This is a genomic window from Legionella cherrii (assembly GCF_900635815.1).
In the GTDB taxonomy this organism is placed as follows: domain Bacteria; phylum Pseudomonadota; class Gammaproteobacteria; order Legionellales; family Legionellaceae; genus Legionella; species Legionella cherrii.
Genome location: NZ_LR134173.1, coordinates 2,823,747 through 2,881,417 on the forward strand (window position 1 = coordinate 2,823,747; position 57,671 = coordinate 2,881,417).

Sequence of the window (57,671 nt, forward strand, 5' to 3'; positions counted from 1 at the left end):
TTTTGAAATAACTTTGTTCATTATTTAAAAGTTCATTAAAAGTCCCTTCTTCAATAATTGCCCCACCCTCCATCACGACTATTCGATCCATATGTCGAATGGTCGACAACCGATGTGCAATGGCGATGACTGTGGCATTATTTTGCTCGAGCATGGCATTAATTGATTGTTGCACTTCTTGTTCTGAGAGCGTATCCAGACTTGAAGTCGCTTCATCCAAAACAACAAGCGATGCATTTTTTAAAAAGGCACGTGCAATTGCAATACGCTGGCGCTGTCCTCCAGAAAGCTTCACACCACGCTCACCTACCAATGTATCATATTGTTCCGGCAATGATTCAATAAAATCATCTATCTTCGCCATTGCAGCTGCATGCTTAATCTCTTCAAGCGTAGCATTTTCTTTTGCATAGCCAATATTCTCTCCTAGGGTTCGATGAAAAAGCATAATGTCTTGTGGAATAAGCGCTATTTGTTGACGCAAAGAATCAGATGTAATCTCTGAAATCGGCTTATCATCGATTAAAATTTGCCCTGAAGTAGGCTTAAAATTTTTTAATAACAAAGAAATCAGTGTTGACTTGCCTGCTCCAGAATGGCCAACCAACCCAATCTTCTCCCCTGGTTTGATTAATAGATTTAGATTTTGAAATACCGAGCTTCGTTCGCTGTAGGCAAAAGAAAGCTGCCGAAACTCAATTTTACCCTGGTGAATCGGATAGGCTTGTGCGCCCGGTTCATCAACCTCATCATGCGGCATCGATAAAATGCTAAAAGACGATTTGAAATCCCCTATTTCTTTTAAAAAAGTACAAAGACTGCTCATCAGAGCCCATAAATCAAAAGAAATGGTAATGGCTGTGAGCATGACAAACAGGAAATCTCCAGTGGAAATCTCGCCATGTGTCCGTAGATAGATCATAAATAGAAAAACAGCTATTAGCATGAACCAATAGAGTACTGAGCCAACCATATTAAATTTAAAATCGTATTGATAAAGTGCAATTTGTCGCGGAACAAAATCTTCCGACATCAGTTCATTCACCCGTCGATGTTCGGCTCGTCGTTTGGCAAAATAAAACAGCGAGAAGATATTGGTAATATTATCTGAAAAAGAGCCAATGATTTGGTGCTTACTTTCAGCCACATCATTAGAGAGTCGATTCAATTTGAGTGCCATAGGAAGCATGATGACCATAACCAACACACACCAGGCCAGCATAAAACAAAACACATTGAAATTGACAACCAGCAGGACAAAAACAGAAACAATGACCACACAAAAATGTTTCCCCACAATATGATGGAGATTAGCAAAAACGCTATCATATCCATCCAATAGTCCTTTCAGTTTACTAATTACGGTACCACTAGGTGTATTTTGAAAATAGTTATAAGAATGGTGCTGCACGTAATTGTATGCAGAGGATAATAATCTTTGCCTGGCATGTGGCTCAGCCTTCCACTCAGCGAAATCACTAATACGCCACACAACATCCAACACGATTTGTGCCGTGATAAACAACACAATAGGAAACACCAGTTGGTCATATGAACTGATTGTTTCGTTAGAAAACGCATCAACTAAAAGCTTAAAGGAATAATTATTAGCAAAAATATAAATCGCAGTGAGCACCGGCGCCTGAAACATTAAAACATACCACCATCGATAAGGTTTAATGACTTGCCATAAAAAATTCCATGCCGAATTAAATGGATATTTTAAATCTAAAGCGTCCACTATATATGCTCAAAATTAAGGGTCATCAAAGTATACCATAGGAAACACTCAAGATGCTCATAATTAAGTCATTTCGATGTACGGCAAAATCAACAAGACACATTGATTGCTCAGGAAGTTGTTATTTTACAAGGATAACGGTAGACTTACGACTCAATCAACGTCCCGGTGGCACAGCTGGATAGCGCAGCCCCCTCCTAAGGGGCAGGTCGGAGGTTCAAATCCTCTCCGGGACGCCAGTAGAATCAATGGGTTACTAGCAATTCTCGCGGGCACAATGGTGCGATCAGGGTGCAAACCGAATTTATAATAAAATAAAACAGTAACCATCAATACATGCCTAATTAGGCTCAAATTGGGTGGAAATAATAAGCCCTGTCCTTCAATCACGTAAAGAGCACCTCACCTACTCTATATTCTCTTTTGATTTAGACATGAACGGAGAAAGTCATGTAGCCTTTTTTTATAACTTTGTTAGTAAGAAAAGCGGTATAATAAACTTATTGCCTGTTGAGATGTTTGAAAAATCGTAGACTTTCTTAATTTCAAACCAATTATTTACAGACACTCAGAATTAAAAAGGTTTTTTTGTTAATGCTCAAAGAAAGTAAGCATGAAACATAGAGCGCACAAACTTTCAACAAAAGCCGCTCATTACAAGTAATGTCGCATGAGAAGATTTGCCAAATTAATTAACAATCTAACTCAAATTTAAATTTATATATAATCTAATGGTCTTAAAGCAAACTGAAATTTCTGCTTACACATTACACAGTCCTGACTAATTAGAGTCATACTTATTTATTGCTTGAAAATAAAAGATAATATATAAACAATTTCAGCATTTAACCGCGTACATACACAATTAGAGGCAATAAATGAGGCACGAAGTAAAAGCTAACTCTCCTATAAAGGCCATATATATCCATTCATCATCATATCAAAAAAACATTTTTTCAGGGTCGGCAAGCATCCAAATTGAATTAAGTTCAGATGGGTTACAAAATATGATGGAGCTATTGAATTTATTAAACGACAATCAATTTGAATTTCATGCGAATAGGGCTGACGGTCCATCTATAATTACATCTTATAAACGTGAAGAAATACGAAATATTATGGATTTTTTATTTAACACGGGATTGATAGGAAGTTCGGATAGAGCGGATTTAGAAGATGTTGTGCGTTTCGAAGAGAAGTCCAAAATTACATATGACTTAAACCGTGATATGGCTAACAGTGCACAAAAAGACATCATTGAAAGCCTGTGTGTAAAGCAAATTGGTGCCTTAATGAAGATCATTTCCAATGAGGAAGACCTAGGAATTTTACTCAAATTGCTAGAATGTGATTACTTCAGAATACCTGGTAAGGCTGGAAAAGATAAAATTTTCCTGGACTTTAAAGATTGGCTTGCTCAATCGAATAAATATACTGAAAAAGAAATTAATGATTTGCATGAATCTTATTTGTACCTACAAAAGATATATAGGGGTACGGCTAATTTAGAAGATACCCTTATAAAGGCAGGTCAATTTCTTCCCAATTTAGCAACTCAACAAAAGATAATCTTTGATATGCTAACTACTATAACTCAAACTCATCTTTATGCTATCGAACTATTCAGTGGTATGTCTATATAGAAGAGTTAAACTTAGATTATTTCTTGTTGGCTTAGCATTTACAGACTATTCTTACATGGCTTTATAGAGAAAAAATAAATCCATTAAAAACTTGGTACTTTGAGTTAAATTACGATCATGGAATAAATGCGAATCCTCTCCCATCCCATACAGATTAACGGTTGTGAACAAGTAAGGAACCCAATAAGGCCTCCCCTATTGGCCTTTTTGGTACAACCCCAGGGATGCTAACTTCAATTAAACTCAGCTCCTTTAAAAGGGTTAATCCAAAGCAGTAGACACCTTAAGTTTCTTCCATTTCACCCTGGATCGATTATGCAATATACAAATAGCTCATAAATTTAATAATTCCTTAATTGTTGTTGGTTAGAATGAGCTCCCTAAATCACCACTTAACTTTCAAAAGGAAATTCATATGACAATACGCTATATTTCTCTAGCTATTGACAACGGGCTATTTAATTTAAATTATGTACAAGCGGATCATGAAAATTATACAAAGCATTTGGGTAATGCCGTTTTAGTGCATAATAAAGCCTTTCTCGACACCTTGAGGGAGCAAAACAAATCGTTCGCCTCTGTCTATGCCTTTATATATTCCAATAGGCAATCTTATGAGGTCGATGTGGCCAGTGCCGGCTCTTACCTTCGATTCAAAGGCTCAGCTTTTTCCGCAATTGAGACTGTGTGTCACGATTTGGGTATTGTCTTTGATCCCTTTCTCTTAGCTGATCTAGATAATGATTTAACTTATGGAACTGCATTCAATAAAGCTTTGGCAGAAGTAAAAAACGGGAATTATATGGTCAATCCTGACTGCGAAGACCATCCAACCTCCCCCTTTGATTATGACAAAACAGCCCTACTTTTCGCGCAACTGCAAAAAGCCGCTGTTGATGCCGCAGCCCAGCATCCCGGTGAAGAAATTATCTTTGATGTATTTGATAGTCATCATCACACTCTGGAGTTCACAAAAGGTTTTTTTTCCGAGCATAAGCACCTTATTCCCAAGGGGATGACCTTAAATTTAAACCACTATGATGGTGGAGAGCCGACTCTATACAACACCATTGAGGGTGAGGGGCCCGTGTACTTTAATTTTGCGAAGCACGTTAAAGGGTTGTTGCTAAGACCTACTTCCTCCCGTGATGAGTATGCAAAGTTGTCTATCCATCCTGAATATCCAAAGGCCTTAGTGGATATTGTTGCTGAGTACTTTGCCAGAAACCCCGACTTATATCAGAAGGAACATGTGCCGACTGAGGTAACGGAACGAGTCCAGTCGGTTTGTCGGGAGCTTGGCCTTGATGAAACTCCTTTTACAGTGAGTCAATCTTTAGAGGCTACAGAATTTGAAGCACAGGAAGGGGAAAAAGAAGCGGAGAAAGCAGAGGAAACTCAGCCCGATCAGCCCGCAGGGTCGATAGCCATCAACGCACAAACAGGACTAAGCAATCCGGGGCGAAGCCAACATGGATTTTATGCTGCTGATGAAAAGGGCGAGGAAAAGGCAGAGTCCTCGAATCAGAAACAGGCCTCAATGCGTAGGTGCATTTTATATTAGACTTTATACCTTTGCTGCACATTGCGTTAGAGCATTGCAGCAAAAGTGTTAGTTAGTCCTGCTGGTCAGTACTCCATTAAACTCGACAATCGCTGGCTCAAAACCTGCTTTGACCACTTTAAGAATGAAGGCAGAATTACATTTTTGTGCTTTACATGCTACATAATGTCGATTTTGATACCACACAACCCCATCAGGATGTTCTAAATTTAAAGGCGTTTATCAATAATTTCTTGAATTCCTGCAAAAAGAAAATAACCCAGTTTTATGGAATGAAGCACTGATGCTCTCTCGAGATGCGCTCTTATCGAGGCAACTTATAAAGTCTGATTTTGTCGCGTCACCCGACGCTCAGATTGAATTTTAGTCTATTTGATGGTATAATGTTCATTCTTTTTAGAGTTCCAAATTGCTTTCAAAAGCACGACCTCTTTAAAAATACAAAAGGAAAAACTATTCCTCGGAGTACGTTATGTGGTTCACATTTGCTATTTTTGCTGCCATTTTATGGGGTTTTAATTACGCTCTAGCTGAAAAAATATTGAATAGTATTTCACCCACTACACTATTGGCACTGGAAATGACAATAGGTGCTGTATTGTTTACCTGCATTTCTTTTTTCACTACGATGAAAAAAGATGTTGAACTTTTGACAACAGACTCTGGTTTATTATTATTAACTGTAGCCGAGATAGCAATCGTACTCGTCGCCAGTTATTTTATAGCGACCTCCATCAGTCTTAAAAATGCGACGATTGCGGGTATCGTCGAATTAACTTACCCCATATTTACTGTTATTTTCACCTGGTTTTTATTTAACCAAGTTCATGTGAATCTTTCAGTCATCATTGGTGGGCTGTTAATTTTCATCGGCATTTTAGTAATAAGCTTGGCATAAAAGACAAGATCAATTTCTACAGCAGCAAAATCATGCCCCGCCCCATTTGCCTCTCTTTTTTTCTATTTATTTGTTTGTCGCTGCAGTATTATTATTTTAGATGAAACAGGAGTTAAAACATAAGGAATTGAAAATGAAAGCAGAAATTATAAAAAGTAAACTGGATCTCTATGATCAAAACAAAGGGCTTTTTAGAGTACTCAAAGATGAGCCACATATTAAAGCACTACGCGAATTTTATAATAGCAAACTTCAAGGAGTACATACTTTATCCCCACCATTGCTTCTAGAATTAGCGGTCATTCTGTTAGGTAAAATGATAGGAATGGAGATTCAGAAAGCAGTCAAATTTTTAGAGAACTTGTTCAGTACTTAGGTGGTTATGAAATATTAGAAAGTTTAAATAAACAGAAGCAATTATCAGGTGAAAATCTAGCATTTCTTGAAAAAAATCATACTCATGCCAAACAGTTAGCCCCTCTATTAATCTCTATTAGCAGTAAACTTTCTCCTTCTACTTTGACGATCCTGCTTCAAGCTGCAGAAAAAATAGCAGATCAGCAACGATTAGTGGAGACGTTCAAATATTTTGAACAATGTGCACTCTCTGAAAATGCTGCTCTGTATTTTGAATTAATCAACCTCCTCAATCGTTATGGAATAAACATGGATGATGTTGTTCCATTATTAAGTAAAGTAAAACAACTGCTTCATATAAAAAAAGTATTAGACGTATTGAGTAGGACTGACTCACAATTATTCCATCGCGATAATGTTATTGCGGTCCTGAAATTACAAAACCCCTATTATTTTTATAAAGTTTTGGCGCTTCTCCCAAATACGCAAGAAAGCTTAAATACTTTATTTGCCGTTGATGACATACTCGATAAATGTTCTCGAGCAGATGCGATTATCAAGAACTTTAAAAGCGCAGGTTGGGAACTCGATCATTATTTAAAATATATTTTTAGTGTCAATATCAATGGGGTTGATTTAGAGCGTGCTACACGTTTGTTGATGAACATGAACATCGAACCCGAGTTACTTCCAATAATATTAGAAATAATATTTACCCGTTCTAACGAAAGTATTGCTCTAGTCCAAGCCGTGGGTCTTTTAGAGGAACACTTAAAAGAGGATATGGATTTGGTTTTCGCCACTAAATATCCTAATCGAGTCGCTGCAGCGATAGCAGAACTTAGAAAAGAAAAGTGTTTCAATGAACAAACACGCAAGGCTATTTGCTCTCATCCGGAATATGCTGTTGAATTAGCGCAGGCCTTGGTTCAATTTCACCGTATAGATTATACGGCACGCGCAGCCCATGATGGAATCATGAAATATCCCCAAAGTGCGAATAACGCAGCAAGGGCTATTGAGTATTTACATAAAAACTCACTCTTGCACAACCCCCATGGTAAAACAGACTCCTATAAAGGGAAAGTGAAACGATCTTCTAATTCAATTGTTGCTGCAGTGTGTAAAGCAGAGTTAACGGACGACTCTTTGATTAAGTTATTCGACATAATGCAAGCGGCGAAACTCTTAGACCTACCTAATCTTCATAAGGTAATAGCCCGGTTGAAATACATCAAAACTATGGCTAGTGCAGCAATATGTTTAGCCAATGGGAATAAATTTAATCAATTAAATTTTGAAAGTATAATGAGTGACCCGATTAATTCTATAGCCATAGCGGAGCGTTTAGGAGGAACTCCTAGCTCGCCGTCTTTACCTAAGATAATTAACGAAGGCGCTAAGGATTTTGTAGAAATTAGAAAGGCTGCAAAAGTCTTAGCGCAGGGACAGCGACAAGGGCTTTTTTTTACTCAGCCAGAACCTGAAAAGGTAAAAACTTTTGAAAAAGCAACACATAAGAAAATGGCTACCCTACAAAATGAAGCAATGATGAAAATTGCTGAGCATACCAGCGACCATCATCTGGAGGATATTACAGAACATCATACAGCGAATAGCGCTTACTTTTCAGTATACAAAAAATAATCCAAGAAGGTTGGACTGACAGTCCAGCCTAGCTTGTGCAATTCCCGCAAATCGACAATAATTTTTCAACTGAATTAGCCTGATTGCTTGCAGCGAGGCGTGTTATTTGTAGGTAAAGCGCATTAAAAGCGACTCTTTTAACCTATTTTTTTGATATTCGTGGTACAATTGCCAATTAAATAAGCACGTTGAGCATTATAATCAATGCCATTTTCTCCTGTTCGCAGTCATCCATAAATAAAGGAAACTACATGAGTTTTAAGTCACTAGGTTTAATCGAGCCCTTACTTCAATCCATTGATGAGTTAGGCTATAAAGAACCCTCTCCTATTCAAACTCAAGCGATCCCACAGATATTATCAGGTAAAGACGTTCTTGCTTCGGCACAAACAGGAACAGGTAAAACGGCGAGTTTCGTATTACCTCTTTTGCAAAAACTGAGCTCAAAACCACGGGCTAAAAGTAATAGAACTCGAATCCTCATTCTAACTCCAACACGTGAATTAGCCAGTCAAGTACATGAAAGTATACTGCAATATGGACGCTATCTATCACTTCGTTCTACAGTAGTTTTTGGTGGAGTAAAAATCAACCCCCAAATGATGAGGTTACGTTCGGGCGTGGAACTGTTAGTCGCGACGCCAGGACGTTTATTGGATTTACATCAGCAACGCGCCATACAGTTTGATGAAATTGATACTCTAGTTCTTGATGAAGCCGATAGAATGCTGGATATGGGCTTTATTCACGACATGAAACGAATCATAAATTTGCTGCCTAAAAACCGGCAAAACCTCATGTTCTCAGCCACGTTTTCTGATGAAATTCGAAATCTGGTAAAAACCATTCTGAATCACCCTGTTGAAATTGATGTTACTCCTCGAAACACAACCGTAGTGAAAATCAAACAAACAGTACATCCAGTGGATAAAAGTCAAAAAGCGGCTTTATTGAGCCACTTAATTCATAAAAATAAATGGGGTCAGACCTTAGTGTTTTCAAAAACCAAGCACGGCGCAAATAAATTAGTGAAACAACTAGCCGACGCACAAATTCATGCGGCAGCGATCCATGGCAATAAATCTCAATCCCAACGGACTAAGACTTTAGCAGAATTTAAATCAGGTGAATTACATATTTTAGTGGCTACAGACATTGCTGCCCGCGGTATTGATATTGATCAATTGCCTTGTGTAGTTAATTTTGATTTACCCCAAGTTGCTGAAGATTACGTCCACCGTATTGGTCGAACAGGCCGCGCTGGCGCTTCAGGACTGGCCATTTCTTTAGTAAGCGCTGATGAAGTCAATCAATTACAAGCTATAGAAAAACTGATTCAGCACAAATTAAACCGTATTGAAATCGAAGATTTTGAGCCCAAACACAATGTCCCCCAAACCAATGCCTCTTCTAAAACTAAAAATAATTTCCCAGCTAAAACGAAGACAACTTCAGCACCCAGTAAATTCAATAAAAAACCATTCGCAAAAAAAATCAAAAAAAACGGTCCTAAACAGTCTAAGCACGCATAAGTTGAGTCCTTAACGCAACCAATATCAATGCTGCATAGTCCCATTCAGAAACTTTTCTATTTCTAGGGAATCAACGGATTGGAGGATCATGGCAATAGGATAAATACGTGAAAATATTTCTATCTCTATTTAAACTTTGGTATTCTGAAATGCGGGAGTCTCATTGGCTTGTGAATTATTCCAATCTAAATAGCACCTTTTTATTTCCTTAAATTGAGTTAACGCTTTTATAAAAATATCTTTCTCCTCCGCACTTGCGGTTGATAAAAGCATTTCTGTATCCACGTTAGGTGTTGCCATTTCCTCACTTGAAATATATTGGGGAAAATCTAAAATTCGTTCCATTTCTTTCTCTGCTCGTAAATACTCATCTACAAGCTCTTTTACGGAATAACCTGGAATTATATTTGAATTAAGAAATAAAACCGGTAAAAAATTGTCACGCATTAATAAATATTGCAATAAAACCATTGAATAGGTACGACCTACCCCATCTTGAAAAGGATGATGCAATACATCGTGTTTTAAATAGGTAAATAAAGCAGTCAACTTCTCTTGTTTTGTTACAGCATTCTCTAATGCTTCTTCGAGTTGTTGAATATGAGCAGAACAAACTTCATCTAAAAAAGAATTACTGTCGATCTTATTTTCTTCTCGAGCGTTATAATAAATCACCGCACCCGCCTTCAAATTCGACCATATTTTATCAGCTAAAGAATGAGTATCCTCATTACAAAAACTTGAAATGAATTCGACACCATCCTTAGTTTGTATTGAAATATCAAGGCCAGACGTCCCCATTTTTGCCTCTACAGATTTTAAGTAATCAATCGTTTCGATTAATCCCTCTAGAGAATCAGTTTTAAGATCCATTTGCCATGAGGCGCCCCTACTTCGAAATTCCCCTGGGGTTTGATCCAGCATTTGATGTACATCCTTAGTACAGGTTTTATGTAGTTCTTTAAGAAAACCCAGTGTAAAAGGTTTACCAGATAACATATGCGCGATAGCGAAGCAAAGTCCGTTGGTCACATTTAATAAATAGCCTGGTTCATTGTCTTCGAATCCTAACCAACCTTGATGTTTGTTAAAAAGGGGGACAATACGTTCACCTTTTCTATCTTGAACATGCAATAAATTGTTTAGACCCGTTAAAGCCTCGTGATCGCCTAATTGTTCTGCGAGTTGGTATACATCTCCTATAGTGAGATCTCTTACAAAATCTGCAATTATAGAAACAGGAATCTCCTCAGCTTTCTCCTCAGGGATAGCACTCATTTTGGCAAACAATTTTCGATATAATTGCTGCCGAAAATCATAGCGAATCCTCTCCACAAAAAACCGCCAAAATTCATTTTCCGGGAATTTATTAAAAAATCTTTTCAGTTTATCTTCTTTAGAAATCCCAAACGCTTCTTTATTAAAAAAGTTATAGGTCATGATGTTCAAAAATTTTAAAAAACGATTAAAATTATTATAGACCAAATAGCGAACAACCTGTTCGCTTGTTGTTTTTACAAGAAAAATAGATAGAAAATCACCCAGCGCTATGGCTTCTATAGAGGCATAATCGAATTGACAGCATAACTGAACCAAATTACCTGATGAAAGCTTATTTTTATCAGTTCGGATGATGGATAAAAAAAATGAGCAGACTCCCTCTTTTAATTAAAACATAATTTTTTATCCAGCCCCGGGTTACAACCTTACCATCATCCAAACTAGAATTTGAATAAGATAGTTGGATCTTTTGACCCAACATTGGTTTTTATAGAGTATACAATCGCGCTAAATCTGATAGAGATTGATCAAGTGTTTCAAGTATAAAATTCACTTGCTCCTGATTAATGGTCAACGGCGGTGCTATTCGGAAGACATTACCGAACTGCCCACCTTTTCCAACTAACAACCCTTTATCCTTACATAGGTCCATTAACTGAAATGCTTCTTCAGATGCTGGAGTTTTTGTTATAGGATCTTTGACCAGTTCAATCCCTAAAAGCAAGCCGCGCCCTCGAACATCTCCAATCAGAGGATGTTTTTTTTGTAATTGTTGGAAACCATCCTTGAGGATATCCCCCATAATACGCGCATTTTCAACAAGCTGCTCTTCTTTAATGATTTCCAGTGTGAGCTTAGTTTGGATCATTTGCAATGGGTCACCTGCAAACGTATTAAAATACGTTTTGCCAGTCATAGTTTCCGCAACCTCAGTTTTCATAAGTACTGCCCCAACTGCCGCGCCGTTACCTAACCCTTTAGCCATGGTTACCATATCGGCATCAATATTCAAAGTTTTGGTCAATAACAGATCGCCCCCCCCACGTCCTGCTCCAGTTTGTACTTCATCACTGATGTATTTGCCACCATAGTTATGAACAATACGGGCGACCTCGGTAAAATAGTCATCAGGAGGAGTAATAAAGCCTCCTACCCCCATCACGGGCTCCAATATAAAAGCAGCTATTTTTCCATGCGTCGAATTTTGAATGGTTGTTTCAACATTTTTTGCACAGGCCAGATCGCAACTGTCAGGCTTTTGTTTAAATGGACAGCGGTAGCAATAAGGTTCCACAGCAGATGTTACTCCGGTAACTGGCTGCCCCCTGAATCTCCAAATTGAATGCCCACATGAGGCGAGCGCAGCAGAAGTACCGCCATGATAAGAGTGACGCACATTCACCACCATCGTTTCTCCGGTTGCGTGACGTGCTGCCATTAAGGCAAGTTCATTCGCCTCTGAGCCAGAATTGGTAAAGGATACCCTGTCCATACCATTAGGTGCTTCTTCAAGCAAACGTTCTGCGGTTTCGACGGGTGCCTGATTTAAATACAGAAGACTGGTGTGTTGAATTACATCATCTTCAATTGCTTCAATAAGTGCTTTTTTGATCTTAGGATGATTATGTCCTGCTGAGATGCAAACAATTCCACCTATTGCATCAAGGTAACGTGTTCCTTCAGAGTCCCATACATAAGTTCCCTGTGCTTTGACAAGCTGTATTGGCTCTTTATGGTAAAAACCAGCGGTAGGTAAAAAGTGTTCTTTTCTGAATTGAATTAGCTCTTCGTTTGAGCGTGTTTGTCTTTGATTATTGTTCTCAGTCATGAGGGTTGTTTCCTTTTATGCTTGTGAAGACTTGAACTAGTAAATAAAGAGTTTTTGCAGACTCCTTTTACTTCAAATTCTTGTTGATTTATTTTGAGATTAACATCTTGTGTTTCTTGAACACTATATTTTTTAGGGCTCATATCTTTATCCTTCTCCTTATTATATTTCGTTATTACAAATAAGTTGTATAAACCTATTTAAGGTGGCTAACAACTTACTTATTTTCCAACCTGCATCAACTTTTTTTAATATGCGTCATGATAGATGACATATTTCTTCAAAAAATAAAAGGGGGCTGAACAAATTTAATTTTCTTATTTTTTATATTTGGAAATGTTCAGTCAGTCACAATACATTGAGTTCTAAATTTCTGTAATATCAACTCATGAGACGCCTACATGACAGCTCAAACCACCATCGATAGTAATGCTGGCTCCATTAATAAACGCCGCTTCATCACTAATCAAATAATTCACAAGTTCAGCTATTTCTTGAGGGGTACCAATGCGTCTTGCAGGAGTTAAATGAATTACTTTCTCCATATGGTTAATAATCGCCGTATCTTGTACTCCCATCCGTGTATTAACGTAACCAGGACAAATTGCATTACAACTAATACCATGCTCACCCCATTCAGCTGCAATTGCTTTCGTATAACCAATAACACCGTGTTTGCTTGCAACATATGTAGAAGATAAGGCAGCACCCAAAAAACCTTGTATGGAAGCAATATTAACTATTCTTCCATATGATTGTTTTTTCATTTCGGGCAATAAGTAACGAGCAAAATGAAAAATACTTCTCAGATTCGTATTAATCACCCTATCCCACTCTGTATCAGTCACTTGATCGACAGTATGAAAAGGACCACCAAACCCCGCATTATTTACAATAATGTTGGGAAGGTTTCCTGCCTCTTTTAGCTGATTTAGAACATCTTCTACGAGTACACCATTCCCTACATCGCATTGATAAGCTTGAATGATTTTATTATGTTTCAGCTGTAGTACTTGAGCAAGCGAAACTATTGGTTCAAGATTAAGATCCAATAAAATTAAATGATCTGTTGTTTCAATAATTTTTTGTGCAATAGCAGCTCCAATTCCAGCACCAGCGCCAGTCACTAAAGCAATACGCCGTTTATTAGATTTCATTATAAAACTCCTTTTTCCGGCAATATTTCAATTTCATTAACCGCAATTTCTAAAGGTAAGAACACCAGCTGGGATAGACATCGGGCCACTAGCTCGGGATCCAACATATCACTTTTTGAAAAGCCTGGTCGATCGTTCCAGATTTCTGTATAAGTTGCACCTAATGTGACATGAGTAACCCGTATGTGAAAATGTTTTCCTTCTTCACCTAAATTTATAGATAAACCCTTTAGCCCCCACTTAGAGGCACCATAAGCTAAATTATTATTTAATCCGACTTTATTGGCTATAGAACCAATATTAATAATACGCCCCCCATGATGCTCTTTCATGATACGGTAAGCTTCTTTAGAGCATAAAAAGGCACCCGTTAAATTGGTTTTGATTATTAAATCCCATTCCGCAGTTGACGTATTTTCAATAGAATTGAAAATACCAAAACCTGCATTATTTACCAGTACATCTAAGGGATAATTCATGGATTTAAGCCAAGAAAACAGGCGTAATACAGAGCTTTCCTGTGTGACATCCAATTGTTGTAAATGAATTTCTCCTGGAGTCAATCTCATATTTTCTTGAAACTGTGCCTGCCTTGAGGTAACGATAACTGTAGCATTTTCCTTGATTAGGCTTTCTGCTAATGCTTTGCCAAGACCAATCCTTCCTCCAGTAATCAAAATTAATTTACTTGTTTTTTTTCCCATTACCTTTCCTATATAGTGATTTTAGTGTTCCGTTTCGATGAAAAATAAACGCATTTATCAATCTATAACTTTCTTGTTATCTGTTCATTAAACTCTTTTCTACGTTCTGATTCAGTTTCTAAAATACCCATAAAATGAGAGGTCACCATATAAGGATTTTGTTTATTTACACCACGAGCAACCATACATAAATGTTGGCACTCAATCATTACCCCAACCCCTTTGGGTTTTAAATGAGTGTGTATCGCCTCTGCAATTTCTACAGTCAATTGCTCTTGGATCTGGAGTCGGCGCGAAAAACATTCCACTATCCTAGCTAATTTTGATAATCCAACTACTTTATTATCAGGGATATAACCTATATGCACACGACCATAAAATGGCAGCATATGATGTTCGCACATCGAAAACATTTCAATATCACGAAGTAATACAAGTTGGTTGTATTGTTTTTTATTTGAAAAACAAGTGCTCAAAACTTTTGCCGGATCAATAGAATACCCCCCATATAATTCTTTCCAGCTATCTACGACCCTTCTTGGCGTATCTACTAAACCTTCTCTCTCTGGATTTTCTCCAATTAGCCTAAGTAACTTTTTGATAACGTCACCAGCCTCTTGATCATCCGTTTTTTGTTGTTCTTCATCCATATCTATTGAATATTTTTCAGCTTGCATTATAACAACTCCTCAAATGATGCTACCTATAAGTTTAGTTCATCAAATAGGGAGCAAACTACTCAAGAAAAAAAATGAAAAATCAAAACATGCCTTTAGTCCAAAATTTGGTCAAACTTTTTTTCAAGGTCTATAATTAGAGATAAAAAAACATGGAATAAAAAATGCAGTATTTAGAGCTAATTATTAATATTGGTTTTTCAATTTGCTTAATTGCGAATGCGGCGTTGTATATTCCTCAAATTTTTGCCTTATTAAAAGTAAAAAACTCAGAAGGCCTGTCGTTATTTACTTTTTTGGGGTTTAATATGATTCAATTGTTCACCTTATTTCATGGTTGGATTGTAAACGACCTTATTCTGGCTGTTGGTTGCATCTTCAGCTTAATCACTTGTGGAACTGTTTCTTGGCTCATTGCCTATTATAAATATTTTCAAAAAAAACCTTTGGATAATGTGGTGAGATAATTATGCCCAAGTTTGTTGAAGTGGAACATAAATTTTGCTTTGATAATAAGCAAAGCTTCAAAAAAGCAGAGTCGGCTATCTTGCGACTTTACCCTCTCCGTGATTATAAGGTTGATGTTGCTGAGCGTTATTTTCTTATAGATGGGTTAAATAATTTTATTATTCGACACAAAATTGATGAAGAGAAACAAAGCTTGACCCTAAAATCTTTTACCCCCGGAAAAGATTCACAAACACGGCTCGAGGTTGAAATTTCTTTAGCTCAAGAGCAGGGTGATCAGTTACAAACAGTAGAACAATTTTTAACCGTGTTCAATAGCTATAAAGAATATAAGTTGATGAAACATCTTCAAGTCTTCCTTTTCCCTGAAGCAGAAGTGGTTTTATACCAAGCAATTACTCAAGATAGGGAGTTGTATGCATTGGAAATCGAAAGCGTCAAGGAATCAAAATATCAAGCATTAAAACATATAAAGCAATTCGAACTACAATTAGGTCTAGATGTACGAAAACGCGAAAAACGTTGTTTGTTTGAGTTATTGTTTCAATATAGATAAAAAAACCTTTTAAATTAGAAAACCAGGGGTTATTTACAATTCGCTAGAAGACACAGTGGAACTGTAAACTGACCTTAATAATGTAGGGATACTGCAATGCAATCAGAGAATAAAGTAGCACTTGTTACTGGCGGGGCTAAGCGCGTTGGACGAAGTATTGTTGAAAAATTAGCGCAAAATGGTTATGACATTGTCATTAATCATCACGCATCTGATGAGCAAGCTATAGAGGTACAAAAAATTGTAGAACAATTAGGTCAAAAGGGTCTTGTGATAAAAGCGAATATTCGCTCTCTTGCAGAAATTCGTGATATGTTTGCTGCGATTCATGACTCCTTTGGTCGAATGGATTTATTGGTGAATAGTGCTTCGCTTTATGTAAATCATCCCTTCCCCTGCGAGGATTTTCAACTCTTGCATGATTCTTTTGAGGTAGGTGTATATGGAAGTCTCTATTGTGCCAACGAGGCAGCTAAAATCATGTTAAAGCAAGAGCGTGGAGCAATTATTAATATTATTGATTTATTTGCTTTTTACCCTCGTAAAAATATGATGTTTCATGGTATATCAAAAGCTGCACTAGCAAGCTTGACCCAATATCTTGCAGTAGAATTAGGACCAAACATTAGGGTTAATGCTATTGCACCAGGCCCAGTTTTGCCACCTGAACAATATTCAGCAGAGCGACAAATTAAATCAGCAGAACGTACCTTATTAAAACGCTGGGGAAAACCGGAAGATGTTGCCGGGGCTGTTTTATATTTGGCTGAGGCTGATTATATTACTGGGGACATTATGTTTGTTGATGGCGGCCGCCATATCACTATGAGCGATTAGAACCGCCCCCATAGAGTCACTCATCAAGATACCATACATCCTTCATTAATCCTTGATTATCACTTAGGTGATTCCTACCATCTCAATATTTTATTCATTAGCCAAATCAAATGGCCAAATCAAATTGATTTACTTAATGTAATCAACTGATATCATGCCATTTTTCTCCAATGAATAGGGATGTTAATCAACCATGTCACCCGAGTTAAAAGAAATTATTGAGAAACTGATTCAAGAATATCCTCACGATTATACAGAAATGCATGCTAAAAAAGCACACAGGAATGAATTAATAGAACAGCTAAATAAAGCGGAAGAATACATTAAATTATTACAATAAAAATCATATTAATTTGCTTGCTTGTACCACTCAAATACTCAAAATTGAGGCAATTTTAAAGCCAAACAAACAAGAAACTGAAACTCTACATAAGACACTGCCGCATCGTATCATGTTTTTCACCTGCGCTAAGAAAATGGAAAATGCTCAGGAAGAGCTTATCTCCTATTTGGATACAATTCTTAGAGACTATCCATGACCTTGCTCAATAATCAATGGGTTAAGAGCAGCGCTTTCTTGTTCTCACCTCCAACCTTCCCTCCCATAAGAATTAGATGCAGGTTGGGCCTTGGCCCAACACAAGCTTTCCTTCTATTTAAGACATGAGATATGTGGAGATAAATTCCGAATTATTGATACATTTTTGGATTGCTTCGAGACGTGATGCTTTAATTCTATTCGTAATTTCATGACCAGTATATTGCGAAGAGAGCTCTTTAGTATTAACTGATTTGGCTGCTTCAAAAGCATTACGTAATTGCTCAGCATAGGAGGTTTTTTGGGTGCAAAGCTCAAAAATATGCAGGCATTCATTTAAACGTTCTTTACTATAAAAAGCACCCATGTTGATTAATAAATCCAATACCCCCTCGGCATCTAATTCAGGAACACGACGAAATTGTGCTAAGTTTTGATTGATTAATAACGCCAAATCCCGGTATTGGTTTGGTACGTTAAATTGTTTGCAAAACTTAATTATTTCCTCTTTAGGCAGGTCATGCATCAAAGCAGCAAAACGTACCTTAAAAGAATCTTTATGATCGGCAGAGCGTTGGAGAGCCTTAATGCCAGCTCCTGGTATTTTGATACAAGGGAATAAAATACTATCTGCTCCACATTTTTTAAGAACATCAAAAAAATGTTCCGGATGAGATCCCATCACTGCACGTTCTAATTCCTTCCAGACTCGTTCAGCACTCAGTTCACTCACTTTATCTTCAACAACCATCTGTTCCATGAGTGCCATCGTCTCCTTGGCTACTTGAAAACCTAGGCAAGCGGCGAAGCGGGCTGTGCGTACTAATCGAAGCGGATCTTCAACAAATGCAGGTGATACATGCCGTAATATATGATTTTCCAGATCATCTTTTCCATGATAAGGGTCAATCAACTCGCCCAAACCTCCTTCTTCGAGTGGCTGCGCCATGGCATTGATAGTCAAATCTCGCCGTTTTAAATCGTCAATTATAGTGATTGAAGAAGATACATCGAACTCAAAACCCGTATGCCCTGGACCTACCCGCCTTTCGCATCGAGCAAGCGCATGTTCTTCTTTCGTTTCAGGATGTAAAAACACAGGAATATCTTTTGCTTCTTGACTCGCTATTGGCTTATAACCAAGTTTCAACATATCCTCACGAGATGCACCTTCAACAACCCAATCGTTGTCTTTAGGATGAGAGCCCAGCAATTTATCGCGTACTGCCCCACCTACTAAATAAATTTTCATAAGTCCAAAGTATAAAATTGAATTAAAATGTACATTTTAAATCCAAATTAGCAATATATCAACAATTATGCCTAATGGAGTACATTTTTTTGTTTATACTAAAATATGAACCAGATAGGACGAGGACTACAAAATGAATTTATATGCTGCTGCAATTGGGATAACTCCAGTCAAAGAAAATGGGGTGCAAACCACTTCACCCTTTTTTGCTTCGGTATTTTTATACGTACAAATTTTTTGTATAGCGATTGGGATTGCATTTCTATTTATTGCCTTTTATATGCTTCGCCCAAAAGAAGAGGAGCAAAAACGCATTCAAGACCAATTTCTGTTTTATTTGATCTTGGGACTTTTTTTCATTTTTTTCCCTTTTTTACTTGAATATTTTAGCTGAGTCACTCTATATCTTGCAGTCCATTATTTTGATTATCGCGGAAACATAATCCCAGCATTCGATCAAAGCGCCCCCTGGGACTTATTAATTCGCTGGCATCGACAAATTGGACTATAATTAAATAGCACTATTTTTTGCTGGAGCCCCTCATGTTAAGTTTATCCCTTAGAAAATATATGAAGGATCATGATATTGCCTATAAAACCATCAATCACCCTAGAGCATATACTGCTTCGCAATGTGCACAAGGCGCACATATTAAAGGCGACTATTTTGCTAAATCGGTTATTGTCAAATTAGATGGCAAATTTGTACTCATCGCCATTCCTGCAAATGTCCGTCTGGATTTAGAACAATTAAAAAACGAAACCCATGCCAAACAGGTAGAAATTGCTAAGGAGTTTGAGTTTCAAGATAAATTTGCTGATTGTGAAGTCGGCGCCCTACCGATTTTTGGTGAACTTTATGGCATGGATGTTTATCTTGCAGATAGCCTGGCACATAAAGAATGGTTAGTCTTTAATGCAGGTAATCATACGCAACTGCTAAAAATTAAATGTAATGATTTTTTAAACCTTGTTCATCCTAAAACGTTATCACAATGTTAAAAGGTTCATAAAAATCTATTGCTAAATTAGAGGCCAAAAGAGACTGTCTTCCCTGCTATTTCTTCATCAAAAAAGTGAAGAGGAATAGTTTTTGTCTTGGATTCATCTAAAGAATACTGGAAGTGATCTAAAAGGAGTTCATTGATAACCAGAGTCACTACGGAAATAACAATCGTGGTGAAGAAAAAATGGGTATATTCCATATCAAATTGGTATGTCAAAAGGGATGCTACAAGTAAGCTTAAACCACAAGCAATGGCTTTTCTAACCCTTTTATTCCAATAAATTGGGCCACTCTTTTCATTGAACATTTTTTGTTCGCGTCTTAATTGACTCAGTTGTTTTTCCTTAAAGTCACGATAATCTGAAGCTTTTTCGCGAAGATCTTTATACGAAATGGGGAAAAACAGGCAATTGGCGCTCTGGCTTATTGAGTTAAACCGTCTGCAACTTAAGGCAACAGAAGCCATATCCTTTGGGTTAATAATGTAATTATTCTCATTATCGCGAGCATTAAGAACCTCCAACAGCATCTCATCGGCAAGTTCATCAAACGGATCTTGATTTTTTTGATTGGTATTGTGCATTGTCTTTCCTTGATATTTACTCTCTATCCTAAAATCGCATTAATGCTGACTTATTTAAATCAAGCAGGAACATAAGGTGCAGACCTATACAAAAATTAAGATAGAAAACCTTTTAATTCTTATGCTTCTGAAACTGCTTTGGTTCCTTCATAATATCCTAAAAGACAGGTTCCTGCGGCAATTAACACGGTGCCTATCCACTGGAGTATGTTGATTTGCTCATGGAAAAAAATGTATGAAGTCAATGAAACCGTAATATAAAGTATGGCTGTAAGGGCTAATGCAATCGATAAACGAGTATCTTTGATAATTCTCATCCACAATAAAAAAGACAATAGCTCAAAAACATAAGCTAGAAAAAAAGGATAATTAGACAGCCAAACTCCTCCGCTAAAATTAAGCGCCGCAACTTTAAACAATAATTGTGCTGCAGTATCGCTACTCAGGAGTAAAACCCAAATGATTACTTTCAGCAAAGGTAATGTTTTGTTCATTTAGATTTGAGCTCCCGCAATTAATAAAATGCCGATACCAATCAGTGATACGCCAAGCAACTCTATTGAACTTAATGCTTCTTTTAAAAAATAACCCGAAGAAAAAATAATGAAAATTTTTTGTAAGCCAGTAATTGGATAAGCCACTGAAAGAGGAAGATGAGCTAGTAGATACATATAAATAACGAGGTCAGCAATATAAAATGACATCGCTAAATAGAACCAATAATCTTTGATGATACTCAGGTAATATCGAAAGCCACGCGCATCGATGTGGTCTATAGTGGCTTTTTTTAGGCAAACGTGCAGAAATGTCTCTGTCAAGGCACCGATTACGAATAAGATAAAATAATATAGGAATATCATTATCTGTCCTTGTAATTACGATATGAACTGGAATAGCCACAGTCCCCTTCAATTAAGTTATAAATACTCTGATTTATTTCATAGTGTTTTAGTATGTTCTTTTGAAATTCCGATTCATTTATTCTCGATAGTTTAGGATGATCGAATCGTGAAATAAATTGTTTCAGACGATTTTTAAAAATGGTTTGTTCTGTCTTTTCACCACAGATGTCAACTCCAACACATCGACGTGATTTTAATAACTGAATTACAGAGTACATTTCTTCTAATGAAATAACCCCTTGATCCCAATCGGTTTTAATTACATCCACATTCAGCACATCTTTATCAATACTTAAATAAAAAGGTAGGTCGTTATTACACAGGGCTAAAGCATTTTCTACAACAGCAATCCCTTGTTGCATCAATTCTCCTCCAGGAACACTAAGCATTTTTTTTTGAGCGATAAGCTGAGTTACCCCGAGTCGTTTTTCCACAGGACCATAACCTTGTGTTGCTCCAATATGAATTATTTTTTCACATAGAGAAATTTTAGCTGCCATATTAACCCAGTTTCCACAAGAAAATTGAGGTGGAATGAACGAGCAATCGGTATGATTATCAAGAATAACTAAAATAAAGGGTTCAGTAAGTCGAGTAAGTAATGGATAAGTGAGATGATGAAAGTCACCGGATCCCATAAAAGTTATATAGGGTTCATTTGCGAGTTCATTAATTATTTTTTTGCATTCTTGGAGGATTTTCATCGACCCATATAATCTTAGTTCTTGCTCAAGAGTCCTAAAATCAAGTGTTAATGCCTGCTGCCAATGATCGTGCATGTAATGAAGTGTGGAGTGATGCTGATCGGTTAACAGGAGCAATGGTTTCATGATTTTAAGCCCCATCCTGAGAGTGGTTTAATAGGGTTTTAATATATTGACTCACTTCAGTTATTTCTTTATTTGTAATAAATGCAGTCGTACTTAAAGTAACCAGTCCCTTACATAACTTATCGGCATTAGGATAACTTTCTGCTGATTTATCACTTAAATAAGGGCGTAAATACGCATAATCAGGTAGTATTTGGGCAAACATTAAAGATACACCAGAAGCTTGTAACAACAAATTGGGAAAAACTACTTTCCGTGGAACAGATAGAATTAGGGAGAGAAATGGATATGTTGCTTTGTCTTGGGCCGCTTCTTCTCTAAGTACCCGAATGGCGTTGCACGAAGCCAATGCATCTAAGTAGCAGGATGCTTTTTGTCTTTGCGCTTCAATTTCCTTAGGCATTCGCAAAAAATTAGCAAATCCCAAATAGGCTCGGAGATTAGACACCTTGTGAATAGGAAAATCAATTGAAAACTCTTCATTTAAAGCACGAATCCAATTGTTTTGATGAGCCCAAATTGACTGTGGCAAAGTATATATCCAAAAGAATAAACAGGGCCGATACAATAACCAATATCCCAGAAGTTGTATGACTCTCCAACATTCAAGAAAAGGGTTTGGATGCTCGTGGGTATTAATCGTCTTTTGCAACACCTCTTTAAACCGGTGATGTTTGCTTGCCAGCAAACCTCCTTCATAAAAAGTTGCACCTTTTCCTGCTGCAAAACTAAAAATAGCAAAATCACCCCAGCTACCTACCGGTTGATTTCCTGCTATAGCGCCAAATGCTTGCGCAGCATCCTCAATCAGAAAAATAGGCTTAGGTGCTCGTTGTATCATTGCACTTACCTTTTCAATTTGAGCTGGAATACCTCCCAAATGAGTGACCAAAACAGCGGCGATGTCTTCATTTGAATTACATAACTGGCTCAATTGTTCGAGATCGAAATTGAAATCAATGCCATTTGAGTCACATAGCTGTACTTTAAAACCAGCACGCACAATAGCGAAAACAACCAGTGGACATGTATAAGCTGGAATTATGATGGTTCTCGATGCCGTTAAATGGCTTATTGATTTCAAGAGAAGATATAACGCAGCGGTTCCGGAGTTTGTGAAATGAACATAAGGCACACCTAACTGTTGAGCACAGTTCTGCTCGAGAGTTGCTTTCGAATCTTTGAGCCGATGACGATTATTCCAAAAATCCTTACCATAGATTCTGTATCCAGCGGTTGGAGGTAATGCATGGATAAATGTACGTAAATAATGATACCATTTCGGCTTAGGAGGCTTTTGAGGAAGCGCTTCTGGATGTGCCTTCAGATAAGTTGCAAGCTCAGGCGAGAGATTGCTCCAAGTAAGATTATTCTTTAACTGTTTTATAAGCCATTGCATCATTACGGAATGACTTTTTACTGCATTATAATATGGGAGTAGTTGACTTCCCATATCTAATTTAGCTGTGTACTGATTTTGACCATCAAATAAATGTTTGATGTGATTCTCAATACAATATTCAATCACTTTTTTTTGAAGCAAAAAATAATGGCCATTATTTGGAGAAAATTTTTTCGTATTAAAACCATAAAAAACTTGAAATAAACTGTCATGAGTTTGCAAACATTGAACTACATTAATTATGGCTTGACTCACCTTGTCCCGTAATCCTATATAGATAAAGTGGTGATCCTTTGAAGAACTCTTGAAATAATCCTGATTGACATGATCAAAAGTTATCTTGCTGGTGGCATATTTTTCCCAAATATGCTCAAAACATTCATAAAGTAGAGCAAGTTCTTTTTCATTAGGTTCCTGTATAATAAACAACTCGCAATGGTTTTGGTGACTTTGACGTAGCTTGCGTTTCATTTTTTTTCTTAGAAAGTAAGGCTTATGTTGCAGGAACTCATCAAAATTAGATCCTTTAATCTCACTAAAAACATCAGGAAAAGAACATAATGTGAAATACTTTTGGGGGGATAAATGATCGCAGACATGCTTCTCAAAATCTTTCCAAACAATAACTGATGCTCCCAGCCGTTTACTTTGCAGGTCAATTTCATGGGCAATTTGAGATTGTAATCCCTCAAAATGATAATGCTCGTTAAGCCCGATTACACCATAGTCAACATAAGATCCAATAAAAAAAAACCTTTGAAAACGAAAAGCATAAATATACTTGTCAAAGAAACCGATGATACTTGAGATAAAATCAGGCATCACAAAATCTATAGGAATTGATTTGAGAAATGTAGGGACTAATGCTACCGGCCTATCTTGCTCATAGAATACAGCATAATAAAACTGGGTTTTGTCAGGCAGGTTGGCTTGATCAAGTGCACTATACCAAGACTGAATGTGTCGCTCGTCACGAATTAATTTATTCCAGATATCAGGCTCAATTTCACTCGCCTTTGTATACCAAATACAGTGCAAATGTCCCATATTCTCCGCGTTCCCAGTACTGCGTTATTTGATGCTCATATCGGCAAATAGAATTTTCACCTTTTAGTATAGTCAAAAATTCGAATCATCCAGATTACTCATCCAGCAAAATTATATAAATTGACTATAGTTAGTATATCTTACTCAATTTGTTCAATTAACTATGAATATTAATTCACTGCTACAGAAAGATGCTCAATATTGTTCTTTCGGAGATACAGTCCATTATGCGAATCCTCCAAAAATTTTTAGTAACTGCCAAGGAAGTTATCTTTATGATGAGAAAGGCATTCCCTATTTAGATCTGCAAATGTGGTATTCAGCGGTTAACTTTGGATACAAAAACCCACGTCTTAGTAATGCCTTAAAGCAACAACTGGATAACTTACCTCAGCTTGCATGCCAATATCTGCATAAAGAAAAGGTAGAACTGGCAGAAGCTATTTGTACTAATATCGAACAAAGAACCGGTGCTAAAGGACGCGTGCAGTTCAATGTGGGAGGCTCCCAAGCCATTGAAGATGCACTCAAACTGGTTCGTAATGAAAAGAAGAAAAACTTGATGTTCGCTTTTATGGGCGGATATCATGGCCGAACACTAGGTGCCTCTTCCATCACCTCAAGCTACCGTTATCGACGCAGATTTGGCCATTTCTCTGATAAAGCATCCTTTCAGCCCTTTCCCTATTGTTTCCGTTGTCCTTATGAAATGAAACGTGAGACCTGCGGCCTATACTGTATGAATCAGTTTAAAAAATTATTTGAAACAGAATATTATGCCGTCTGGGATGATAAGACCAAGGAAGCAGAATATGCAGCGTTTTTTGTCGAATTCATACAAGGTACTGGTGGTTATGTCATTCCACCTCCAGAGTATTTTAAAGAACTGGCACAATTTCTTAAGGAAAAAGAGATTTTGTTGGTTGCAGATGAAATTCAAATGGGTTTCCACCGTACTGGTAAATTTTGGTCCTTTGAACACTACGGGATCACTCCAGACATCGTTGTTTTCGGCAAAGCCTTAACGAATGGTTTAAACCCCATTGCCGGAATTTGGGCCAGGGAGGAACTCATTTCCCCAGAAAAATTTCCTCCAGGATCGACTCATTCTACCTACTCTTCCAATCCATTGGGAACTGCGATTGGTCTTGAAGTGATGAACATGTTGGCGGAAAAAAATTATGAGCAACAGGTCAATGAAAAAGGAGCTTATTTTCTAAATAAACTGATTGAACTTAAAAAACGCTGGAAAATGATCGGTCATGTCGATGGGATTGGTCTGGCTCTACGTATCGAGTTATGTAAAGAAGATGGTTTTACTCCTAATCGAGAATTAGCCGATGCAATTTTCAATGCAGGATTACGTGGCGATCTTCAGGTCAATGGACAAGCTTACGGGCTCGTACTGGATATTGGCGGTTACTATAAAAATACATTTACTTTAGCGCCCTCTTTAGAAATCAGTAAAGAGGAAATTGACTTAGGCATCATTCTTCTAGAACAATTACTCATGCAATGCAAGGCAGCATAGGTCGGTCTTAGCCTCCTGAGGTTTAGTCCTCTTTCATCCTGTAATTACCACGCAGGATGAAAGACTGCCATTGTTTATAAACCATGAATTGTTTCGTCAGAATAAACTGGACTAGTAATTAAAGAAAACTTTCAAGTTGTTCGCATTGAAATAGGTTTACCAGATCCAAAAAGTCATTAAACTCTAAATGCTTTATTTGATATTGTTGGCAATACGTTAATAAATATTCCTTCGCAAATACGAAATCAACTTGATGTGCTAAACAAACATCAGATTTGCCATTACCAATTAAAATCGATTTGCCTGAGTCATTAAATTGCTGTTCATGAAAGATATGACATTTACATAAACCACACCTTGATTTGCACTGTTTCACTTCAAAAGGGAAACTAATCGCAACACCCTCTTTAAGAAATGAAAAATGATTTGAGTAATAAGGTATTGAAAGAAGTCCATGTTTTTTTAGCAGATACTCGATGGGATAATCAATACCATCACTAACGATAATAAGTTTTGCCTTGTTTTGCATTAAAGTGCAAAATTCAATAAAACCAGCATCAATTTCAATATGTTCTAATTCATACCTAATTTCAGGTTCCATCCCTCGAATCATCGCATATTGCGCTTGCATGCAGTCTTTGGAGCTGATACGCCCACAAAGCCAATCTTGCTCGATTTGATTAAAATCACCCTGTGCGAATTTTTCTAATAAGCTGTCTGTAGTATCCGTTTTCGTAATCGTTCCATCAAAATCTATAAAAATATTCAAGATATATACCTTACCTTTCTTAATTTGCTGTTTTGCGTGATAAAGCGAATCAAATGAAGCGCAACAAGCTCTTTTTCATTATCCAGAGTAATAATATGGTATGAATTGTTTAAATAAACGATTTCTATTAATTCCGAACCTATATGATTTTTAACATATTCAGCATTTCTGTAACTTGCCATATCATCGTCTAAGGAATGGACAACCAGGATGGGACTCTTAATGTGAGCCAATTTTCCTTGAATATGTTTAATCAACTTATCCACTTCATACAACCCAAGCGCAGGGACTATCATATTACCGGTTTTAGCAATATTTTTTTCTTTACCTTTCGCCAATAAGGATGCAATTGACTCTCGTATTGCCTCATTTTTAATTCCGTAAGGCGCTTTATCCTGAACTTTATAAATATGACGCAAATAACTGTGAATCATTATGGACTGAAATACACGTTGCCATCTTGAAATATTCCAACCATCATAAAAAAATACAGGACTTAATAGGATCACACCTGCTATACGATCTGGGTATTCTAAAGCTAGATTCAAGGCAAGCAGGCTACCTGCAGAAAGGCCCGCAACAAATATCGTTTCACAATGCTGTGACAATAAATCATAGGCCTTTTTAACAGACATATACCAATCTTGCCAGCTGGTTTTTTTGAGATCACGATAACTGGAACAATGTCCGGCTAATTGAGGAACAGCAACGGTTATATCCGACCGAGCTAATTGAAATGCCAATTCACTTACTTCACCGGGGGTTCCGCTATAACCATGTATTAATAGAATACCAACCTCTTTACGCTTTAGTAAAAAACCATGAGCACCCAGCTCTTCCTGATAAGGATTAAAATGTACAATTTGATGTTCCACTGGTTCTTTACTGCTCATAATGCTGTTACAAATCAGATGAATTGAGGGATAGGTTTCTATTAAGTTGGGATCTACCTGACAATGAAATGTTTGCTCTAAATCTGCTAATAACTCAAAATAACCAATTGAATCTATCCCCAGCTCAATTAAAGGCTGCTCTAATGAGATTTTATGTTGTGGTATCGATGTCTTCAAAGCAATTTGCTCTAATAACCAGGATTGGATCTCGTTCTCTGTAATGCGATTTGTTTTGGAGTCAATAACTGACTCAGTGAGAGGCTGATTCAATTTGATCTGTTCTAAATCATATTTTTCACTTTGATACTCATACAGCATCGGTAAGCTTTGATTGATATAAGAGTCCTTCATGGCATTACGTTGTAACTTACCACTCGTCGTTTTTAGGGTTGCGCGAGCAGGTAATAAGACAATGGAATAAGGGGTTATGGCAAAAGTTTGAGTGATTACTTTTCTTACCGCCAAACAAATGTCTTCATATTCTTTTTTAGGGGTACCGGATTTTATCTCAGCCAAAATAATTAATTTTTCTTCTTTGTCTTTAAAAATAGAAAATGCAGTACAACAACCCGGTTTAATCGAGCCATGGGCCGAACTTGCTTTAAACTCGATATCATGAGGGTAGAAATTTTTACCATGGATGACAATAAGTTGTTTCATTCGTCCGGTAACGTATAACTCACCTTGATGAAGAAAACCTAAATCTCCCGTTCTAAGAAAGGTCCGCTGATCTTCAGTTTGATAAAAAATTGTTTTATTTAATTCCTCATGATGCCAATACCCCGAAGAAACACTAGGACCAGCAACTAATATCTCACCTACTTCATTTTCATCGCCAAATTGACCGGTACTCAGATTAAGAATTTTTACGTCTAAGCTAGGGGTTCCATGGCTCAGTAAAATTTTGCTGTCTGTGTCGCTTTTTTTAGTGAGGGTTACTTTGTTTAGACCTAAATCTGACTGGGAAACAATTAACTTATGCAGGTGTCCCTGGGGTTGTCGCACAGAGACCATTACGGTCGATTCTGCCAGGCCATAGGAAGGTGAAAAACTGCTTTTTTTAAATCCACAGGATTTAAAAGCCTGATAAAAACGTTCAAGGGTCTCATAATGGATTGGCTCAGCTCCATTCACAGCCACCCGCCAACAGCTTAAGTCTAAAGTTTTCTTTTGACGATCCGTAATTTTTCTCAGGCAGTACTCATAGGCAAAATTAGGTCCTCCGCTCACATCAGCACGAAATGTATTGATCTCGTGCAACCAAGAATAGGGATTTTTAAGAAATTTCAAGGGTGACATCAACAGACAAGGGACACCATAAATAATCGGTAAAATAATATGCCCAATCAAGCCCATATCATGATAAGGAGGTAACCAAGACACACCTCGACTATCCTGATGAACTCCATAGCCTTTAATGATTAATTGTATGTTATGCAATAAATTCTGATGGGTATTTATTACCCCTTTCGGCAAACCTGTGGATCCAGAAGTATACTGTAAAAAAACAATGGAACCCGGATCCGTTGCATTGAACTCCATCTGAGCGAATGAGTTCGTGTGATAAGAAGAACAATTTATCAGCTTAAGTTTTTCTACATCCCAATTTAATTGTTCGGACTGTCTTCCTAAAATATAAATTAATAATTTTTTAATCGGCAAAAATTGCATGACTTTTTTAAGAATCTTCAAATTGTATAGTTTCTTATAAAGCTCTTGCGTAGTTAGAAGAATACTCGGCTGTGCATCAACAATAATACCTTGTAATTTTTCGATTAATCCTTGATTCAATGGAGGGTAGCTCGGAACGCTAATTACCCCAGCATAAGCACAGGCAAAAAATGCGATAACAAATTCCAAACCTGGTGGGTAAATCAATAAAGCGCGCTCCCCCTTTTGAGTATTGTTCATAATTAGCCGCGCTAAGGAACGAGACTCAGATTGCAGCTTACTATAACTTAACTCCTCTCTCACCCCATCTTCATTGAGGTAATATAAAGCAACTGAGTTTGGTGTTCTTCGGGCGTGAAGATCTAAAGCGTCAGTTAGAAGCATTAATTGACTTAACTCTAATTCTGATAACGACATAGGACAACCCAAATAGAAGTATTATTTGACACATTTTTAATAATTCTAGACCATTTTTGACCATATTGTGGCGATGGTTAGTATTTAATCCATTATCAATTAACCGCATCGTCTGCCGTAACAATAGATGCGAATTATTTACGGCCTGCTTTTGCGCGGCATTCAATTTTTATGCAAATCTTTCGGACATATTGTCCAGTAGAGTGTTTCATGATACGGAAGTGTTCTATAATTCTCTGCGCTGAATTAGAGCCGATTCAACACTAAGAGTTGAGCTGGTGATGCGTGTCATGAAATTGTTTTATCTATTGAAAACAACAATCTTGAAAATTTCTCCATGAGGTGAGTTCAACCAGTGTCCACCCTTCCCGCAGTAATGATAAAATTTTGATGAGTACTCTTTTCGAAGGGCAAGCAAAATTTCCTAAACAAGGTTTCTTGAATCAAACTAGAGCGATGCTCAATAGCCAATCAACTACGGCACAGCTTCATCAAATTGTTTGTCCAACATTAATTATGTACGGCAGGCAAGATAGTGCATTTACTTTAGAGTCACAACAATCTATGAAAGAGGCGATTCCTTCAGCAAAATTAGCAATTATTGAAGATTGTGGTCATATGCTCCATGTTGAGCAGCCTCAAGCAGTAACCTCATTATTGAAATTTTGGCTAGAAGACCAAATCAAGTAAATGATGGTCAAGTTTTGTGAGATTAATTCATGATCTATATCATTTTCTTCACTTCATAAATAACACTCTGGAAAATGATGTATCAGCCATTAATTTTCTAAATTCTACATAGAGTTAGACAGACTATAAACAGACTTATCCACAGAAAATGTGAATAACTCACAAAGGAATATTGCACTTTAAAAGAAAAATAAACGAGATGGGGTCTGGTTTGAGGGCAGGCGTTAAGTAGCAATTCTGTAGTGGATTGAGCGTAGATATCCACACACGGATGTTTGAAAAGAGCATAGACCTAGTTATCTTAACAAATAAAAAATAAAAAAACAGTCTTGACTCGAACAATTTTTATTTTTTATTTTTGCTTGGCCTTCATCGACAGTGAGTACACGATTAAAAATCCAATAAAAATCGACTTTATGTATAAATTATTCAAAAGAATACTCGAAAAGAACCAGCAAAATGGTGTAAAATTGAGCAATTGTTACTATGTACGTAGGATATTTCTTTGAAATCAGTTGATATTGAAAAAAGCTTACAGGCCCTGGACACCCGCGTATCTACAGTTGAAAAAATTATTGGCAGTGTATCGCCAATCTCGCCAGTAAAGCAATCTAAGTTAATTAAAAATAAAAAAAGTGTAGACCGCTCCAAATCAACACCGAAACCGATGTCAGGAAATTGGCTGGGATTAGTCGCCTCAGTATGTTTTATTTTAGCTGCTTGTTTCATAGTTAAATTATCCATTGAATCAGGATGGCTAACTCATGAAAAACAGCTTGGCGTAGCTACTCTGTTTGGAATGGCATTATTTACAGGAGGGATTGTTATTTCCACTGCAGATAGAATATACGCATGTTTTTTACCAGCTGCAGGTGCCACCGTACTTTATTTTACTGGTTTTGCTGCATATCAGTATTATCTATTCATTTCATTTCAAACGGTTATTGCCATCACCACCATTGTCTCTGGAATTTCAATTTTGTTTTATCTAAGGTTTAGGCATGATATTTATGCCATTATAGCTGCCTTGGGTGCTTATATTGTTCCCATTGTTTCAGGCGTTGAAAATAATACTTTATTTTCTTTATATTACTTCACAATTTGTTCTTTAAACTTCGCAACCCTTGCTATTTGGGTGGAGTCACGCACCTTAACGATGATTTCAGCGTACTTAGCAATATCAATCACTGCGGTGATTGGGCTAAAGCTGGATCAAGATGTATTAATTGCTGCAGTACTTGCTATTAATTTTTTTATCTACTCAATAGGCACCCTCTTTTATACTCAATTGACCAAGAAACAACTTACTGAGAAAGAATCTTGGAGTCTTTTCCCTGTATTACTTATTTTCTATGCAATGGAATATTATTATCTCAGCCGTATTGATCAGACTATAGCCTCGTGTGGCTCTCTAGCTGCAGCAGCCCTTTTAATTGGACTCTATTATTCAGCTAAAAGATGGCTTCCTGAACGTCGCTTTAATAGCCGTAACGTATTATTGACCTTTGTAACACTTGTTTGTTTCCATTCGATCTACCTTGGACTTTTACCCTCAACTCTAAAACCTTGGCTTTTCCCTTTGATTGTTTTTGGATATGCCTTTGGACATACCAAAATAAGCTCGATTAAATGGAGCATTCCTCTTTTAATTCCATTCGTGGCACTTTCTGCAATTTTGGGTATTGAATATTTAAATATATTAGGCCATTTGCTTAGTAGTAGAGCATTATCCTGGTCGGTTGTAGCGTGGGCTTCTTTTGTTAGCATTTGGTTCCTATTGATACGAAATCGTAAGGAGTTGGGTCATAAAGAAGAATATTGTTATGCTTTACTGGGAGCGGCACATCTTTTTGCAATAATGAGCCTCTACCAGCTTACCACTGACTATGGAACCTTAGCAGTATCTGCCTCTTGGCTTGCATACGTACTCATCATTTTACAGGTTTCAACATTGAGAAATGATGTCCTCATTGCAAAATCGGTACTGATTGTTTTATTTTTTGCTGCGGGTAAGGCCCTACTTTATGATGCATCATCAACACCAACAATCATTCGAACATTATCTCTAATTCTCACCGGTGTGGTGTTATATGCTTCAGGTTTGGTTATCAGGAAAAAAACGAACTGGCAAGGCAGATTCATAAAGAATTGCTCTTATGAACATACTAAAACGGATTAATTATCAAAGAATTATAAAATTCAATGCAAACTAAGCGGTAATTTATGAGTACCGAATCAAACACGGTCACTATGAATGTCACGGTGTACGGCTCAAAAATGGAAGAAATTTGCGCATTTTTAATGTTGATAATATAATCATATTGATGCGTTTTGCATCTAAATATAAGATAAGGAGTTCTAAATGAAGATCAAATCATCAACAGCTGCATTAATTGCTATCAGTATGATTGCAGCCTTTGGAACAGCCCAAGCAGGATGCTATAAACATGAGCCCGGATGGCACATGGTATCAAAAAAATGCAACATCAAACCTGCTGAAACCTGGCAACAATATGAGAGTGGGGTCTACACTCAACCCCTTGGAAAAAGCTTATTCTCAATGAGTAGATAGTATTACTATTCAATCAATGGGTTTTGACTCAGTTAAAACCCATTTTTAGCATATATCCTATCGATACCTTCTCCCCCGAGGAGAGAAGGTAAGTTTCTTGTTCTAGCCTCGAAATTGTGTGAATAATTTCAAAGTTTTTTCTTTGGATAGCTGTCCAACAGAGCTTAATTGAGTCAGTGAATGTCCTTGCGTATCATAAAACAGCATAGTGGGTATACCATAAATATGGAACGCTTGACGAATCATTGCGACTGCGGCTGTTTTTTCACTAATATCAACGCGAAGATTTACTGAATCGTGCATGGCATCAATGACTTCGGGTTGATTAAAAACATACTTATCCATAGCCTGGCAATCACTGCACCACCCCGCAAAAAACTCTATAAAAACACGTTGATTTTTTGCCTTGGCTTCAGCTAACTTGGCATTAATCTCTTCAAGCGTATGCACCATAACAAAGGGAGCATGCATTACAGGCTTCTGAATGGAAGTGGGTGTAAACGCATGATAAGCCAAAGCCCCTGCTCCCATCATGGATAATAAAGCCAATCCTTGCAACAGTCGTCCAGCTAGATGATGTTCTTGACGAAAAGCACCAAAGATCCATGAGCTCACGAGCAAGACAGTAACCCAAAGTACATTAATCCAAAACGGTGGTGCAACACGACTCAATAGCCAGACAGCCATGGCAAACATCATTAGGGCAAATATTTGTTTGATGCGAACCATCCATGGGCCTGAGCTCGGTAAAAAACGACCATAACCAGCCCCTACAATCAATAAAGGCATTCCCATTCCCAAAGCCAAAACAAAGAGCAATAAACCACCTTGAGCAACATGATGGCTCTGCGAAATATAGGTCAGAATGCCAATTAATGGTGCTGTGACACACGGGGATACAACCAAGGTGGATAATACTCCCATCACCGTAGCAGAGATAATTCCGTATTGGCGTGAGTTGTGTGACGCAACCTGATTAAAAATTGGAATGCGCAATTCAAATACACCCAACAGCCATAAGCCCATAAGCGTCAATAAAATACTAAAGCTTCCAATAATTATCGGCTGCTGCATTAACGTTTGCACGGTAGATCCAAACCATGCTGCCAACATTCCCGCTATAGCATAAGTAATCGCCATCCCCATCACATAGCCCAAAGACAATTTAAAAGCTTGCCTTCCTGTACTTGCACCCTGGCCGGTAATGATACTGGATAGAATCGGCACCATAGGTAGAACACAAGGTGTAAATGCCAGCAGCACACCAAGGAAAAAGAATGCCGTCAGATAAAAAATTGGACTATGGTTTTGGATAAATATCAATGCATCTGCAGGATTTGCACTGCCAATTCCCGCAAAAACAGAAAAGGGAATACAGGCCATCAATGATGACACAATTAGTTTTTTCATTTTTGATTCCTCAATAATTGATTTTTTGAATTTTAAAAATTAAAAAGAAACCAAAATGGGAGGGCGATAAATTTCGTCTAATGGTGAATTATATTTAGAGCAAATGAGAAGAAAGCTTAATAGACCCACGAGGCTTCGAATTATCCAGGATGAAGCCAAATGAAATTCATCCTTAAGCCAATAAGAAGAAGAAAAACAACTACTGCTCATCGATTGCTGCAAAGAACAAGGCGTTACTGAAAAAGAAAAAGCTATCGGTGCCTGTATTTTTTGTTTCGGACAGGTTGGCATTTTGAGTGGTGCAAGAAAGACAGCACTCATGAGTAGCAATAGGATTAGCGAGCGGTATTTGTTCCTCATTAGACGACCATAGCATAATGACTATAATAAAATCAACGGCCTCTTTTTCGAAAAAGAGTGGATAAAGGATAGGTGAACTGATATGCAGCGCCCATAAGGGAGACGGGTTTACATTGGTTCTTGCGATCACTATTTATATTACATATTAAATTGTTGAGATTGCTCTTTTCCCAAGGTTTCATCCAAATACTCCATAAATTTATTAACTTGCTCTTTGTCATTAGGATCAAGGGCTGCAAGTCTTTGATAAAACGCCTCTACCTGAGGATCTCGGCCACGCACTCCTTTATGAAATGCTTCCGTAATGAAATTATCTGACTTCTTCCACTGTGCTAACTCGATTAGTTTTGTTAACCTTGTATCTGCTGTTTCCCGATTCCATTCAGAGACGCCAATTATTTTTCCCATTTCTTGTATGCCTTTAACCTCAGGATATTGGCTACAAAACTCAGATATTTTTTGACATATCTGTTGTTTTTCAGCTATACTGCTATTTTGTGTTTTACATTCCTTTATATTTGCCCTATATTCAGTGGCTGCATTTTTTTTATCTGAGAAAGTACCGCCGCCTTGTTTCTGAGATAATACTTCATCAGTTTTCGAAGTAGATGCTTGAGTTTGTTTTGCCAATAATGCTTTATCTAGTCGTTCATTTAAATGTTCAAGAGCCTCTCCACTGTTATAGCCGGCGTCCACTTTAACTTTACCAATTTGAAAATCATTCCTTGCATTTATTCCTAGCTCGGCCTCAATATGTGGCCAAGGAATTCTATCCTCTTCTGGTAAATGATCTCTGAATTTCTTAAGTGTGTCTTCAAATGCCTCTTTACCCGCTTCCCTCCCTTGATTGTCATAATCTGTTGTGGAGACCTGTTGGATATGAGTACAAAAAACTCCATCAATACTCGCCTCCCACTGAACTTTATTTTCTTTCATCAGTTCACTTAATTTTAAGGCAACTTGTTGATTTTCCTCACTTATCTTGTCCCTATATTCTTTTGCCTTTTGAGGCTCACCTATTTTCTCTAATACGTTAATAATTGCAGCAGGTTTATAATCAGCCCCATAAGCCCGTGGAACTTTTGACACTAGATTGAGTTGATCACTTGAACCAGCCTCCCCTAATACAGTAAATATTTGTTGGAATATTTTTTCAGCTTCCTCATCATTTTCAGTAGTTATTTTACATCTGACTCCATTAGCATCAGCAATCCACTGACACTCAATATTATTCTCCTGCATTTTAACTTGTAATAATTTAGCTATGTCTTCGTGGAGCTGTGTTCTGCTCATAATAAATCTCACTCAATACAACTTTTATATAAATATAGTACATAATTTCTTAATTCATTTTCTTTCTTTAAACACAGAGTCATAGAACTTCGAGATTGATAAAACATGATCAAAAAATTATGAGCTATATTTAAAAAAGAAGTAGCATTTCCTTTGAGTTTATTATGAGTCAAGAAAAAATCAGTGTCGTTTCACGAAGAGAACAAATCCATCAACAACTCGCTGAGCTCTTACAAAAAAGAGAAAAAGGCATTCAATGGACTGCTGATGCCAGTGGTGTGTATTGTAAAATTGATAATAAAAATGAACTTCATAATGAACTATTTAGTAAAATGACAGCTAATGATTGTAATCCAGATACTCTAGAACGGGTTTCAAAGTCTCACCGTGAAGCCTCGGATAAAGATCCAGCGAAAGTTAGGGCGTTTAAACAAAGATTAGCGCATGGTGAGTGGTTTGAAATGGGTTACACATCTGCTACAAAGGTTAAACAATTATTGAAAGAAGTAGGTGAGGAGGAACTCGCTGAGGAATATTCTAAAATGGTACTCGAAGAAAATACACAAATTGCAGCGAATTTAACTAAACTAATGAATAAAGACGGAATTCGTTGGGATGCAGAAGTTGATCGGGTGCGATGTTCTCCTCCACTAAAAAATCCTGAAAAATTTTATGAGGCAAGGGAAAGTGCTTCCAGAGACTTTGTAAATAATTTTGAAAACATACTGAAGTCCCGTGGAATTACTGTGATACCAAAAATAGATATTAAGGTGGGAAATTACGGAGGAAATGGTGTTAGCATAGAAGCAAGTTTCACAAAAGGAAAAGATCTTGAGGTCCTTAAACAACAGACAGAGGCTTTAGCTAAAAAACCTAATTGTGTGACCACTCATTTTAGGAATAGTTTGCGAGATAAGTATCCCAGTGAAAAAGATATAGAAAACGTTTGTCAAAAGATACTCGAATTTTGCCAAGAAAATCCTAAAGTTAATGGATTAGATAAAATGATGATGGAGTTGGCCAGACCAGGGGATAAACGCGCAATATTAGAAAAACTTATTGATTTAGCAGATTGGAAAAAATCAGATTCTGAATTTACTAAAGAGATTCATCGAAGACGGGGAAGAGACCCTAAGGTCGAGGATTTTTATCAAAAACTTGCAGCTCTTAATCCTAATGACAAAGGACAAGTTACACAATTTATGCAGGATTTTGACAGTACGATGCATAAGGAACAAACTTCAACGCTGAGTAATAATTAATTGCAAATTCAAAACTAATTCAATTGATAATCGATGTAGTTTTAACCAGCAGATGCCATGTTTTTTATCCAAAATCACCGTTCAATTTTTTAAAAGTTTATTTTTTATACTCATATTACACAGCACTAATCCGACTTCGATTGTATTGGCTTAAATAGAACAAACGGCTTGCAATTCCTCTGAGCCTAAATTGATAAGATTGATTTGGGTGCCCGATTCGGCACTGACCGAGACACTGCTGTTATTTTTTACCCTAACTAATGTCCCCTGCCCTGTGGACAATTTTTTCCCATTGATAGTGCCACTATTTTTGATCACATTAATTTTAATTTTACTGTTATTTGGATGGCTACATTGAACAACACATGTCGCATTGAGTGTCCAGAGCGTATTATTAGCAAGTAGCTTCGTTTCATTGGGACTCAATTTAAATGTTTTTTGTGACGCATTGGATTGCGAACAGAACAATCCTATGATAATGAAAAGAGAGAGGGTCATAATTTTATTCACATTGCATCCTTAATGACGTTAACGCCCAAGCTGATTAACTATTGAATATCGAGTTCATATTTTATACAAATAACCTTAAGGTTTTATTAAGAACTATCGAAGAATTCGGGTCACCTTGTCATGAGCAAAGGCTCCATCAACCCTCAGACAATCCTGTTGCTGTTGCGTACTTGCAGTCAATGCAAATTATACCTTTAATTTTGTGTTACATTTATAATATGGCTATCACCTTTGCGCTAGGGAGCAATTTGAAACCATTTTCCCATGTGAATATAATTATCAAGCTTGTTTTAACGAGCATAATAGTTATTATTTTCGGATTAATCCGTATCTTGGCATGGAGTCATTATTCTATTTTTTTAGGGTTTGGACCTTTTTATCTCGCAGTGATGCTCCCTGCTTTATGGGGTGGGTTTTATGCAGGTATATTCGCAACATTTTTTAGTTGTTTTTTTGTTTATTATTCTAGCTTTATTCAGCCTGTTTACATTGACGAACATAGTTCCATACTAACGCTTATTTACTTTTGTGTTAATGGGACTATTTTATCGTTAGTGGGAGAATATTTCAGATTTACACTAAAAAAGATGAAATCGGCCTTATCTAAGGCAAAACGTTTGTCCGATGCGCTAGATAATATCCCACTATATGTGTATATGAAAGACCTTAATCACCACTATATCTATGCTAATAAACCAACGCTTAAGTTGTTTCAATGCTCTGAATCAGAACTAGCAAATTTGGATGATAATCATTTCTTTCCTGAGGCCACCGTGAAACGGTTGCATGAGATTGATAATAGGGTATTTTACCAGCAGATAACCACGCAAGAAGAAATTCACAGCATAGGACGTGATGGTCATTCTCGTGTGTATTGGGAGGTAAAAACACCGCTATATGAAGAAGACGATAACCATAAGATATATGGTTTGTGCGGTGTATCTACCGATATCACCCAACGGAAAATTAATGAAGATGTACTTCGGGAATCTGAAGAACGCTTTCATTCTGTGTTTGAAGCTGCTGCTATAGGGATGGCAATTGTTGACATTAATGGACGTTTTGTTCAGGTTAATAAGGCATTGTGTCAGCTTGTAGGATATACATCGGATGAGCTGTTGAAAAAAACATTCATAGACATTACACATCCTGATGATCTCGAGACCGATCTTGGGTATGTGAAACAATTATTAGATGGAACACTCAGTAGTTATCAATTAGAAAAAAGATACTCCCATAAAGACGGCCGCATCATTTGGATTTTATTAACCGGCTCAGTAGTCCATGATACAAATAAAAAAGTCAAATATTTCATTGCGCAAATTATGGATATAACCCAGCAAAAATCCCTGATAACCAAATTAGAACAGCATGCTAATCAAGATTTTCTTACAGGATTAAATAATAGAAGATATTTCATTGAGCAAGCTGAGTTAGAATTTCAACGCGCGAGACGTATGAAATATAACATAGCTATTTTAATGGTAGATATTGATTATTTTAAGAAAGTAAATGACATGAACGGACATAAAGTGGGTGACCTAGTTTTACAGCATTTTAGCACGTTTTTGAAGCAGGATTTACGGAGTACTGATTTGGTAGGTCGCATTGGTGGCGAGGAATTTGCCATTATCCTACCTAATATTTTGGAGAAAAATGCTGTTGAAGTAGCGGAAAAGCTTCGGGCTCTCATTGAAAAGAGTCCTTTTGACGTGCCATCAGGACAAAAAATAAACTACACCATCTCAATAGGCGTCTATCTTTCGAATGTTATGGATGCTACGGTTGAAGAATGCTTATATGAAGCGGATAAGGCATTGTATCAAGCGAAAAATTCAGGTCGAAACCGCGTGTATTCTATTGTGGGAAACCTTCGTTAGCGACCGGGGTATGCATGAATTCAGATATAAAGAAGCGGATTTTTTTTCTAGCTAATCTTTTGATACGAGTACGGAAAGTTAAAAACTTACGCTCTATTTTTTGAGTATTACGTTTTCCTCTTCGTGTTGCTCAAAGGGTACTAATCGTTGATAAGCAGTTTCCTAAACGGGTTATGGATATGGAGTGTTTGTGGCAACTCAAAGTAAATCCCACGCCCTGTTGTTGGCTTGGGTCGATGTTTATCAATCAACACAAAATGAGCTCATTGTTAATTTATAGCGTAACCGAGCATTTATTCTAAATTGAAGAGTATCGACAGCATGGCTATGATTTTGACTTTAGATTGCTTTAGCTACACTCACTGTGCGGTAATTGAATTGACTTGTTAGAACAGACCCGTCTTATTCAAGGGTAATACGGGTTGCAATTTTTTATACTTTTGCGATACCGATTTTAATGTGCACCAGTTACCCTCATATTAATGGAGGAGTTCCTCATCGACTGCAATTAATTTGCAGCCGCTTGCACTGAATTGGTTACATATCTTTAAAGCTTTTTGTTCCGCTATTTCTTTGGTAGGTTGACCTGATCGCCATCCGTAAGACCTGTTTTCCGAAACAGCAAACGCTTTATGGGGTGGAGCAGTCCTATAGGTTAAAAATGCTTTTTTTGCACTATTTGATAAATAACCTGGTGTTTTTAACGAAGAGACCGGTAACACAAGTGGTGAATTAACAAGGATTAATTGATTACTTTTTAAAAAAAGATCTACCATAGGTGCCCATTGCGGGATTCCGGCTTTTGAGAATAAAAAGTGCCCTTCCTTACCAAATGAATTTGCTTGGATAAAGACCGCGTTTCCACCAGCACCAGTAAATGCAGTAAATAGCTTTTTCGCCAGCTGCGGATTAAAAAAATGATCGTTTTTCGCATAGATCCATAATGTAGGAACTTTTGAGCCTTTGCCAAATTGAGCAAATGTTGAAATAAGAGCATTCTCATTGCATACCTTATTATCAGATGATGAACCACGTCCACCTGCAAAATTTATGACCGCTTTTAATCCTGGTGGAGGGTTCAGTGCGGTGAGTGCAATGGAAGCAAAACCTCCAGCTGAAACTCCTACAGCAATGAATTTGCTGGTATCAAATTGTTTTAATGTGCCCAAAAAGTCCACTGATGCATTCAAGTCTTCTACTGCTGATTGGGCTGCTTTCATATAATTAGGATTGTTACATGAACCTAAACCTTCAGCCCACCCGCCACCGGAGCTACCATAACCCCTCCGTAAAACCACGGCAACAGAATAACCACGACGTGCAAACTCGTAAGCTATGGGTAAATAAGAGAGTGCCGTCATATTAGGGCGATCTTGTGGATTTCGGGGTGAGCCATGGCTAATAAGCGCTAATGGATGTTTGATCTTATCATCTGAAAAGACCAGCAAGGCTTCAAGTTTTACTGGACCGTTCGCAGTATTCATTGGTAGATATGTTTCTTTCCAAATCAATGTTGAATATGCCAAATTGGGTATGAGTAGGGTCGTAACCAAAATTAAAACAAACCCTCGAATCTTCATATACTCTCCTTGTAAACAATGATGTAATGGTTTGATTTCCCGATTGAATTAGCGGCTATTTCTTTCAATGCCTAAGCTTTATGTATACCAATAGCTAATAAAAACCAACCAAAAATAAAGAACAGACCACCAATCGGAGTGGCAAGGCCAACGGCTTTTACTGTACACAAACTCAGTAAATATAAGCTTCCTGAAAAGAAGAAAATTCCTGCAAGAAATAACCATCCTGAAATTTGTATGAATCGGTTATTAAATTGCACAAGAAGCATCCCATCAAATAATAAAGCCAAACTATGTATCATCTGATAGAAAACTCCTGTTTTAAAAACATCCATCTGCAAATCACTAAACCGTGTCTTTAATACATGTGCAGCAAAGGCGCCGAGAATGGTAGCAACCATTGCTAATAAAGCTCCGAGTGTAATAAAACGTTTCGAAGTGAGTACTGTAGAATTAATGTTCATCCGTCCTTCTCAAAGGATTAAATAGATTAACTAGTCAGGACACTAGCATAACATCTTAATAAATCATATGTTTTTTTAAGTGAAGAAAGAATGAAATAAACAAATAGAAGTTAAAAAAAAAGCCCGTATTCGACGGGCTTTTCTTTTTAAGCTTGTTGGCCTTGACTCACACCAACAGGAGTAACCATCTCAGCCTCAGCATCTGTGGAGGTAAATTGAGTTTCCTTACATAACCTGACGTACTCTTTGTGGGTAATTAATAAATAAAATAGTGCAGATATCACAAGAATGTAATAAGCATTTTGGTAAAAATAAATTAACCACAAATAGGTCAGAAATGGCGTTGTTAATACGAGTAATGTGCTTGTCTTCATGCGCCGTGTAACCTGAATTCCTCCATAAATAACCATTAAAATTAAAATGGACAAATTCATCTTGAGAAAATCATTTGCTGGTAAAGTACTCATCATGACACCAAGAATACAAAAAACGATTAAACCAAATATCCTGGTATTGGGTTTGATAGCTCCCATGCTAATCGGTGCAGCCATATACCCAATTAAATGATAACCAGTAACAATCACCATGAGTGAGGCCCAACTATCGGAGTTCCAGAGAAATATTGCAGTTAAGGTAAAATTAATGAGCAAGGAACGACGACACAAATTATATTTAGGATGTAATTTAGTAATCGAACGGCTAGGCATTTGTCCCTCTTTAGCCATGGCATAAAACATTCGCGAAGCACCACCTAAATAAGAGTATCCAGTGCCTGATGGACTCACAATACTATCAGCAATGAGCAGCATCGCTAAAAAGTGCACGCCCATCAACATGGCTAAATTAATCAGAGGTGAATGAAAATTCAGACTACTCCAACCTCCGGCTAACATGTCATGAGGAACTGCCCCCATAAAGGATAATTGAAGTAACATATAAACTAACATGACGATGACAATTGAGAGAACGATTGATAAAGGAATGTTCCTCTTGGGGTTCTCCATCTCACTTGCAAAAGCTACGGCCAATTGGAATCCATTGTACGAATAGATGAGTCCAGCTGAAATAATTGCAGTAATTGCTGAGCCAATGCCATATTGAGTGTTGGTATCTAAGCTAAAGTTGCTTGTGTCAAAACGCATGATCAAAAAGATCATAATCGTAAAAATCGGGCTGAGAATTTTTACTACCGTAATCGTATTATTAATCTTGGTTAATAATTTAATGCCAAAGTAATTAATGAATAAATAAATGACTAAGATCCCCAGCGCAAACAATTTACCGTAAATCGTGAGGCTATTTGCTGCCATCAAGGTATCACTTTTGATAGTGGCAGCTAAATATTGTGTGGTGGCCTGAGCTTCTGTACCAATCGTGACCATGAGTCCAAACCAGTTTGCAAACGCAAACGGCATACCAAAAATACTATTATGTGATAAGGCACTGGACCGAGCTGTAGCCCCACGGACTGGGAAAATCGAGGCGACCTGTGCCAGGCATAGTCCCACGGCCATCACCAATAATGCCGCTAAAATCCATGCAAGAAATGAATAATTTCCCGCAATCTTAGCGTTTAATTGAGCGCTAAAGAGCCATCCTGATCCAACCATGGCCGTAGCAGAAAGCGCTGTTGCACTAAACAATGAAATTTTGGCATGCTTACAACTTGAACTCATAATAAATTACCTTAGACGCTACATCAGAATAAGTGCAGATAAAATATCTATTTTGCATATTTTTAGGTCAGCGTCAATAGATCTAATACAAAATGTATGGAAAAAGATGGTGGGAAAAATTGAACTCCTGGAAAATTGCGTTCTAAAGCAATTCTGAAATCGAAAATCTTTCCATGAGTTAGCCTGGTAAAGAGTACTGTTCTACAATTTGATTTATAGATATCTTAGGACGATAAGAATTAATTTATTTTTTATGGGAAAGACGATTGGTCGACCTACTCAATTAGGAAAAAAGGATGAGAACAACACGATTAGAAGCATTTAGTGATGGTATGCTGGCGATCTTTATTACCATTATGGTATTGGAAATTAAAATCCCACATGGTGATAATTTTACTAGTCTTCGACCGCTCATTCCTATTTTCTCAAGTTACATACTGAGTTTTATTTATATTGGTATTTACTGGAATAACCACCACCATTTATTTACCGCTACCCAAAGTATCTCAGGAAAAGTTCTTTGGGCAAACTTGAATCTGTTATTCTGGATTTCCTTATTTCCTTTTGCCACAGGATGGATGGGAGAAAACCATTTTACTGCCACACCAACATCGTTTTATGGCATAGTCCTTTTAATGGCTGCTATTTCTTACTCCATCCTAGTTCATACCCTGATCTCGCATGAAGGAAAAGAGTCGCTGGTGGCTCGAGCAATTGGCAATGACTTCAAAGGAAATATTTCCATCTTACTCTATGTACTTGCAATTCCCCTTGCTTATGTGTATGCCTGGATTGCCCAAATGCTTTATGTAATCGTTGCAATGCTTTGGTTCATCCCAGACAGACGAATTGAAAATAAACTAAAATAACTTGCTACCTAACACTCTCAAGCCCCCTTGAGATCACCTCTCGATGCACCAGAGAGAACACCAAGGATCAAATACAATAGTTATCGGGCAATCGCAGGTTATTCTGTAAGGAATCGAGCATGTTGTTTGGACGTTCCTGAAATTAAATAGTGCTTTCCATCATTTTTTGTAAATCTGCATTCAGAGTACCCATAGCGAAAAAGGCAGGAGTTCTTGGTGCAGTTCGTACTTTAGCTACAGGAGTCGCTTGAATAAATTCTTGATTTAATTTTAAAACGTAAGCTTCGTTAACCCTACTGGGATTAACGCTTCGCACCAATTGGATTAACCAGTTTCCACCAGCACGAGCGCATATCTTACCCACAGATAAATCCGCAAGTAATTTTTTTACCTGCATGCTTGAAAGGATGGTCCTTTTTGCGCGGTAATTGTAGTTACTCATTTTGATGGTACTATTTAAAAACTCATTTTTGATGTCTGAATAGACGCCATCTAATTTCCGACCGAAATTTGCAAGTACCTCAACACTTTCTTTACCATCACGTTTCTGAAGCAAAGTAATCCCTAATTGATAAACATCGGTGAGTAAGTTCATTGGAAAATCGTGTTTTTGGGGAAGATTTTGTTGGGCTTTGTCTTTCAATAATTCATGGGCTAACAGAGTTTTTTTTGCCTCTTCACTCAACTCCGTTTGAGTATGCATATTAGTAAAAAGATCTTTTTCGGGCAAAGACATCAACTCTTCCGTATCAAACACGTACCCATCCAATATTAAGAGTCGGTTGGGAGGTATTTCTTCAATATGAGTTCCGTAAGCAAATGTTTCTTGATTCTTTATTTTTTTTGTTGCCCTAGGGTCATTACCTTTATAAATACGTTTCTGACTCTTTTTAATTTTCATTTTAGAAAATTTCCATGATTTATTATTGAACAAACATTCAATCAACTGATTTAAACACAAAAAAGAGTTAGATTATAGAGCATTCCGTGGCCTAGGAAAGCTCATTCTAAATAAATAAACTATTTAATTAAGTGAATCGTTTTGATTGCATATTTAACGCTATCAAGATAAGCACGCATCAATAGAGAGTTATCAACCGAAGCAGATTCTAATTGATTAAAATGGGCAACTTCATAATCCATTACAATTCTTAAAATATTCCCTAATTCACCCTCTAAATAAAGGATTGCATTATTGAGTTGGGTGCTGAGTTGGATCTTGGCTAATAAAGAGTCCATGGGTTCATGAAGAATCGCATCCAGAGTGGACAAAATACCAACAGTGTATGCTAGATGCGAATCCGATTTGCATTGAACGTTAGCAAGATTTTCACACATTTTAGCTCGGATTAAAGTGCGCTCAAGTAAATCCAGTTCCACATCATGAATACTTGATAGCATCAAGAGTCCAATCCAGTTTCGGATGCAAACAATTCCTAGTAGTTTAATTGCATCCAATATGGATTCAATCTTTTTTCCATTATAAAAAGCAACGGAATTGACTAATCGTAAAATACGATAACTGAGTTTTGGAATTTGTAAGATAAGATTTTCAATATGTTCAATCGCCACTACCGGATCATTCAATTCGCCGAATAATCTTATTAAATGTGCTCTATTTTCAGTAATGGCTTGCCCTCTTAATGGATCTGGTTTGCTCAGGAAAAAACCTTGAAAATAATCAAATCCGAGTTCCATACAATCATTAAATTGATTTCTATTCTCTATTTTTTCAGCAAGAAGTCTACCCTTGAAATTTTGCAAAAGGCTGAGTTGTTTTCGGATTTGATCTTTATTTTGATGCAATACCTCGATTTTAATAATATCTGCAACTTGAATTAGCGGGACAATTTGGTCTGTATAGATAAAGTCATCTAAAGCAATTTGATACCCTTCCTTGCTCAAATCAATCAGACTACGGATTAATTGATCATCGATTTGGATGCTTTCAATTACTTCAATAATAATTTGATTTTTAGGGAGAAGTTTAGGGACTTGATTGACTAAATGATTATAAGTGAAATTTATAAATGCAAGTTTATTACCGATCACATCATCCATGTTTAAATTGGTAAATAATTGGGTAATCACTGAGGAGGTAGCTGCATCACCAGCACTCAGGTCCAGATTATCTACATGAGCCATGGTGGACTGACCCTCTCTATAAAGCAATTCATAGGCTCTAACTAGCCGATCCCTATCATAGATACTTTGACGTGCTAGAAGAGTGTTCATTAATGCATCGGTCAATTTAACTCGATTTTATGGTTAGTATAAATAAATAATAGATTAATATTTCGACCCATTCTCAAATTATTATTCAAATTTTTATGATGTCACACCGAACTATTTATCATTAAAGTCCGATTTTAGAACCATTTATCATCATATCTGCCCATCTTCTTCTTATAATCTGCGCATTTAAGATTCGAGCCAAAAGGCCAGAGGTTATTCGAAAACATGAAACGCTTTAATATCGGCTATCTTCAAGAGAAAGATGAAGAGTATAAGTTTATTTTTTAGGCAGCTTTTTCTTCTGTAGATTATTGGATATACTCCGCCCATTAAAAAACAAGGATAATTATGAGTATTTTCAATCCCATTAAAAACCTGATTGAAACCAAACAGTACCCCCACGCTAGAGCATACAGAACCACTTTTTGGGGAAAGATGGCGGACACTTTTCTCGTTTTCTCTGGACACTTATTCCCTAATTATCACGACAAAGAACAGGATCCTTTCAAGAAAAACCATTTTGGGATTTTTGATTTTTTAACCTTGGGAATTCACTTCCTCATTTCCTCCCTACTCATTCGTTCACTTAAGGGCGCTGAAAAGGCTGTGTTAATTCCTACAGGTATACTGACTCTTGTATTTAACATACCTCGTCTTCTCTTCGCTACGGCCATGATGCTGATCAGTCTACCCTTTGTTTCACTCGCTTGGGCGGTCACAAAAGAAAAGGGAAACAAGATAAAAGAAGACATTCTTTCCTATAATTTTCAATGGAATCATTCACTATTGTATTTTACTCCCTCTGCACTCCCTTCTGAGCTTGGGTATTTTAAACGCTGCTTTATTTTCCTTGAAGGAGATAACCAACTGTATTACATTGATTTTTCACATAAGCCGCATAATATAAGGGTTAATGACTTAGAGCGTTTCCGCCAAGAAATGGGGAAAAATCGACAAAAAAATATAAGGATTAATGACATAGAGCGTTTCATGAGAAAATCAAACTTAGAATACTCTTGTTCATTGGTTAAGCTCAATGATTTAAAAAAATATTTTGCTCCAGAAAAATCTCCTTTAGATAGTTATGGCTCTCTGGGCTCTTATTTCGAAGATCGATGTATAGATTTGCAAGATATCGAAAAATCAAGCATTGAGCGAGAACAAGATGAAATTAAAATATCCCTAGCGAATAAAGAAAATCGACCTCTGGCAAAATTTTCCCTATCAATAAACGAATCATCAGATCTGTTGTTTTTTAATAACCTAAGGTGCTTAAATATCGGGGGTATCGAAGAGCGCGTAGAAGAAAAAGAAGAGTTCTCGCAATTTGTTTCCCTATAATATTAATTTCTCAATTGCTCCATTCACTTCTATAATTGATGAAAGATAGAACACGGAGGTCTTTATGAAATTTTTTCAAGGATTACTTCTACTCTCGATACTCAGTTACCAAAATATTTATGCTGAAACAGCACTATCTGAGCCTAGTGGACAATCCCCTCAATGCGCACAAGCCTATGAGAGCGCAGGGGAAATTAAAACCATAAACAATGTTTTTAGTAGTTTATCCAGCGCATGCCATGATGCGGGTGGTATGAAGTTAACCCATCAGATTTTATTATCCGAAGATTCAAGTAAACCTACCGGTGTTTTATTTACTTGTACTGGAAGCGATCCAAATTTTGTTGTTCTTTCTTGCCTCTTTCCAGCAAATTTTGAGGATTTATAAATAGTAATCATCGAGACTATCGGGTCTAACAGTCCCAATAGTGTACCGATTTATTTTGACGAGTTATATATCGGGTTTTCGAATCGACAATTGGATTACATTGTGGTAAAATTATATACAATTTTTCATTGCTCTTAATCTATGCTCCTTATGCCTTCACTAACGATAACCAGCATTTATATTTATTGCGTATTTTTTTTAATTAGTGCGGCTATTGAATCAATGTCATTTAATGCGCTAAATCCTGAAGGACAAGAAATTGTATTTAATCGAAAAAAACTTCCTTTTATGACCGACTTTACCAGCATCATTAAAGTTTTTTTCTTTTCATTCGTCATCCTCTACATCACTCCTTGGCAAATGCGCTATAAAACGTACTTATACCATAACACTCAGGAATTGGTTTTTCTTTACCATGTTTTAATGGTCTTCTTTGTGGTCGCATTTGTACCTATAATCAAATACTTACAAAGTGACATTAGAAACGCAGGCTTACCTGGATGGTATCTCCAGAATGTATTAGTGGGCGATTATATCCATCTGTGGGGGATCTTAATTGCGTGTTATGTATCCATTCCGAATTTTTAGGCGTAATGTTTAACCCCATTCTTCCTTTTAGGAATATAGGTTTGAAGGGAAAATCCGTTATAGCTCGAGTAAATCAAAGAGCGATTTTGGATGAAAAATTATACTCCAAAATCTAGGATTTTGCTGTGTTCCACTCAAGCTACGATTTTTAAATAAGAATTAGAATGTTCCATCCAAAGTTTTATCTTTAGTTTTTAAATATGCTGCATCCAAAGCAGGTGAATCGAATTTTTCCTGGAGCAAAGCGACAATTTCATTAGGCTCTAGTGTATTTGAAGAAAACTCTGTGCGGCTCGAATCGCTATATATCATCAGAACTTGAGGATTTAATGATTTAAATTCCACAGATCCAACAAAGTCATTATAAGCCATCGTTGAATTTGTCCAAAAAAATGAGCCACTTTGTCCACTTACACCAATAACTGATTGGCCAAAGGTAAAAATTACTACTTCTTTGCTCGTAGAATAGATATTCTTAGATTTTCCAATTTCTACATTTTCTACATTAATTTTCTTTCTCATCAGAAAACACTCCCATTTAGTAGTTCAAAAAGATGACATTATATACTTGTGAACTTAAAAATATAGCAATTAATCATGGTTGAACATTTATTAAGGAATTAAATCAGACACGACTATAGGATCAAAACACCTTATTATTTTATCAACATTATTTGTTCTGCTTGGAGTGCCTTCACTAATTACTATCTTAAACCTGGGTTCCGCTGTTGCAGCACCCAGGGTACATCAATGAGAAAAATGGGAGATTCATTTACGTTAAACTACAAGTGGAACAATTTTATATGGAACCAGTTCACAATATTTATTCCAATCTGCTCCATACTTCGCAGAACAACGTTTATCATCACGGAACGCCCTATCGACCAATAAAACAGTTAAAAAGCAAAGATAGAAGTAGGGTGCAAAATGAGTAAACAGCGCCGGCACTGACCAAAAAAATGTACCTGCAAGTTCTGGAATGTAATGGAAATGTCTGGCTATCCCCCACCATCCGGAAGCAAGTAATATCGTTTGTTTTTTATCGCCTTCGGTAGTCTCATAATGAGCTAATACAGTAACCGGTTTTTTACCCCACACCTTACAATCACCTTGAGTAGCCCTGGCAATAAGTCGTTGTTTGTCAGCAAGATAATTAATAATAATACTTGCCAAACCTAAACCTAAAATGAGAGTTGCCCATACATAGGATAAATGAATTGGATGAAGAACAAGATACATACTTGGTGAAGTATATACACAAGGTACCCATACCATACACCCCCAACAAATATAAAAACCCGCACGATCATGCATGATATCCAAGGATCGTAAATAACCCTTTTCCCACATGTAAAATTTACTGAGATAGACAAATTGCAATACAACGGAAATGAGCATGGAGTTAGATAAATCACCCAATTCCGCCTGCTTTGCACAATAAGAAATAAGAAACAAACCCCAACTCATCATGCCAAAACGACAGGTAATAAATTTTTTAATGCTCCATCCTAAAACTTGAGGATAAAGCTCAGTTCCCCAATAGTAGTCAAACAAAATATTATTGGTTATGCCTGAGTCGGTTGATGAGGGATAAAAACGTCCCTTGAGATATAAAAACACACAGAAAATAAGGCTAAACAAATTAAGCGCGCCAAATAAAGCCCCAAGGTTGTCATAAAGTATCGAAGCCGAGAATAAATTGAGGCCAAAAGAGGCAACACAAAAAGTCATCATAGTGACGATAAATGACAAAACACCGTTATCTTTATAAACAGGCACGTTGCCTTTTGGAGTAATGGGCCCATTAAATGTCTTTCCTGGCAATATCCGCATTAAAGCCAGCTCAAAAACAGTAAAAATTAAAATAATTTTCCATGCTACTGCAGATCCCCAGAAATAGGGTCCCCAAATAGTTATAACGGTTTGAATGAATCCGTTTTGGATCAATAACCCCCAAAGAGCAGACAAAGACCCTTGAAGCTGAGTGTTGGTATACCACATCAACATAACAAAAACGGGGCATGTAAGAATGAGAAATATGGGGCCTAAGGTATTCCTAATGTTGAAATTCATAATGCTTCCTTACATTTAAAAAAGGCTAACGAGGATCATAATACATGAAATTTTGGCATTTAGTATCTATTAATTTATGGGTACGAAGAAAATAAATTAGGGAAGATTGATTCGAATTTACACAATAAAAAGAGAAGCTTAGCTATTTGCTTTAATGGGTAATTTAATATTTAATTTAAGTATTACCCATTCAAAAAAGTAAAAACCATGTCCAAATATCGCATAGAACATATGACGCGTGACGAAGTTTCAGTCGCTGTAGAATGGGCACGAAAAGAAGGTTGGAATCCAGGCTTAAATGACGCAGAGTGTTTTTATCAAACAGATCCTCAGGGTTTCTTCGCTGGAAAATTAAATGGTCAAATTATTGCGGTGGGTTCTGCTGTAATTTATGACGAACATTTTGCTTTTTGTGGTTTTTATATCGTCGATAAAAAATACCGCTCTCAAGGTTATGGGATGGAGTTAACTCGCGCCCGTTTAGCATATATTGGAGACCGGAATGCAGGCATTGATGGTGTGCTCGACATGGTCGAAAATTATGCACGAATAGGCTATCAATTTGCCCATAGTAATGCCCGTTATGCATTAAAGAACTCACAGTTAACCCCTAAAATCGATTCGCATTTAGTTGATCTAAAAAGCGTATCGTGGGATCAGATAATCCAATATGACCGCCACTATTTTCCTGCCACCAGACCAAAATTCCTATCCGCTTGGATTAAACAAAACACAGCATTAGCGATTGGTTATATTAAAGAAAATCAATTAAAAGGTTATGGTGTCATTAGAAAATGTTTTGAGGGTTACAAAATAGGTCCATTGTTTGCAGAGAGCCCTTTTATCGCCGAAAAACTGTTTGAAAAATTGGTTGATTATGCTCATGGTGAGACTGTCTATCTCGATATTCCAGAAAATAATCCCTTAGCGGTTGATTTAGTCAATCAATATGGCATGACTAAAGTATTTGCTACGGCACGAATGTATTTAAAAGGAGCACCAAAACTGTCTACCGTGGGCATTTATGGAATTACTACGTTTGAATTAGGATAAACATGCGGGATTTAGTGGGCTATGGACCAGAAGAAAAAAACTTCTCCTGGCCTAATAAAGCAAAAATTGCGATCAATTTTGTCATCAACTACGAGGAAGGCGCTGAACTATGCCCTGTCAATGGCGATGCACACGCTGAAACGAGTGGTGCAGATTTTCCATTTGTTCCCAAAGCCAAAGGCCAAAGAAATTTCAGTGTAGAGTCCTTTTATGAATACGGTAGTCGAGTCGGAATATGGCGTCTTCTACGCCTATTCGATCACTATAAAATACCTCTTACTTTTTTTGTCTCAGGCCAGGCATTGATACTGAATCCTTTATTTGCTAATTATCTTGCCGATCGGGATCATGAGGTAGCGGGACATGGATGGCGCTGGATAAATTACACCGATATTCCTAGACGAGTTGAAAAGAAGCACATACTTTTATGTGTTGAAACGATAGAAAAACTTACTGGACATAAACCCAAAGGCTGGTACACAGGTCGGCGCAGTGAAAATACTCGGGAGTTATTGCTTGAGCTCGGCGGTTTTACTTATGACTCAGACAGTTATGCTGACGAATTGCCTTATTATATTGATAAACATCTCGTCATCCCCTACTCTCTAGATTGCAATGATTTTCGATTCACTACAACGCCTGGCTTTTCATGCGCCAAACAATATTATGACTCTTTGATGAATACATTTCATTATCTTTATCAGGAAAAACGTCTTACCATCATGACCATAGGCTTACATCCACGCCTGAGCGGAAAACCCGACCGTTGTCTTGTCTTAAAACAATTTTTAGATCATTTAACCCAGTATCAGGATATTTGGATCACAAAACGAATCGATATAGCGCAATTTTGGATGCAAACTTCCCATCCTTAAGGCCTTCGCCCAACATTTGCTAAAATCCAAATACATCATGAAGCTTTTGTTGGACCAAGGTCCAATCTACAATATATACAACTATATAAAATTGAAAACAGACAATCCCTGTATCATCACAAAACTTTGTTGTGCGACTTCCAAATTATATAACTCCTGTTTAAATTCAGAAGCGGCAACTATAGGATCGACTTCTTGTAATCGCTTCAATGTAATTTTGCTTTGTTCAATTAAATCAGTATTTGCTACATCCGCATGTTCTAACTGATTTAAGCGAGCACCCAAATTGGCTCGAGCATCCAAGATGGTGCTTAATGCACTATCCAATTGCACCAGTAGTTGATTATTCACAGTTGCCGCTGCTGCCTTTTGCGCTGCGGTTGAATAAGGTTGATTCAAGTTATTGATCATATCCTGTACTGTGGCAAAAACAGATTCATTTTGAGAGGGAGTAATCAAAAAAGCGTCTCCAGGTGCAGGTGTACCTGAAACAACCATTTCCATGCCGTTAAAACTAACTGTCATTCCTTCCTGATATAAAGGGGCATCATCAGGTAGTCCTGATGGAGGAATTACATTACCACTTGCTGCACCGCTAACCATAACGACTAGATTACCTTGTGAGTTCAATGCAAAACTCATGGTATAATTGTCTGGCACATAAGCTGAAGGATTAGATACAGAACCTGCGTTTACTGTTGCAGTTCCTGTATTAAGAGTTCCTGTCTGTTTAATAGTAAATTGACCATTCCCATTAGGTATACGCATAAAAAGACCATCGCCAGGATCATTGATGGCCATTTGAAAACTACTCCCAACGAGCTGGAAACGCTGTGTGCTATCACCATTATAAACATATTGTCCTGAGGCATTCATTGAAAAGGGTAATGTAGAGGTCTGCCCACCACTGAACATATAATCACCATTAATATCTTTTGTATTGGCATAATCGACCAATTCATTCAAGATAATAGTTGCCTCAATTGCTAATGCCTTACGATCCTCTTCAGATAAAGTTGTATTACCTGCTTGAACCTGAATATCACGCAATCGTTGTAAACTCGTTGTGCAATCATTTAAGACCGATTCTTCCATACTGAGAGCACTATCAGCACTTTCACGGTTTTTTTGCAGGAGTTCTGTAAAACTGATGCGCTGGTTCATGAGCTCAATTTGTGCAAAGGCGATGGGATCATCAGATGAATAACGCACTTTTAAAAAATTTTCATCGAGTTGTTCTTGAAGTTTAGCTACCTGTGCTTGCTTGAGTAATAAACTATCAATACTATTCCGATAAATTTGATTTGTTGAAATACGCATTTATCACCTCATTATTTGAAAGAGTAAGTCCATCATTTGATTGGCGATTTCCATTAACTTTGCCGCAGCTTCATATGCTTGCTTGAACTGTAATAAGTTTTCTGCTTCCTCATCAAGATTTACACCACTGATACTATCCTGATAATCAACAGATTGTTTATATAAAATCTGAAACGCATCAGAACGATTTTTAGCCTCATTGGTTTGGCTTCCTGTCTCAGAGAGCAAATCAGAATAAACATCAAAAATTGTTTCAGTGCCGTTAGAAAAAATATCTTGTTGTTGAATTCCAGCAAGAAGTAATCCATTGCGGTTATCACCATACCCCCCCTGATTGTACTGTGCAGTAAACTGATCTCCTGCATTCGGTGCCCCGCTTAAAGTAATGGAATAAGATGGATTGGAAGCATTTGGAATCTGAATCACATTATCTGTGTTGGGAACAAATGGGATTGGCCCCGTTGTAATACCATCAGTAACATTGATCAGATTGAATTGAGTGGGAGAGATAAAATCAATAGTATATTGTTTCGTGACCCCAGTAGTATTTAAAATAGGCCCTAACGCAATTTGTCCTTGACCAGTATTACTGAGGGATGAACTGGTTTGCACGGGGGATGCGAGGGCTAATTGACGAGGATCATTCATTAGCAAAGCAAATTTGTCCGCTGCGCCACGTGTCGGCATAATGGTAAAAGAATCATTATTTCCTAAATTAGCGATGTTATCTACAGTGATGGTCATACCATCAACTACAATTTGTCCCGCGGGTGGAGCTGGTGGGTTGCTCGTCCAATTTAAGGTCACTGCGGAGCCGTCAGAATCACGAATGAGTGTTACCTGATTCAACCCTGCATTAGTGACAACTAATTGATAATCACTTATTTTAGTTTGTGTTATGTCAGAAATGTTCACTGACAATACCCCAGATCCTGTATTTGTCGCTGCTGCAACTGAGCGATTCAGTTGCATAGCCAGGGTATTGTAATCAGTAAAAATATTCTGTCCTAGTTGGTTATTTAAATCCATACCTAAACTATTCTGAGCATTGAACGTCTGCGCCAAACCAATTGCCATTTGTCCTATGGTTTGACTGGCTTTAGATAAAATATTTCGTTCATAACTCAAGAGACCACCCAAAGTCCCACTGGATAATTGATTTGTTATTTCTGTCTGTCCCGCACCATTATCTAATAAAACATGAGTACCTTGCGCTGTTATTGGATCAAAACTAACTGATAAAGATCTTTGTGTTGTTCCGATCACTAACATTTGACCACTACCAATCCCTACATCCACCATCCCATTATCCTGTTCTACTACAGTTAAATCAGAATACTGAGATAATTCTTTGAGTAATTCATCGCGTTGGTCCAGTAAATTAGGAGCGTTCGGTGAGTTCGTTATTTGCTCATTTACTGCTGCAAGACTGGAAGTTAATTGATTAATTTTATTTGCTATTTCTTTAATCTGCGCTGTTGAGTTTGCTTGATATTGATCCAGATTTTGTTGCAAAAATAAAAATTGACTTGCTAATAATTGACTTTGACTCATCATCACATTGCGTGAGGCAACGTTGTCTGGCGCATTATTTAATTGACCTAATGAATCAAAAAAAGACTGCAAAGATACAGAAAGACTGCTGCCATCTTGAGAAAGTAGTTTATTAATTTCCAAAGCTTGTTGATAAAAAGTCTCATATTGGGATTTAACGCTTAATGTGCTTCTCACTTGAGCATTCGCAAATTGATCCACGTTACGATACACATTGTTAACAGCCACGCCTGTACCAATAAAAGATCCTGCAAAACTTCTGGATGGATTTGGAGCAAATTGAATGCTTTGTCTTGAATAACCTTGAGTTTTCCAATTTGCAATATTATTTCCAGTAACACTCAATGCGTTTTGAAAAGCATTCATTCCTGAATAAGCAATACTTAGTATTGACATAATTATTTGCTCCCTGACCTATTCTTCAAACGTCCTGCAAAAGTGTGTTATTTTTTAATTACACCATTTTTATTTATCACAATCCATCACAGCAAAAGCCACCTTAAACTTGCTCTGCTAACTCGCAACGTTGTATCGCCTGATTTAATTCATCTCCATGATAAATGGATAAAATTTTTGTACTGTAATTAGGATCGGTGGCATATCCCGCCTTATGCAGCTCATTAACAAACAGTTCAGGATTTGCAGCACTGGCTAAAGCATTTTGATATCGGTCATTTCCTTTAATTAAAGAGATATAATCATTAAAGCTTTGCTCAACGGAGGGATATTTTCTAAATGATGCATTGATTTTAATCGGTGTGTCTGCAATATATTCCGTTGTTTTCACATTGACTGAATCGAACTCTTTGCTGTTACCTGATTTGATGTTGAATAAATTGTTACTGCTGGTGCCATCAGCATCCTTTGTAACAAATTTCCCCCACCCTGTTTCTAATGCGGCTTGAGCCATTAAAATTTTAGGATCCAAACCAATTATTGAGGCGGCTTGTTTGGCTTTGGGCCAGATGGATTTGACAAACTCATCAATGGTGCTCGTTGATTTATCCTGCTCTTGTTTTACAGGCTTAGGGGATATTGAGTCAGAATTAACCGTTTCTGTTGTTCTTTTTTCTGTTGGTTCTGCATTAGGCAGATTATGCTCCATTTGTTTTGCAAGCATCTCGGCTAGACCAACACCTTTAGAATTGGCAATAGTACTTGCATATTGAGCATCCAACATATCCTGAAAGGTTTCCCTATCCTTGCCTCTAAATGGACTCGATTCTTCAAGAAAATGCTGTCCCATACGCATGCTTTTCAACATGGATTGCAAGAATATACCTTCAAATTGTTTCGCTGCCTCAGGTAAGGCCTCTTTTGCATTATTTTGTGCTTGAACTTTTAGTTCATTTAATGCACTAAAATCACTGGTTGCAATTCCTTGTACCGTCATCTTAATCCTCTATCTTGATGGATCGTGTACACCAATCCAAGCTATATCACGATTAAAGTAGCATTTAAAGCACCTGCTTGTTGTAGTGCTTCAAGTATCGCGATCACATCAGCAGGTGTTGCTCCTACAGCATTAATACCTCGAACAATATCCTTTAATGTCACACCCGGTGGTAAAACAAAAGCATGATTATTTCTTTGTTCAATGGAAACTTGTGACTGTTGGGTTGAAACGGTACGTCCACGTGCAAAAGCATTTGGTTGGCTTATCACAGGGGTTTCAGTCACGCTCACCACTAAATTACCATGTGAGACCGCCGCTGATTTGACAATGACATTAGAAGAAATAACTACCGTTCCTGTACGCGCATTAATAATAATTTTTGCTATTGCCTCAGCGGGTTTAAATTCAATATTTTCTAACACGGAAACGTAGTCTACACGCTGGGACATTTTTTTGGGGGCAGTTACAACCACCGATGTCGCATCTAAAGCTCTAGCAGTTCCTGGTCCCATCATTTCATTAATGGCATCGCACATGCGTTTTGCTGTTGT

53 protein-coding genes, 1 tRNA gene and 1 pseudogene (2 of these 55 cut by a window edge) are annotated in these 57,671 nt (G+C 37.3%); 25 read left to right on the top strand and 30 right to left on the bottom strand.

The window, feature by feature from the left end; genetic code table 11:
- On the bottom strand, positions 1–1,741 hold the 5' portion of the coding sequence (locus EL022_RS11970; protein WP_028380341.1) for an ABC transporter ATP-binding protein. The gene continues 38 nt to the left of window position 1, outside the view; only the first 1,741 of its 1,779 coding nucleotides appear in the window; it begins with the start codon at positions 1,739–1,741; its stop codon lies beyond the left edge, outside the window.
- A gap of 162 nt (positions 1,742–1,903) precedes the next feature.
- Between EL022_RS11970 and EL022_RS11975 the strand changes: the two genes are divergently transcribed.
- The 7 genes from EL022_RS11975 to EL022_RS12005 all read left to right on the top strand — a co-directional run bounded on the left by EL022_RS11975 (position 1,904) and on the right by EL022_RS12005 (position 9,382).
- Positions 1,904–1,980, top strand: a tRNA-Arg gene (locus EL022_RS11975).
- A 639-nt stretch (positions 1,981–2,619) separates the two neighbouring features.
- On the top strand, positions 2,620–3,384 hold the full coding sequence (locus EL022_RS11980; RefSeq protein WP_028380340.1) for a hypothetical protein: 765 nt from the start codon (positions 2,620–2,622) through the stop codon (positions 3,382–3,384).
- Positions 3,385–3,799: 415 nt separating this feature from the next.
- Positions 3,800–4,948, top strand: a complete 1,149-nt coding sequence (locus tag EL022_RS11985) for a hypothetical protein (RefSeq protein WP_051544411.1) — start codon at positions 3,800–3,802, stop codon at positions 4,946–4,948.
- 472 nt (positions 4,949–5,420) lie between these two features.
- Positions 5,421–5,846, top strand: coding sequence for a DMT family transporter (locus EL022_RS11990; protein ID WP_028380339.1), 426 nt, complete (start codon positions 5,421–5,423; stop codon positions 5,844–5,846).
- A gap of 133 nt (positions 5,847–5,979) precedes the next feature.
- Positions 5,980–6,222 carry a hypothetical protein gene (locus EL022_RS11995; protein ID WP_126325203.1) on the top strand — a complete coding sequence of 81 codons (243 nt, stop codon included), beginning with the start codon at positions 5,980–5,982 and terminating at the stop codon, positions 6,220–6,222.
- A gap of 290 nt (positions 6,223–6,512) precedes the next feature.
- Positions 6,513–7,850: a hypothetical protein gene (locus EL022_RS12000; protein WP_126325205.1), complete on the top strand. Its 1,338-nt coding sequence runs from the start codon at positions 6,513–6,515 to the stop codon at positions 7,848–7,850.
- A gap of 251 nt (positions 7,851–8,101) precedes the next feature.
- Positions 8,102–9,382: a DEAD/DEAH box helicase gene (locus EL022_RS12005; protein ID WP_028380337.1), complete on the top strand. Its 1,281-nt coding sequence runs from the start codon at positions 8,102–8,104 to the stop codon at positions 9,380–9,382.
- Positions 9,383–9,511: 129 nt separating this feature from the next.
- Here EL022_RS12005 and EL022_RS12010 read toward each other — a convergent pair whose 3' ends face one another.
- From EL022_RS12010 to folE, 5 genes are all read right to left on the bottom strand, one after another.
- On the bottom strand, positions 9,512–10,978 hold the full coding sequence (locus tag EL022_RS12010) for a hypothetical protein (protein ID WP_035900438.1): 1,467 nt from the start codon (positions 10,976–10,978) through the stop codon (positions 9,512–9,514).
- A gap of 172 nt (positions 10,979–11,150) precedes the next feature.
- Positions 11,151–12,491 carry an aspartate aminotransferase family protein gene (locus tag EL022_RS12015; RefSeq protein WP_028380336.1) on the bottom strand — a complete coding sequence of 447 codons (1,341 nt, stop codon included), beginning with the start codon at positions 12,489–12,491 and terminating at the stop codon, positions 11,151–11,153.
- A gap of 386 nt (positions 12,492–12,877) precedes the next feature.
- Positions 12,878–13,648: an SDR family NAD(P)-dependent oxidoreductase gene (locus tag EL022_RS12020; RefSeq protein WP_035900436.1), complete on the bottom strand. Its 771-nt coding sequence runs from the start codon at positions 13,646–13,648 to the stop codon at positions 12,878–12,880.
- The gene (locus tag EL022_RS12025; protein WP_035900435.1) at positions 13,648–14,352 is read right to left on the bottom strand and encodes an SDR family oxidoreductase; all 705 of its coding nucleotides are present in this window, start codon (positions 14,350–14,352) and stop codon (positions 13,648–13,650) included. Before EL022_RS12025 ends, EL022_RS12020 begins: the two co-directional genes overlap by 1 nt.
- Positions 14,353–14,414: 62 nt before the next feature.
- Positions 14,415–15,029 carry a GTP cyclohydrolase I FolE gene (folE, locus tag EL022_RS12030; RefSeq protein ID WP_237761299.1) on the bottom strand — a complete coding sequence of 205 codons (615 nt, stop codon included), beginning with the start codon at positions 15,027–15,029 and terminating at the stop codon, positions 14,415–14,417.
- Between the two features lie 164 nt (positions 15,030–15,193).
- Here folE and EL022_RS12035 point away from each other — a divergent pair, with 164 nt between their 5' ends.
- From EL022_RS12035 to EL022_RS16100, 4 genes are all read left to right on the top strand, one after another.
- On the top strand, positions 15,194–15,496 hold the full coding sequence (locus EL022_RS12035) for a hypothetical protein (protein WP_028380332.1): 303 nt from the start codon (positions 15,194–15,196) through the stop codon (positions 15,494–15,496).
- Positions 15,497–15,498: 2 nt separating this feature from the next.
- Positions 15,499–16,053: a hypothetical protein gene (locus EL022_RS12040; RefSeq protein ID WP_028380331.1), complete on the top strand. Its 555-nt coding sequence runs from the start codon at positions 15,499–15,501 to the stop codon at positions 16,051–16,053.
- Between the two features lie 96 nt (positions 16,054–16,149).
- Positions 16,150–16,890: an SDR family NAD(P)-dependent oxidoreductase gene (locus EL022_RS12045; protein WP_028380330.1), complete on the top strand. Its 741-nt coding sequence runs from the start codon at positions 16,150–16,152 to the stop codon at positions 16,888–16,890.
- 193 nt (positions 16,891–17,083) lie between these two features.
- Positions 17,084–17,230 carry a hypothetical protein gene (locus EL022_RS16100; RefSeq protein ID WP_155832647.1) on the top strand — a complete coding sequence of 49 codons (147 nt, stop codon included), beginning with the start codon at positions 17,084–17,086 and terminating at the stop codon, positions 17,228–17,230.
- 316 nt (positions 17,231–17,546) lie between these two features.
- On the opposite strand, the gene EL022_RS12050 is transcribed toward EL022_RS16100, so the two are convergent.
- A complete protein-coding gene (locus EL022_RS12050) occupies positions 17,547–18,680 on the bottom strand; it encodes a tRNA nucleotidyltransferase/poly(A) polymerase-related protein (RefSeq protein ID WP_028380329.1) in 1,134 nt (377 codons plus the stop codon).
- A 133-nt stretch (positions 18,681–18,813) separates the two neighbouring features.
- Here EL022_RS12050 and EL022_RS12055 point away from each other — a divergent pair, with 133 nt between their 5' ends.
- Both EL022_RS12055 and EL022_RS12060 read left to right on the top strand, forming a co-directional pair.
- The gene (locus tag EL022_RS12055) at positions 18,814–19,074 is read left to right on the top strand and encodes a hypothetical protein (RefSeq protein ID WP_028380328.1); all 261 of its coding nucleotides are present in this window, start codon (positions 18,814–18,816) and stop codon (positions 19,072–19,074) included.
- A 149-nt stretch (positions 19,075–19,223) separates the two neighbouring features.
- Positions 19,224–19,682 (top strand): aminoacyl-tRNA deacylase, encoded by a 459-nt coding sequence (locus EL022_RS12060; RefSeq protein WP_028380327.1) that lies wholly within the window; start codon positions 19,224–19,226, stop codon positions 19,680–19,682.
- A 26-nt stretch (positions 19,683–19,708) separates the two neighbouring features.
- On the opposite strand, the gene EL022_RS12065 is transcribed toward EL022_RS12060, so the two are convergent.
- From EL022_RS12065 to EL022_RS12085, 5 genes are all read right to left on the bottom strand, one after another.
- Positions 19,709–20,269 (bottom strand): F-box protein, encoded by a 561-nt coding sequence (locus tag EL022_RS12065; protein WP_028380326.1) that lies wholly within the window; start codon positions 20,267–20,269, stop codon positions 19,709–19,711.
- A 119-nt stretch (positions 20,270–20,388) separates the two neighbouring features.
- Entirely contained in the window at positions 20,389–20,763 is a 375-nt protein-coding gene (locus tag EL022_RS12070; RefSeq protein ID WP_028380325.1) for an EamA family transporter, read from the bottom strand.
- Positions 20,764–21,129: a DMT family transporter gene (locus tag EL022_RS12075; RefSeq protein WP_028380324.1), complete on the bottom strand. Its 366-nt coding sequence runs from the start codon at positions 21,127–21,129 to the stop codon at positions 20,764–20,766.
- A complete protein-coding gene (locus EL022_RS12080; protein WP_028380323.1) occupies positions 21,129–22,001 on the bottom strand; it encodes an arginase family protein in 873 nt (290 codons plus the stop codon). Before EL022_RS12080 ends, EL022_RS12075 begins: the two co-directional genes overlap by 1 nt.
- A gap of 4 nt (positions 22,002–22,005) precedes the next feature.
- Entirely contained in the window at positions 22,006–24,450 is a 2,445-nt protein-coding gene (locus tag EL022_RS12085) for a DegT/DnrJ/EryC1/StrS family aminotransferase (RefSeq protein ID WP_028380322.1), read from the bottom strand.
- A 163-nt stretch (positions 24,451–24,613) separates the two neighbouring features.
- Between EL022_RS12085 and EL022_RS12090 the strand changes: the two genes are divergently transcribed.
- Entirely contained in the window at positions 24,614–25,981 is a 1,368-nt protein-coding gene (locus EL022_RS12090) for an aspartate aminotransferase family protein (protein WP_028380321.1), read from the top strand.
- 118 nt (positions 25,982–26,099) lie between these two features.
- Here the strand turns inward: EL022_RS12090 and EL022_RS12095 are convergent, their stop codons facing one another.
- The gene (locus EL022_RS12095; protein WP_051544410.1) at positions 26,100–26,750 is read right to left on the bottom strand and encodes an MtnX-like HAD-IB family phosphatase; all 651 of its coding nucleotides are present in this window, start codon (positions 26,748–26,750) and stop codon (positions 26,100–26,102) included.
- A complete protein-coding gene (locus tag EL022_RS12100) occupies positions 26,747–29,731 on the bottom strand; it encodes an alpha/beta fold hydrolase (RefSeq protein WP_051544409.1) in 2,985 nt (994 codons plus the stop codon). Before EL022_RS12100 ends, EL022_RS12095 begins: the two co-directional genes overlap by 4 nt.
- A gap of 390 nt (positions 29,732–30,121) precedes the next feature.
- Between EL022_RS12100 and EL022_RS12105 the strand changes: the two genes are divergently transcribed.
- The 3 genes from EL022_RS12105 to EL022_RS12115 all read left to right on the top strand — a co-directional run bounded on the left by EL022_RS12105 (position 30,122) and on the right by EL022_RS12115 (position 32,993).
- Positions 30,122–30,421, top strand: a complete 300-nt coding sequence (locus EL022_RS12105) for an alpha/beta fold hydrolase (protein ID WP_028380320.1) — start codon at positions 30,122–30,124, stop codon at positions 30,419–30,421.
- A gap of 505 nt (positions 30,422–30,926) precedes the next feature.
- Positions 30,927–32,600, top strand: coding sequence for a DUF2339 domain-containing protein (locus EL022_RS12110; RefSeq protein ID WP_028380319.1), 1,674 nt, complete (start codon positions 30,927–30,929; stop codon positions 32,598–32,600).
- A 183-nt stretch (positions 32,601–32,783) separates the two neighbouring features.
- Entirely contained in the window at positions 32,784–32,993 is a 210-nt protein-coding gene (locus EL022_RS12115) for a hypothetical protein (protein WP_028380318.1), read from the top strand.
- 102 nt (positions 32,994–33,095) lie between these two features.
- On the opposite strand, the gene dsbD is transcribed toward EL022_RS12115, so the two are convergent.
- From dsbD to EL022_RS12130, 3 genes are all read right to left on the bottom strand, one after another.
- On the bottom strand, positions 33,096–34,403 hold the full coding sequence (gene dsbD, locus EL022_RS12120; protein WP_028380317.1) for a protein-disulfide reductase DsbD: 1,308 nt from the start codon (positions 34,401–34,403) through the stop codon (positions 33,096–33,098).
- 199 nt (positions 34,404–34,602) lie between these two features.
- Entirely contained in the window at positions 34,603–34,893 is a 291-nt protein-coding gene (locus EL022_RS16150; protein WP_197718063.1) for a hypothetical protein, read from the bottom strand.
- 8 nt (positions 34,894–34,901) lie between these two features.
- Complete coding sequence (locus tag EL022_RS12130) at positions 34,902–36,056, bottom strand: hypothetical protein (protein WP_028380315.1); 1,155 nt, start codon at positions 36,054–36,056, stop codon at positions 34,902–34,904.
- Positions 36,057–36,220: 164 nt separating this feature from the next.
- Between EL022_RS12130 and EL022_RS12135 the strand changes: the two genes are divergently transcribed.
- A complete protein-coding gene (locus EL022_RS12135) occupies positions 36,221–37,318 on the top strand; it encodes a hypothetical protein (protein WP_028380314.1) in 1,098 nt (365 codons plus the stop codon).
- Positions 37,319–37,468: 150 nt separating this feature from the next.
- Here the strand turns inward: EL022_RS12135 and EL022_RS12140 are convergent, their stop codons facing one another.
- Positions 37,469–37,828 (bottom strand): hypothetical protein, encoded by a 360-nt coding sequence (locus EL022_RS12140; protein WP_028380313.1) that lies wholly within the window; start codon positions 37,826–37,828, stop codon positions 37,469–37,471.
- Positions 37,829–38,076: 248 nt separating this feature from the next.
- Here EL022_RS12140 and EL022_RS12145 point away from each other — a divergent pair, with 248 nt between their 5' ends.
- Positions 38,077–39,708: a diguanylate cyclase gene (locus tag EL022_RS12145; protein WP_237761300.1), complete on the top strand. Its 1,632-nt coding sequence runs from the start codon at positions 38,077–38,079 to the stop codon at positions 39,706–39,708.
- Here EL022_RS12145 and EL022_RS12150 read toward each other — a convergent pair.
- The 4 genes and pseudogenes from EL022_RS12150 to EL022_RS12165 all read right to left on the bottom strand — a co-directional run.
- Positions 39,686–39,814, bottom strand: a pseudogene (locus EL022_RS12150) (IS1 family transposase); the annotation flags it as partial. The gene EL022_RS12145 and the pseudogene EL022_RS12150 sit on opposite strands and share 23 nt — an antisense overlap.
- 373 nt (positions 39,815–40,187) lie before the next feature.
- On the bottom strand, positions 40,188–41,288 hold the full coding sequence (locus tag EL022_RS12155; protein WP_028380311.1) for a serine aminopeptidase domain-containing protein: 1,101 nt from the start codon (positions 41,286–41,288) through the stop codon (positions 40,188–40,190).
- Between the two features lie 71 nt (positions 41,289–41,359).
- Positions 41,360–41,752: a DUF423 domain-containing protein gene (locus tag EL022_RS12160; protein WP_035900429.1), complete on the bottom strand. Its 393-nt coding sequence runs from the start codon at positions 41,750–41,752 to the stop codon at positions 41,360–41,362.
- 146 nt (positions 41,753–41,898) lie between these two features.
- On the bottom strand, positions 41,899–43,428 hold the full coding sequence (locus EL022_RS12165; protein ID WP_028380309.1) for an APC family permease: 1,530 nt from the start codon (positions 43,426–43,428) through the stop codon (positions 41,899–41,901).
- Between the two features lie 296 nt (positions 43,429–43,724).
- Between EL022_RS12165 and EL022_RS12170 the strand changes: the two genes are divergently transcribed.
- Positions 43,725–44,297, top strand: a complete 573-nt coding sequence (locus EL022_RS12170; RefSeq protein WP_028380308.1) for a TMEM175 family protein — start codon at positions 43,725–43,727, stop codon at positions 44,295–44,297.
- 142 nt (positions 44,298–44,439) lie between these two features.
- Here EL022_RS12170 and EL022_RS12175 read toward each other — a convergent pair whose 3' ends face one another.
- Together EL022_RS12175 and EL022_RS12180 are read right to left on the bottom strand one after the other, a co-directional pair.
- Positions 44,440–45,198, bottom strand: coding sequence for a hypothetical protein (locus tag EL022_RS12175; protein WP_051544408.1), 759 nt, complete (start codon positions 45,196–45,198; stop codon positions 44,440–44,442).
- Between the two features lie 119 nt (positions 45,199–45,317).
- Entirely contained in the window at positions 45,318–46,532 is a 1,215-nt protein-coding gene (locus EL022_RS12180; protein ID WP_035900428.1) for an EAL and HDOD domain-containing protein, read from the bottom strand.
- 348 nt (positions 46,533–46,880) lie between these two features.
- On the opposite strand from EL022_RS12180, the gene EL022_RS12185 reads away from it, so the two are divergent.
- The 3 genes from EL022_RS12185 (at position 46,881) to EL022_RS12195 (ending at position 48,849) form a co-directional block, all read left to right on the top strand.
- Positions 46,881–47,873 (top strand): hypothetical protein, encoded by a 993-nt coding sequence (locus EL022_RS12185; RefSeq protein WP_028380306.1) that lies wholly within the window; start codon positions 46,881–46,883, stop codon positions 47,871–47,873.
- Between the two features lie 64 nt (positions 47,874–47,937).
- Positions 47,938–48,261 (top strand): hypothetical protein, encoded by a 324-nt coding sequence (locus EL022_RS12190; protein WP_028380305.1) that lies wholly within the window; start codon positions 47,938–47,940, stop codon positions 48,259–48,261.
- A 150-nt stretch (positions 48,262–48,411) separates the two neighbouring features.
- Positions 48,412–48,849: a hypothetical protein gene (locus tag EL022_RS12195; protein ID WP_028380304.1), complete on the top strand. Its 438-nt coding sequence runs from the start codon at positions 48,412–48,414 to the stop codon at positions 48,847–48,849.
- 159 nt (positions 48,850–49,008) lie between these two features.
- Here EL022_RS12195 and EL022_RS12200 read toward each other — a convergent pair whose 3' ends face one another.
- Together EL022_RS12200 and EL022_RS12205 are read right to left on the bottom strand one after the other, a co-directional pair.
- Positions 49,009–49,371, bottom strand: coding sequence for a hypothetical protein (locus EL022_RS12200; RefSeq protein WP_028380303.1), 363 nt, complete (start codon positions 49,369–49,371; stop codon positions 49,009–49,011).
- A 255-nt stretch (positions 49,372–49,626) separates the two neighbouring features.
- Complete coding sequence (locus EL022_RS12205; protein ID WP_028380302.1) at positions 49,627–50,922, bottom strand: phosphatidylethanolamine N-methyltransferase family domain-containing protein; 1,296 nt, start codon at positions 50,920–50,922, stop codon at positions 49,627–49,629.
- Between the two features lie 207 nt (positions 50,923–51,129).
- Here EL022_RS12205 and EL022_RS12210 point away from each other — a divergent pair, with 207 nt between their 5' ends.
- Together EL022_RS12210 and EL022_RS12215 are read left to right on the top strand one after the other, a co-directional pair.
- Entirely contained in the window at positions 51,130–51,975 is an 846-nt protein-coding gene (locus EL022_RS12210; protein ID WP_028380301.1) for a GNAT family N-acetyltransferase, read from the top strand.
- A 2-nt stretch (positions 51,976–51,977) separates the two neighbouring features.
- On the top strand, positions 51,978–52,850 hold the full coding sequence (locus EL022_RS12215) for a polysaccharide deacetylase family protein (protein WP_028380300.1): 873 nt from the start codon (positions 51,978–51,980) through the stop codon (positions 52,848–52,850).
- Positions 52,851–52,931: 81 nt separating this feature from the next.
- Here the strand turns inward: EL022_RS12215 and flgL are convergent, their stop codons facing one another.
- From flgL to EL022_RS12235, 4 genes are all read right to left on the bottom strand, one after another.
- Positions 52,932–54,170, bottom strand: coding sequence for a flagellar hook-associated protein FlgL (gene flgL, locus EL022_RS12220; RefSeq protein WP_028380299.1), 1,239 nt, complete (start codon positions 54,168–54,170; stop codon positions 52,932–52,934).
- Between the two features lie 3 nt (positions 54,171–54,173).
- Positions 54,174–56,120, bottom strand: a complete 1,947-nt coding sequence (gene flgK / locus EL022_RS12225; protein ID WP_028380298.1) for a flagellar hook-associated protein FlgK — start codon at positions 56,118–56,120, stop codon at positions 54,174–54,176.
- Between the two features lie 103 nt (positions 56,121–56,223).
- Positions 56,224–57,117 (bottom strand): glucosaminidase domain-containing protein, encoded by an 894-nt coding sequence (locus EL022_RS12230; RefSeq protein WP_028380297.1) that lies wholly within the window; start codon positions 57,115–57,117, stop codon positions 56,224–56,226.
- A gap of 41 nt (positions 57,118–57,158) precedes the next feature.
- Positions 57,159–57,671, bottom strand: partial view of a flagellar basal body P-ring protein FlgI gene (locus EL022_RS12235; protein WP_035900426.1) — the end only. 591 nt of this gene lie beyond the right edge of the window; 513 of the gene's 1,104 nt are visible here — the last part of the coding sequence; its start codon lies off the right edge, out of view; the stop codon is at positions 57,159–57,161.

Bases quoted from the DNA above. Each gene is read 5' to 3' on its own strand.
- EL022_RS11980 (WP_028380340.1), top strand. From the start codon at position 2,620: ATGAGGCACGAAGTAAAAGCTAACTCTCCTATAAAGGCCATATATATC.
- EL022_RS11985 (WP_051544411.1), top strand. From the start codon at position 3,800: ATGACAATACGCTATATTTCTCTAGCTATTGACAACGGGCTATTTAAT.
- EL022_RS11990 (WP_028380339.1), top strand. From the start codon at position 5,421: ATGTGGTTCACATTTGCTATTTTTGCTGCCATTTTATGGGGTTTTAAT.
- EL022_RS11995 (WP_126325203.1), top strand. From the start codon at position 5,980: ATGAAAGCAGAAATTATAAAAAGTAAACTGGATCTCTATGATCAAAAC.
- EL022_RS12000 (WP_126325205.1), top strand. From the start codon at position 6,513: ATGGATGATGTTGTTCCATTATTAAGTAAAGTAAAACAACTGCTTCAT.
- EL022_RS12005 (WP_028380337.1), top strand. From the start codon at position 8,102: ATGAGTTTTAAGTCACTAGGTTTAATCGAGCCCTTACTTCAATCCATT.
- EL022_RS12015 (WP_028380336.1), bottom strand. From the start codon at position 12,491: ATGACTGAGAACAATAATCAAAGACAAACACGCTCAAACGAAGAGCTA.
- EL022_RS12020 (WP_035900436.1), bottom strand. From the start codon at position 13,648: ATGAAATCTAATAAACGGCGTATTGCTTTAGTGACTGGCGCTGGTGCT.
- EL022_RS12025 (WP_035900435.1), bottom strand. From the start codon at position 14,352: ATGGGAAAAAAAACAAGTAAATTAATTTTGATTACTGGAGGAAGGATT.
- folE (WP_237761299.1), bottom strand. From the start codon at position 15,029: ATGCAAGCTGAAAAATATTCAATAGATATGGATGAAGAACAACAAAAA.
- EL022_RS12035 (WP_028380332.1), top strand. From the start codon at position 15,194: ATGCAGTATTTAGAGCTAATTATTAATATTGGTTTTTCAATTTGCTTA.
- EL022_RS12040 (WP_028380331.1), top strand. From the start codon at position 15,499: ATGCCCAAGTTTGTTGAAGTGGAACATAAATTTTGCTTTGATAATAAG.
- EL022_RS12045 (WP_028380330.1), top strand. From the start codon at position 16,150: ATGCAATCAGAGAATAAAGTAGCACTTGTTACTGGCGGGGCTAAGCGC.
- EL022_RS16100 (WP_155832647.1), top strand. From the start codon at position 17,084: ATGTCACCCGAGTTAAAAGAAATTATTGAGAAACTGATTCAAGAATAT.
- EL022_RS12050 (WP_028380329.1), bottom strand. From the start codon at position 18,680: ATGAAAATTTATTTAGTAGGTGGGGCAGTACGCGATAAATTGCTGGGC.
- EL022_RS12055 (WP_028380328.1), top strand. From the start codon at position 18,814: ATGAATTTATATGCTGCTGCAATTGGGATAACTCCAGTCAAAGAAAAT.
- EL022_RS12060 (WP_028380327.1), top strand. From the start codon at position 19,224: ATGTTAAGTTTATCCCTTAGAAAATATATGAAGGATCATGATATTGCC.
- EL022_RS12065 (WP_028380326.1), bottom strand. From the start codon at position 20,269: ATGCACAATACCAATCAAAAAAATCAAGATCCGTTTGATGAACTTGCC.
- EL022_RS12070 (WP_028380325.1), bottom strand. From the start codon at position 20,763: ATGAACAAAACATTACCTTTGCTGAAAGTAATCATTTGGGTTTTACTC.
- EL022_RS12075 (WP_028380324.1), bottom strand. From the start codon at position 21,129: ATGATATTCCTATATTATTTTATCTTATTCGTAATCGGTGCCTTGACA.
- EL022_RS12080 (WP_028380323.1), bottom strand. From the start codon at position 22,001: ATGAAACCATTGCTCCTGTTAACCGATCAGCATCACTCCACACTTCAT.
- EL022_RS12085 (WP_028380322.1), bottom strand. From the start codon at position 24,450: ATGGGACATTTGCACTGTATTTGGTATACAAAGGCGAGTGAAATTGAG.
- EL022_RS12090 (WP_028380321.1), top strand. From the start codon at position 24,614: ATGAATATTAATTCACTGCTACAGAAAGATGCTCAATATTGTTCTTTC.
- EL022_RS12100 (WP_051544409.1), bottom strand. From the start codon at position 29,731: ATGTCGTTATCAGAATTAGAGTTAAGTCAATTAATGCTTCTAACTGAC.
- EL022_RS12105 (WP_028380320.1), top strand. From the start codon at position 30,122: ATGAGTACTCTTTTCGAAGGGCAAGCAAAATTTCCTAAACAAGGTTTC.
- EL022_RS12115 (WP_028380318.1), top strand. From the start codon at position 32,784: ATGAAGATCAAATCATCAACAGCTGCATTAATTGCTATCAGTATGATT.
- dsbD (WP_028380317.1), bottom strand. From the start codon at position 34,403: ATGAAAAAACTAATTGTGTCATCATTGATGGCCTGTATTCCCTTTTCT.
- EL022_RS12130 (WP_028380315.1), bottom strand. From the start codon at position 36,056: ATGAGCAGAACACAGCTCCACGAAGACATAGCTAAATTATTACAAGTT.
- EL022_RS12135 (WP_028380314.1), top strand. From the start codon at position 36,221: ATGAGTCAAGAAAAAATCAGTGTCGTTTCACGAAGAGAACAAATCCAT.
- EL022_RS12155 (WP_028380311.1), bottom strand. From the start codon at position 41,288: ATGAAGATTCGAGGGTTTGTTTTAATTTTGGTTACGACCCTACTCATA.
- EL022_RS12160 (WP_035900429.1), bottom strand. From the start codon at position 41,752: ATGAACATTAATTCTACAGTACTCACTTCGAAACGTTTTATTACACTC.
- EL022_RS12165 (WP_028380309.1), bottom strand. From the start codon at position 43,428: ATGAGTTCAAGTTGTAAGCATGCCAAAATTTCATTGTTTAGTGCAACA.
- EL022_RS12170 (WP_028380308.1), top strand. From the start codon at position 43,725: ATGAGAACAACACGATTAGAAGCATTTAGTGATGGTATGCTGGCGATC.
- EL022_RS12175 (WP_051544408.1), bottom strand. From the start codon at position 45,198: ATGAAAATTAAAAAGAGTCAGAAACGTATTTATAAAGGTAATGACCCT.
- EL022_RS12180 (WP_035900428.1), bottom strand. From the start codon at position 46,532: ATGAACACTCTTCTAGCACGTCAAAGTATCTATGATAGGGATCGGCTA.
- EL022_RS12185 (WP_028380306.1), top strand. From the start codon at position 46,881: ATGAGTATTTTCAATCCCATTAAAAACCTGATTGAAACCAAACAGTAC.
- EL022_RS12190 (WP_028380305.1), top strand. From the start codon at position 47,938: ATGAAATTTTTTCAAGGATTACTTCTACTCTCGATACTCAGTTACCAA.
- EL022_RS12195 (WP_028380304.1), top strand. From the start codon at position 48,412: ATGCCTTCACTAACGATAACCAGCATTTATATTTATTGCGTATTTTTT.
- EL022_RS12200 (WP_028380303.1), bottom strand. From the start codon at position 49,371: ATGAGAAAGAAAATTAATGTAGAAAATGTAGAAATTGGAAAATCTAAG.
- EL022_RS12205 (WP_028380302.1), bottom strand. From the start codon at position 50,922: ATGAATTTCAACATTAGGAATACCTTAGGCCCCATATTTCTCATTCTT.
- EL022_RS12210 (WP_028380301.1), top strand. From the start codon at position 51,130: ATGTCCAAATATCGCATAGAACATATGACGCGTGACGAAGTTTCAGTC.
- EL022_RS12215 (WP_028380300.1), top strand. From the start codon at position 51,978: ATGCGGGATTTAGTGGGCTATGGACCAGAAGAAAAAAACTTCTCCTGG.
- flgL (WP_028380299.1), bottom strand. From the start codon at position 54,170: ATGCGTATTTCAACAAATCAAATTTATCGGAATAGTATTGATAGTTTA.
- flgK (WP_028380298.1), bottom strand. From the start codon at position 56,120: ATGTCAATACTAAGTATTGCTTATTCAGGAATGAATGCTTTTCAAAAC.
- EL022_RS12230 (WP_028380297.1), bottom strand. From the start codon at position 57,117: ATGACGGTACAAGGAATTGCAACCAGTGATTTTAGTGCATTAAATGAA.